Genomic DNA, 56511 nt, shown 5'->3' on the forward strand with positions numbered 1-56511 from the left:
GTGGCTTGCGCGCAAGCGCGCCTGGGGCCAAAACCCGGCCATGCTTACCATCAGCGACCTGACCTACCGTCTCGGCCCCCGCATCCTGTTCGACAGCGCCAGCGCCGCCATTCCGGATGGCGCGCGGGTGGGCTTTGTTGGTCGCAACGGCGCCGGCAAATCCACCCTGTTCCGCCTGCTTACCGGCGAGATTTCCTCCGAAAGCGGCGCCTTCTCCCTGCCCCGTCACCGTCGCATTGGCGCGGTTGCCCAGGAGGCGCCCTCCGGCCCCGAACCGCTGGTCGAGGTGGTGCTGGCCGCCGATACGGAGCGCGCGGCGCTGCTGCTCGAGGCGGAGACGACGACCGACCCCATGCGCCGCGCCGAAATCGAGACGCGGCTGGTGGACATCGACGCCCATTCCGCCCCGGCGCGAGCGGCGGCGATCCTGCATGGTCTCGGCTTCGACGCGGAAGCGCAGTTGCGGCCCTGTTCGTCGTTCTCCGGCGGCTGGCGCATGCGCGTGGCGCTGGCGGCGGTGCTGTTCGCCGAGCCGGACCTGCTGCTGCTGGACGAGCCGACCAACTACCTCGATATCGAGGGCACGCTGTGGCTCTACGACTTTCTTGGCCGCTATCCGCACACGGCGCTGGTCATCAGCCACGATCGCGAACTGCTCGACGAGGCGGTTGACCACATCCTGCACCTCGACCGGGGCAAGCTGACCCTGTATCGCGGCGGATACACCTCATTCGACCGGCAACGCCGGGAAAAGATGGCGCAGAACAACGCCCTGCGCGTCAAACAGGAGAACGAGCGCAAGCACATGCAGGCGTTCGTCGACCGTTTCCGCGCCAAGGCGACCAAGGCGCGGCAGGCGCAATCGCGGCTGAAGCGGCTCGAGAAGATGGAGCCGATCGCCGCCATGACCGATGAGGCGGTGCTGCCGTTCAGCCTGCCTGGCCCGGAGCGGCCGCTGTCGCCGCCGATCATCGCCATGGAGGGCGTCACGGCCGGTTATGGCGAGCGCGTGGTGTTGAAGAACCTCAACCTGTCGATCGCGCCAGATGACCGCATCGCCCTGCTTGGCCAGAACGGCAATGGCAAATCCACCTTCGCCAAGCTGCTCGCTGGCTCGCTGGAGCCACTCTCCGGCGTCATGACGCGCTCGGGCAAGCTGGAAACCGCCTTCTTCGCCCAGCACCAGCTCGACGTGCTGCGCATCAACGACACGCCATTCCAGCACGTCGCGGTGCTGATGCCTGGGGCGCCGGAGGCGAAAATTCGCTCCCGGGCGGCGCAGATGGGCTTTCCGGGGCAGAAGGCCGATACGCCGGTGTCGTCGCTCTCCGGCGGCGAGCGCGCCCGTCTCACCATGGGCCTGGCCGCCTTCCACGGGCCGCACCTGCTGATCCTCGACGAGCCGACGAACCACCTCGACATCGACAGCCGCCAGGCGCTGATGGAGGCAATCAACGACTACCCCGGCGCGGTGGTGCTGGTCAGCCATGACCGCTTCCTGGTCGAGGCCTGCGTCGACCGGCTGTGGCTGGTGGCCAATGGCTCCGTGAAGCCATTCGACGGCGATCTGGATGAATACCGGGCGCTGGTGCTCGGCGGCCCGGACGCCGGCAAATCCCGCGCCGACAACCAGGGCAACGAGCAGGCGGAGCGTCGTCGCCAGGCCGCGGAGCGCCGCCAGGCCCAGGCCCCGCTACGCAAGCGGCTTGAGGCGCTTGAGGCGCGGATCGAGAAGCTGACGACCGCTGTCGCCAAGGTGGACGCGGCTCTGGCTGAAGGCGACGCGTTTGCAAAGAACCCCGCCAAGGCGGCGGAGCTGGCGAAGATGCGGGCCGACGCAGCGGAGGCAATCGCAACCGCCGAAGAAGAGTGGCTGGAGATCTCATCGCAGCTGGAAAGCGGCGCCTGAGGCCCGGGCGCATCGCAAGACGAAGGCGGCAAGCCAACCGCCGCCCTTCGGCCATCCCGGAAACAGGGCGCGGCGCCCTGTTGGCCGTGCAACGCCCCTGCGACCACCCTCACCGCGTCATGCCCGCACGTGTTGCGGGCGCCCACGCGCTGCAGCCGCCAACCGGGCGCGACCAACTATATCAGGGGTTTGCGTGGATGGCCGGGACAGGTCCGGCCATGACCCGGTGGGGGCGTCATGAGCGCGCGGAGACGCTGCGGGTGACTGTAGTCAGGAGAGGCTGTCAGTGATCATCGCTCGAGAGCGCGTTGTGGGTGACCGCAGCCGCAGGCGCCCCCAGCAGTCGTGAGGGCGTTGTCAGCGCGCTGGTGTGCTTTGGGGGATCGTGGTCGCGGGCTGCACAGCTGAAGCATTGCGGGGATGAAACCCGGCGCTCCCCTCGCCCGTCACTCGACGATGCGGACCAGTTTGTTGTCAGAGAACAGGTAGACCCTCTTTCCTGTGGGCTCCTGATACAGCACCTGGACCTCGCGCTGGCCCTTGCCGCTGCCGCCGATCAGCACGTCGACTGGCGCGCCTTTGGCGGCGACCAGGGCGCATTCGCCAATGCCCGGCTCGATGGCGGCTGGGGCTGGGCCCGTGAATGGCTGCGAGCAGGTTCCGTCGGCGCGCAGCACCGGACCGTAGTTGGGCGCCGGCGCCGGCGCGCTGTAGACAGAGGTTCCGGACGGGCCGGTCTGCTGGGCGTAAACGCCGCCCGAGCCGACTGACGCGGAGGCGCTGCGGTCATTGGCGACGCCGATGGCGCTGATGTTGTAGGAGCAGCCCGCCATCGCGATCGCCAGCGCCGGCGCGCCCACCGCCGCCGCACGGCGCAGCAAGCCGGGGCGGCGCAATTGGGCGCGGAGCCAGTCCGCGCGAACGCTTGAAGCCAGGGATTTTGCAGCAAGTGATTTTGCGGCCTTGGACGGGGCGCTTCTGGTCAAATCCGGCTGTGAGCGATCAGACTGCGCGTGATCCAACTGCACGTGATCCAACTGCACCTGGCGATCCTTCATGATGATTGCGAAACAGCGCAGCGCTCTACAGCCGCGCTTCCGGTTCTGCAGCAAAACCCGTTCATATGGAAGCGGAGCCTTGCCCTGTCGTTCTGGCCCGACGCGCCCTCGGCGCAGCGTCAGCGGCCGCGTTCCGGCGTCTCCGCTTCCTTGGCGGCGGGATACAGCTTGCGCGCATCTTCCACGAACGCCCGCCGCGAAGCTTCGCGCGTATAGAACATGTGTCCGCCAGGATAGACGCGCAATGGCGTGCGATCGGCTCCGCCAATGGCCGGCAGGGAGGCGAGATCGAGGCTCGACTGGAAGTATGGCGTCACCAGATCGCCATAGCCGTGAACGACGAGGACCTTCATCTCCGGATCAAGCGCCAGGGCGGCGCGCAGGTCGGACAACGCTTCGGGCGGACGCAGGCCGCGCCCCCAGTCCCAGCCACGGTTCACCTGTTCAGACAGCAGATGATAGCGCCCCTCGGGCCGCCAGCCGATGGTGCGGGTGATCTCATCGACCGCCGCGCTGGCCAGCGGCGCCTGGGCGCCGTCGAGAATTGGGTCGTCGTTGCGGGCCATCAGGGAGAGCGGCCAGGGGTCGGGCGCGCCGACATTGGCGTCATACTGGCTGACGATATCGTTCCGGGCATCCCCGCCGCCCGCGCGCCGGAACTCACGCGCAAAGGTGCGGCCGTCCACCCGCCCGCCAAGCCGGGCCACCAGCGCCGGATCGAGGCCGGTGAATTCCGCCACCTTCGCATTGATGCGCCCCTGGGCCGCCGCGTCGCGCGGGCCACGCAGCAGGTCAGCCACATAGGGACCGCGCGCATATTCCTCCACGGGTTTCAGGGCTTCTGGCGTCAGCTTGCCATCGCGCTCCAGCCGGGCCGCGGCCATCGACGGCAACAGCCCCGCCTGGCCGATCACCGGATCGGTCTGGGCGCCAAGGCGGGCGAAATCCAGCACCGGCGACAGCATCACCACGCCGTTGACGCCGATGCCCTCGCCCGTCTGCAGGGCGCTGGCCAGTTTGGGCGCGCGGAAGCCGCCATAGCTCTCGCCGACGAGATATTTGGGCGACGTCAGACGACCATTGTCGGTCAGGTAGCGGCTGACCACCCGGGCCAGCCCCTTGATGTCGCCATCGACCGACCAGAAATTCTTGCGCAACGCTTCCTTGTCGCTGGCGAGCCGGCTGAAGCCCGTACCCGGCGGATCGATGAACACCAGATCAGTGAACGGCAGCCAGGTTTCGGGATTGTCGCGCAGCAGCGGCGCATCGGAGGGCGCATCCCCCTGATTGCCGAAGCGGACAATGCGCGGGCCAAGGGCGCCAAAGTTCAGCCAGGCGGACGAAGCGCCGGGGCCGCCATTGAACACGAAGGTGATGGGCCGCGTGGAGACGTCGCGCTCCGTCCGGTCACTGAGGGATTTGGAATTGTCGCGCGGATTGGCCTTGTCGTCCGCATCGCGGCGCAGATAGGCCACGTAGGCAACTTCGGCCAGCAGGGCGCCGTCGGCGTCGCGCAGCGGGATGCTGCCGGCGGTCGTGACATAGCGCAGCGGTTTGCCGGCGATATTCATGTCGCGAACGATGCTGCGCGGCGCCGGCAGGCGCTCGCGCGCCGCGTCCCGGGGCGGCGACTGCGCGGCGGCGGGCGCAGAGGACGACGCTTCGTCCGCGGCGCGGGCGCCAGACAGCGTCGGGCCGGTCAGCATCGCGGCGGCCATCAGGGCGACCAGGGCGGTTTTCGCGATTTCCGTCCGCCGCGCATGACGGCATTGGCGTTCGACCGGCGACATGGCCATCCTTTCGGTTACAGACTGACTCGTCCCGAAACGGGCGCTTTTCGCCGGGGAGACCCGTGCGATTTCTGGCCGGAACCCCTGAGCTGATTCAGGGGCGGAAGTTTGACGCCAGGCTGAAAGCCGGCTCATATCAGAATGCGAAGACGCTGGCGCATCCGCATTCTGAATTGCTCAAGCGCCGCACGGGCTTCACCAGGGCCCGGCAGGTCCGGCTCACCGGGCCCTGGCATCAGGCCTTCTTTTCCCAGCGCCCCTGATCGTTCTGCTGCCAATAGGTGGCGTCGGCGCCGCCGGCTTTCACCTTGCGCCAGTCCTCGCGCGCCGCCGCCAGCGCCGTTTCGTCGGCGCCATCGAACATCAGCACGATGCGCTCCCAGCCGGAGAGATCCTCCGGCGCCCGGGCTCCATGGACCAGAAAGCGCACATTGGCGTTGTTGGGATTGCCCGGCTCGCAGACCAGCGCCACCGGCTGGCCGGCGATATCCGGCTCGCGGGCCGAGCCATGGGGCAGGAAGCTGTCGTCGGAGAACGTCCAGAGATGGTCGTCGAGCGCGGCCATGCGCTGTTCGTCCCCCGCCTCCACCACCACGCGCCAGCCCCGCTCAAGGCTGCGCAGCAGCAGCCCCGGCAGCACGGCCTCAACCGGCTGTTGCTGCAGATGGTAGAACAGGACTTCCGCCATGAGTGGTCAAATCCTTTGCGACGCGTTGCTGGCGGACGCCGGAGGCGCGGGCATTGTTGCGCGGCATCCACGTCTTATCTCAGGCGCCCACCTCCAGCGCCCTCCCGGGGGTGTCCCCCCCGAAAAGGCGCCGCGCGCTGGTTTCAGCCTTCGTAATTGTCCGCCACCAGGCGGTCGAGCAGGCGCACGCCCCAGCCTGGCCCCCACGACTGGTTGATGTCGCTGGCTGGCGGACCCATGCCGACGCCAGCGATGTCTAGATGCGCCCAGGGGGTGTCGCCGACGAAGCGCTTCAGGAACTGCGCCGCGGTGATGGAACCGCCGAAGCGACCGCCGGTGTTTTTCATGTCGGCGAATTTGGAATCGATCATCTTGTCGAAGGCGTCGCCCATCGGCATGCGCCAGACAGTTTCGCCCGTGGCCTCGCCCGCGGCGGAGAGCTGGCCGGCGAGCGGATCGTCATTGGCGAACAGGCCGGCGTGCTCGTGGGCCAGCGACACCAGGATGGCGCCGGTGAGCGTCGCAAGATCAATCATGAAGCGCGGCTTGAAGCGCTCCTTCGCGTACCAGAGGATATCCGCCAGCACCAGGCGCCCCTCGGCGTCGGTGTTGATGATCTCGATGGTCTGGCCGGACATGGAAGTGACAATGTCGCCGGGGCGCTGGGCGGCGCCGTCGGGCATGTTCTCGACAAGACCGATAACGCCAATGGCGTTCACCTTCGCATTGCGGGCGGCCAGCGCGTGCATCAGGCCGGTGACGCAGGCGGCGCCGCCCATGTCGCCCTTCATGTCCTCCATGCCGGCGGCGGGCTTGATGGAGATGCCGCCGGTATCAAAGCAGACGCCCTTGCCGATGAAGGCCACCGGCGCGTCGCCGGAGCGGCCGCCATTCCAGCGCATCACCACGACGCGCGGCGCGAAGGCCGAGCCCTGGGCGACGCCGAGCAGCGCCCGCATGCCAAGCTTGGCCAGTTGCTTCTGGTCCAGCACCTCAACCTCGACGCCAAGCTTCGACAGGCCGGCGGCGCGGTCAGCAAAAGCTTCCGGATAGAGCACGTTCGGCGGCTCATTCACCAGATCGCGCGCCAGGATGACGCCGCCGGCGATCGCCTCACGGGCGCGCCACGCCTTGCGGGCGGCGGACGGATCGGCAAGGTAAATGGCGAAATCGCCGCCCTCGACGCCGCTGTCCTCGTCCTTCTTCTTCGTCTTGTACTGGTCGAAACGATAGGCGCGCAGCTGCAGGCCCAGACCGAAATCGGCGGCGGCGCCAGCGCCAGCCGGCGCGGGGCCGGACACGGCGTCGCCGGTCTCGGCGCTCTTCCTGGCGGCCTTTTTCGCCGCTTTCTTCGCATCCTTGCCGGAAGGCTTCGCCGGATCGTCCTTCGGCCCGCCTGCCCCGGTTACGGGGAAGTCGAACACCACATGGGCGGCGCGGCCGGCGCCGACCTTGCCCATCACCACGCCGCCAAGATGGGTGAAGTCGATTCGGGCGCGCGCCTCAGCGTCGCCAACGCCAACAACCACCAGGCGATCGGCGGCGATGCCGGCCGGCGCGGTGACAACCATGGCGCTGCGCGCCTTGCCCCTGAAGCGGTCGACAGCGGCGGCGCGCGTCACCAGCGCCTGGGCGGCGGCGCCGAGCAGATCCTGGGCCAGCGGCGTCAGCTTCAGATCATCGCCGACGAAAACGACCACATCGCCGCCGACAATCGGCTCGACGCTCCGGAAATCAACCTTGATACGATCGCTCATGAAACCCTCGATCCGGCCCGGAATCCATTGAAGGGCCCGGCCTTCCTGCTGAATTGCATAACCTGGCGCAAAAACGGTCGCCTCGCCCGTTCCAGCGCCCACCCCCCACATACATATAACGGGATGCCTGGCGCTGATAAGGCGCCAGCGCGCGCATATAACGGGACGCCTGGCGCTGATAAGGCGCCAGTGCGCGCATATAACGGGACGCCCGGCGCTGATAAGGCGCCAGCGCGCGCATACAATGCGACGCCCGGCGCTGGTAAGACCGCCAGCGCGCGCATATTTACGGGACGTCCAGCGCTGACAGGACGGCCCGCGCGGCGCCTTGAAAAGGCCTTCTGCGCTTGTGCAACATCCGCCGCAAGCCGGCTGGCCGACCTTGAGGCAGGCATCGCCCCCCTTAACGCGACGCCCGCCCCAGGTTACAGGCTACTGGAAGCGTTGGAAGCAGGGAGATCCTGGCTCTTCAGCCATGGCCGCGCCGCAGCGAACCCGTTCAGGCGGCAATGTTTCCTTCAGGCGTCGCGGCTATCATGGCGCCTGCGAACGCCGTCGGGCAAAACTGGCGCAACCCGTCCGTCAAACCTGAATGGACCCTTGCGCCAGCAGGGGGCAAAAGGTCCAGAGCACGCTGCATGACACTGATCGAACGCTATATTTTCCGGAACGTCGCGACCGGCTTCATCAGTTGCCTGCTGGCGCTGACCCTTGTGATCTGGATCACCGAGGCGCTGAAGCAGATGGACCTGCTGACCGGCAAGGGCCAGACCATCTGGGTGTTCTTCACCGTCACCGCCCTGTCGTTGCCGGCGCTGATCACCGTGATCGCGCCCGTGGCGCTGTTCATTGGCGCCGTTTACGCCCTGAACAAACTGAACGGCGACTCGGAGCTGATCGTGATGAGCGCCGCCGGCGTGTCACCCGGCCGCCTGTTGCGCCCCTTCGGCTACGCCTCCCTTGCCGTGGCGCTGCTGACGGGCTGGATGACCATCTGGCTGATGCCAAACAGCTTTCAGGGTCTGCGCGACCTCGTGACCAATATCCGCGCCGATTTCGTCGCCAATATCGTCAAGCCCGGCCAGTTCACGGCGCTCGATAGCGGCGTCACCTTCCACTATCGCGAGCGCCAGGGCGCCACCCTGCTCGGCATTTTCTTCCAGGACCGGCGCGAGCAGGGCAAGACCTCAATCTACCTCGCCCAGCGCGGCCAGACGGTGGAACTGGACGGCCAGAGCTACCTGGTGCTGGAGAAAGGCTCGATCCAGCGTCAGGACGGCGGCAATGGCGACAATTCGATCGTCAATTTCGACCGCTACGCCATTGATCTGTCCGCGTTTGGCGGCGAAGGCGGCGAGGTGGTCTACAAGCCGCGCGAGCGCTCGACGTCGGACCTGCTCAACCCCAATGTGAACGACGGCTACTACAAGATGCAGGCAGGCCGCTTCCGCGCCGAATTGCACGACCGTTTCGCCGCGCCGCTCTATCCCATCGCCTTCATCCTGATTGCCTTCGCCGCTCTCGGCCAGGCCCGCACCACGCGCCAGGGGCGTGGTTTCGCCATGATCATGGCGCTGACCGGCGTCGTGGCGGTGCGCGTGCTGGGCTTTCTCGCCTCCTCGGCGGCGGTGCGATCGCCGGCCGGCGTCATCGGCATCTACGCCGCGCCGCTGCTGGGCAGCTTCTTCGCCCTGCTGCTTGTCTTCTTTCCGGATCGGGTCAGCGCGCTGACCGACCGCCTCGACGCCGCACGGGCGCGCCTGATGGCGCGCCTGCCCGCCCTGCCGCTGCGGCGCGCCTGATGAGCACTCCACGCGCATGATTATCGGACCCACGCTCGGCCGCTATTTCGCGCGCCATTTCATTCGCGCCGTGCTGATCGTTTTCGGCACGGTGTTCGCCCTGATCTACACGCTCGACCTGGTGGAGCTGATGCGGCGCGCCGGCGACGCCGAGGGCGCCTCCACGTCGATGATGGCGACGCTGGCGCTGTTCCGCACCCCCGCCGTGGCGGAGCAGGTGCTGCCTTTCGCCATCCTGTTCGGGGCTATGGCGACCCTGCTCAACCTCAGCCGCAAGCTGGAGCTGGTGATTGCCCGCGCCGCTGGCGTTTCCGCCTGGGAATTCCTGCAACCGACCGTGCTGGTGGCGTTGCTGACTGGCGTCGTCGCCATCACCATTTACAACCCCTTCGCCGCCCATCTCAAACAGCATGCCTCCCAGGTTGAGGCCCGCATTTTCGCCAAGAGCCAGAAATTCCAGCCAGGCAAGGAACAATGGCTGCGCGAGCGGCGGCCGGAGGGCGAGGTCATCATCCGCGCCGATCAGGTGATCGAGAACTCCACGACCCTCAACCGGGTGACGTTTTTCAACTTCAATCCGGACGGCAGCTTCCACGACCGGATCGAGGCGAAGACCGCAACCCTGGAACATGGTTACTGGAATATTGCCGACGGGCGCGTGATCTCCGCCGGCGCGCCGCCACAGCCATTCCAGACAAAGCAGATCGCCAGCGGGCTCGACGCGGCGCAGGTGCGCCGGGCCTTCACGCCGCCAGAAAGCGTGCCTTTATGGCAACTTCCACAGGTTATCGAGCGCACGGAAAAAGCTGGTCTGGATGCAACGGGTTACCGGCTCCAGTTCGATGTCCTGATCGCCAGGCCGATGCTGTTCGTCGCCATGGTGCTCGTCGCGGCGTCATTTTCCTTAAGGTTTTTCCGATTTGGTGGCGTGGCCAAAATGGTTCTCAGTGGTGTCGTCGCCGGCTTCGTGCTTTATGTGGCGACTGAGCTCATGCAGGACCTGGGGAGCTCCGGCATGTTGGGGACCGCGGTGGCCGCCTGGTTCCCTGCGGTAACCGGCGCGCTACTCGGCGTGCTCGCCCTCCTCTATCAGGAGGACGGCTGAACCCGGGCCCCCGGGCGTTGCGCGAGCGCGCAACGGCCCTGGCGCGACAGCGCCAACGCTTAACCGGCCGCCGCCGCGAGGCGACGTCCCAGCACACGGCGTCCAGGGCGGACTTTGACGTCCGCCCACGGACGGGATGGAACGGCAGTATGAAGTCACGGATTGGCATGGTTGCGTTGAGGGCGATCGCAGCGGTTCTGCTGGCGAGCGCGGCCCCGTGCGTCCTGTCGGCCCAGACCCTGAACGACGCGCTGCAAGCGAAGTCACAGAAGCAATCGGGCGAGAAGGACAAGCTGCTCGTGGAAGCGGGCGAGCTGGTCTACAACAATGACAAGAACACGGTTTCAGCCGTTGGCGACGTCCACCTGTACTACCAGGGCCGCACCCTGCAGGCGGATTCCGTCACCTATGACCGCAACTCCCGCCGCGTGTTCGCCACCGGCAACGCCCGCATCACCGAAGCGGACGGCACGGTCATCACCGGCGACAAGTTCGAACTCACCGACAATTTCAAGGACGGCTTCATCGATTCCCTGCGCGTGAAGCGCACGGGCGTGTTCGCTGGCAAAACCGTCACCACCCGCTTCACCGCGCCGCGCGCCGAGCGCACCGCCGGCGAGACCATGGTGTTCGAGAAGGGCACCTACACCGCCTGCGAACCCTGCGCCGACAAGCCGGAGCGGCCGCCGCTGTGGCAGGTGCGCGCCGCAAAGATCATCCACAAAAACGAAGAGCGGATGATCTATTACGAGGACGCCACGATCGAGTTCGCCGGCATCCCGCTGGCGTATATTCCTTACATGTCGGCGCCCGATCCGACGGTGAAGCGCAAGACCGGCTTCCTGTCGCCGCGCTTTATCGCGACATCGGCCACCGGCTACGGCGTGGCGCTGCCGTATTTCATCAATATCGCCCCCAACATGGACCTGACCCTGACGCCGACGTACATGACGCGGCAGGGCTTCCTGGGCATGGCCGAATGGCGTCACCGTCTCGAAACCGGCAGCTACAATGTTCGCGCGGCGGGCATCTTCCAGCAGGACAAGGACGCCTTCCTCGCCTCTCCCATAGGTCCGCGCGACAAGGATTTCCGTGGCTCCATCGAGAGCGCCGGCCGCTTCTACATCAACGACAAATGGCAATATGGCTGGGACGTCGCCCTGCTGAGCGACAAGTGGTTCCTCGACAACTACAAGATCAAGTCGGAGAGCCTGTCGACCACCTATTTCCGCGAGTCGACCTCCACGGTGTTCCTGACCGGCAAGGGCGACCAGGGCTTCTTTGACCTGCGCGCTTACTACTTCAAGGCCCTGTCGAGCCTTGACTGGCAGAAGCAGCAGCCGGTCGTCCATCCGGTGCTCGACTACAACAAGGCCTTCAACGCGCCGGAATGGCTTGGCGGCCAGATCACCATCGACGCCAACGTCACCAGCCTCAGCCGCGACCAGGCGTTCTTCCAGCAAACGCCTGACATGCTGAATAACTGGCTGGGATATTATTCGAACTGCGCCGTCTACGAGAAGGGCCGCTGCATCATGCGCGGCATGGCGGGAACCTACTCGCGCGCCAGCGCGGAGGTGTCGTGGAAGCGCAAGTTCATTGACCCGTTCGGCCAGGTCTGGATGCCGTTTGCCTCCATGCGGGTTGACGGAACCTGGACGCGCGTCAACCTCAACGGGCCGCTTAACAGCAATATTCCCAGCTTCATGGACCCGGATCCGGACGTGCTCGGCCGCGTCATGCCGGCGGTTGGCCTGGAGTATCGCTACCCCTTCGTGGCGACGAGCTCCGGCGGCCTTACCCACACCATCGAGCCGATCGCCCAGATCGTGGCGCGTCCCAATGAGACCCGCATTGGCAAGCTGCCGAATGAGGACGCCCAGAGCCTGGTGTTCGACGACACCACCCTGTTCGAGTGGAACAAGTTCTCCGGCTATGACCGCGTCGAGGGCGGCGTGCGCCTGAATTACGGCCTGAAATACGCCGTGACCACCGAGGGCGGCGCATACGCCGACATGCTGTTCGGCCAGTCGGTGCAACTCGCCGGCAAGAACTCCTTCTCGGAAGGTTATCGCGACCCGAGCAATACCGGCCTCGACTCCGGCCTCGATCGCCAGGCGTCGGATTATGTGGGCCGCGTCCACGTCCAGCCCAACAGCCGTTATTCGTTCACCGCGCGCGGCCGCTTCGACCAGGAAACCTTCGCGCTGAAGCGCATGGAGCTGACAAGCAGCCTGAACTTCGGCTCCATGCAGGCCAGCCTGACCTATGGCCAGTACGCCGCGCAGCCAGCCCTGGGCTATGCGGTGCGCCGCCAGGGCCTGGCCCCGTCGCTGGCTTACCAGCTCACCCCCAACTGGCGCGTCAACGGCAGCGTTCTGTTCGATCTGAGCGCCCAGAAGAACGCCAGCCAGTATTTCATGTCCAATCCGCTGGCCACCAGCTACGTGAAGGCGCCGTATGGCTCGGTCGCCTCCACCTCGTTTGGCGTTCAGTATCAGGACGAATGCACCACATTTGCCGTGGTCTACACCAACACCTACAACGACCCGACCACCGGCGTGCGCACCAACAACCAGAGCATCATGCTCAAGCTGGAGCTGACGACGCTCGGCGCGGTGCAACTCAGCCAGTCCGTGGGCAGCTCGACGCGCGACGGCGTCTCGCAATGACGCAGGGCGGCGCGCTGGCGCTCACCATGGGCGATCCCGCCGGGATCGGCCCGGAGATCGCCGTGGCCGCCTGGCTGCAACGCCAGCAACTGCCGCCATTTTTCGTGGTGGGCGATGTCGGCGCGATGACGCGGGCGGCGCACGCCCAGGGGGTTGAGGTCGCGGTTCTGCCTGCCCCTCCTGGAGCCAGCGCGCTTCCGGCCAGCGCTCTTCCCGCCGGGCGGTTGCCGCTGCTCCCAGTCAACGCCGCGCCTGCCCCCGCCCTTGCGGGCCAGCCCGATCCCGCCAATGCGGCGGCGACCATCGCCGCGATCACCGACGCCGTCGCCCTGGCGCGCAGCGGCGTCGCGGCGGGCGTGGTCACCAACCCCATTGCCAAATCGGTGCTGTATGCGGCCGGCTTCCGCCATCCAGGCCACACAGAATTTCTCGCCGAACTGTGCGCTGATGCCGCCGGCCAGACGCCAACGCCGGTGATGATGCTGTGGTGCGCGGAACTGGCCGTGGTTCCGGTGACCATTCACATGCCTCTGGCGGAGGTTCCGCGCCGGCTTACCACGGCGCTGATCGTCGAAACCGGACGCATCGTGGCCCGCGACCTGGCGCAGCGCTTTGGCGCGCCCAATCCAAGGCTGGCGGTGGCGGGCCTTAACCCCCATGCCGGAGAGAATGGCGCGCTGGGGAAAGAAGATGCGGCCATCGTCGCCCCGGCCATCGCGGCGCTGCGGGCGGAGGGTATCGACGCGTTTGGTCCGCTGCCGGCCGACACCATGTTCCATGCGCGGGCCCGCGCCGGCTACGACGTCGCCTTGTGCATGTACCACGATCAGGCGTTGATCCCGATCAAGACCATCGCCTTTGACGAAGGCGTGAACGTCACGCTCGGCCTGCCGCTTGTCCGCACCTCGCCCGACCATGGCGTGGCGTTTGATATCGCCGGCAAGGGCCTGGCCCGACCGGACAGCCTGATGGCGGCGCTGCGCCTCGCCGGGCGGCTGGCGGACGCACGGGGAGCCCCGCCCACATGATTGATGACCTTCCCCCCCTGCGCGAGATTGTGGCCACCCACGGGCTGGAGCCGCGCAAATCGCTGGGCCAGAACTTTCTCTTTGACCTGAACCTGACCGCGAAAATCGCCCGCGCGTCCGGCCCGCTCGACGGCGTTACGGTGATCGAGGTGGGGCCAGGCCCGGGCGGCCTGACCCGCGCCCTGCTCGCCGGCGGAGCGCGCGAGGTTATCGCCATTGAGCGGGACCAGCGTTGCCTGCCGGCGCTAGAGCAGATCGCCGCGCGCTATCCAGGGCGGCTGCGGGTGATCAACGACGACGCGCTCAAGGTGGATTTCGCCGCGCTCACCGGCCCCGATGCAGGTCCGCTACGCATCATCGCCAACCTGCCCTACAATGTCGGCACGGCGCTGCTGATCGGCTGGATCACCACGGAGGCGTGGCCGCCGGCATGGGAATCGCTGACGCTGATGTTCCAGCGCGAGGTGGCGGAGCGGATCGTCGCCGGCCCGTCGGCGCCGAATGATTATGGCCGGCTGGGCGTATTGTGCGGCTGGCGCACCGAGGCGCAAATCCTGTTCGATGTGCCGCCGGCCGCCTTTACGCCGCCGCCGAAGGTCATGTCGTCCGTGGTTCGCATCACGCCGCGCGCCGCGCCGGAGCCATGCCGGCTGGCGGCGCTGGAGGCGGTGACCCAGGCAGCGTTCGGCCAGCGCCGCAAGATGCTGCGGCAGAGCCTGAAGGGCGTCGTCAGCGAGCCGCTGGCCCTGCTCGCCCGCGCTGGCATCGAGCAGACCGACCGCCCCGAGACTGTCCCCGTTTCCGGCTTCGTGCGCCTCGCCAATGAGCGCGACGCCATGCTGGCGGAGAACGGCTGAGGTCTCTATTGCGCGAACTGCTATCGGCCAGGGGATCTGCCCAAAGAACCAGGCAAGGGATCTGCCCAGGCGACGCCCTGCCCGCCGGCGCCAGGCTCGCCAGCCGAGCCGTCCGCCACCCGGGGCCAGAGCCAGGGTCCACGTATCGGGCATCACCCAAAATCCGCTGGGTCGGGCGCGCCGGGTTCGGGCATCAGTCGTGTTGGGGCAGCGGGCCGTCCATCAGGCTGGCGACCAGCGGGACCAGCGCCGTCTGGCGGCGACGCTTCAGGCGCTCGGCGGAAATGATGGCGATCAGCGCGTTGTAGCTCAGATCAAGGTCCTCATTGACCACCACGTAGTCGTAGGCCTCCCAATGGGCGATCTCGTCACGGGCCGCGGCCAGGCGGGCGTCGATGACCTCCTTCGCGTCCTCGGCGCGGCGCACCAGGCGGTTGCGCAACTCGGCCATGGAGGGCGGCAGGATGAAGACGGTCACCACGTCATCAGGCATCTTCTCCACCACCTGATCGGCGCCCTGCCAGTCAATGTCGAAGACCATGTCGTGGCCGGCGACGAGGCTCTTCTCCACGGCGCCGCGGGGCGTGCCGTAAAAATTGCCATGCACCTCGGCCCACTCCAGATAGTCGCCGCGATCGCGACCTACCTCGAATTCCTCACGGGTGATGAAGTGATAGTCCTGGCCGGCGATCTCCGACGGCCGCCGCGCCCGCGTCGTGACCGACACCGACATCTGCATCTGCAAGTCGTGGCGTTGCAGCAGCCGGCGCGTCAGGGTCGACTTGCCGGCGCCCGACGGCGAGGACAGGATCAGGACGAAGCCGCGCCGGGTAACTGGCGCGTCGGGAATGTTGACTTGCATGAGCGTTACTCGACGTTCTGGACCTGTTCGCGGAACTGCTCGACCACGGTTTTGAGGTCGAGGCCTATCGCAGACAGGCTGGCGTCATTGGCTTTGGCGCACAGGGTATTGGCTTCGCGGGCCAGTTCCTGGGCGAGAAAATCCAGCCGCCGACCGACGGCGCCGCCCTCGTCCAGCAGCGCCCGCGCCGCCGTCACATGGGCGTGCAGCCGGTCGATTTCCTCACGGATGTCCGCACGGCTGGCCAGCAGCACCGCTTCCTGATGCAGGCGCTGGGGATCCAGCGCCACCGACCCGCCGGTGAGCAGGGCGATCTGGTCGTGGATGCGGCGACGGATGGCCTCCGGTTGCCGGGCCGGGGCCGCTTCTGCGGCTGCGGTCAACGCGGCGATACGGTCGACATGGCCGCGCAGCACGGTTTCAAGCGCCGCGCCCTCGGCGACGCGGGCGGCGACCATCGCCGCCACCGCCGCTTCCGCCGTGGCGGCGATCGCGGCGAGCGCATCCTCTCCTGGAGCGCTGTCGACGTCGACGCTTTCAACCACGCCGCGCACGCCCAGCACCGCATCAAGGGTCAGCGGCGACATGTCGGCGGGCCGCTCCAGTTCGCGAAAGGCGTCGATAACCATGCGGGCCACGTCGAGATTGACGCGGACGCCCGCCGCGGCGGCGGCGCTGACGACCGTGAGCGAGACATGGCAGGCGCCGCGGCGCACGGCGCGCGCCAGCGCCTGACGCGCCGCCTCTCCACTGCGATCATAGCCCGGCGGCGTGCGCATGCGGATATCGAGGCTGCGTCCGTTGACGCTTCTGATCTCCCAGGCCCAGGAAAGCGCCCCATGCGCGCCGTCGGCCCTGGCAAAACCCGTCATGCTGGCAATGGCCATACCGCCTGCGCTCCTGTTGTCGTCTGCCGGATAACGGACGGCGCTCCTCCAGGCTGAAGCGAACGCTGTCCCATCTGTCCGGTTAGCAAAACGGCGCCGCGCCATCCATGGGACGGCGCGGCCACGTTCTGCGAAATGATACTGGCCCGCCCCCGACCCGGAGGCTGTCATGCGAAACGCACGCTCCCGCACGCGGGAAACGCGCATCCGGAAATCCGTATCAGCGCACCTTCGGCACGACCTGCGGCGAGTTCAGATCGTAGGTCTTGTTCCGCAACGGGTCCTTGTCAGTCCCCTCGGAAGCATCGAAGGCCCGCGGACGGCCGGACGGCGATGGCTGGTCCGCCTGCCCCTGCTGCGGCGCGACGGCGCCAGCACTGCCATCCGCCGGTTTGCCGGCGGCGTTGTCAGGGACACTGTTACCCTGAGCGCTGTTACCCTGGGCGCGGCGGTCGCTCTCCATCTGGCGCAGACGGCTGACGCCGCGATTGTGCTGGTCCAGGGTCTCGGCGAAGGTATGCCCGCCCGAGCCATCGGCGACAAAATACAGGTCGCGGGTGCGCGAGGGATTGGCCACCGCCTCCAGCGCGGCGCGCCCCGGGTTGGCGATGGGGCCAGGCGGCAGGCCATTGATCGTGTATGTGTTATAGGGCGTCGGCGTGGTGATGTCCGCCCGCGACAGCGGCCGGCCCAGCGCGCCCTTGCCGCCGGCGATGCCATAGACAATCGTCGGATCGGACTGCAGGCGCATGCCCTTCTGCAGGCGGTTGATGAACACGCCGGCCACCCGGGTGCGCTCGTCGGCGCGGCCGGTTTCCTTCTCGACGATCGAGGCCAGGGTCACCATCTCCTCGGGCGTCTTCAGCGGCAGGTCCGGGGCGCGACGGGCCCAGACCTCGGCCAGCACCCGGCGGCCGTCCTGACGCATGCGATCGAGGATCTGCTGGCGCGAGGCGCCGCGGGAAATCCGGTAGGTTTCCGGCAACAGGGCCCCTTCCGGCGGAGTCTCGGCGATATCGCCGGTCAACAGGTCGACCTCGCGCAGGCGGGCGACAATCTGTTCGCTAGTCAGGCCTTCAGGCACGGTGAAATTGTGCAGCACCGTCTTGCCGCTGACGAGGGTATCCATCACCTCGCGCAGGCTCGCGCCCTTGCGGAACAGATATTCGCCGGCCTTCACATCGTCGTTGACGCCAGAAATGTAAACGCCGGCGAGGAAGAGGGTCGGCTGGGAAATCACGCCTTCGCGCTGCAGCGCATCGGCCACGGCCCGGGCGCCGCCCTTAACCATCACCACCTTGTCGGCAGGCAGCGGCCCGGCAGCGTTGAACTCGCTCTTGAGCACATAGACGCCGCCGCCAATGGCGATGGCCCCAACCACGATCGCGGTGAGGAAATTGCTCACGCCGTTGACGAAACCACCACGCTCACGACGCCGGCGGGGCGGCGGAGGCGGCACGGCCTCCGGCTTGATGGCTTCCGTCGGACTTTTCAGCGAACGAACCCGCGCGCCTTTCTCCGGAGCGGGGTTTGCCTTGCCAATGGACGTCCTGTTGTTGTCGCTCATCCCTGGTCCGTTCAAAACCGCTCCGCCTCACATGCCTCATCCGCGATGCCCGAAACCACCGTTCCGGGGACGAACCCGCAGCGCGGGTCCTGCAGACATGTATCGGGAGCGTCAGATGGCGCCAGCGGCGCGTCAGGCAGACGAATCGGCCGCCTGACGTCCAGCCCGCGGAAGTGTACCATTCCGCCAGCGGCTGCGCGCCCAACCCTTCGTAGTGACCGCCAGAGGGCCCCGGGAGCCCGGGACCCGCGCGTTTCTGGCTGTCGCGAAACTGGCGCGGAGCATGAACGCCGATTGCGACGAAAACGCGCCGGCCAGGCGGAGCAGGCCCGATCAGGCGGCGAAGCCGCGGAAGATCACCGAGGCGTTGGTGCCGCCAAAGCCGAAGGAGTTCGACAGGGCCACATTCACGTCGCGCTGGCGCGCCACATGCGGCGTCAGGTCAATCGCCGTTTCCACCGACGGATTGTCGAGATTGAGCGTCGGCGGCACGATCTGGTCGCGGATGGACAGAATGGCGAAAATCGACTCAACCGCGCCAGCAGCGCCCAGCAGGTGACCAATCGACGACTTGGTCGACGACATGGAGATCTTGCTGGCGGAATCGCCCAGCAGCCGCTCGACAGCGCGCAGTTCGATCTCGTCGCCCAGCGGCGTCGAGGTGCCATGGGCGTTGACGTAGTCGATATCGGACACCTGGATGCCGGCGCGCTTCAGCGCCGCCTGCATGCAGCGATAGGCGCCGTCGCCGTCTTCCGCCGGCGAGGTGATGTGATGGGCGTCGCCGGAGAGGCCGTAACCGATGATTTCGCCGTAGATCCTGGCGCCGCGCGCTTTCGCGTGTTCAAGCTCTTCCAGGATGACGATGCCTGCGCCCTCGCCCATGACGAAACCGTCGCGGTCCTTGTCATAGGGACGCGAGGCGCGGGTCGGATCATCGTTGAAATTTGTGGACAGCGCCCGGCAGGAGGCGAAGCCAGCGATCGACAGCCGGTTGAGCGGCGATTCCGTGCCGCCGGCGACCATCACGTCGGCGTCGCCCAGCGCCACGAGGCGGGCGGCGTCGCCAATGGCGTGCGCGCCGGTTGAGCAGGCCGTGACCACGGAATGGTTCGGCCCCTTCAACCCATGGCGAATGGAAACATAGCCAGAGGCCAGATTGATAAGGCGCCCGGGAATGAAGAAGGGCGACAGGCGACGCGGCCCCTTTTCATTGAGAATGGTCGCGGCCTCATAGATGCCGCCGACGCCGCCGATTCCCGAACCGATCAGCACGCCGGTGGCGTTCTGCTCATCGGAGGTTTTCGGCTCCCAACCTGCGTCCTCGAGCGCCTGCTGGGCCGCCGCCATGGCGTAAACGATGAAAGGATCAACCTTGCGCTGGTCCTTCGGGTCCATCCACTGGTCGGCGTTGAAGGTTCCGCCGGAACCATCGCCCAGCGGAATCTGGCAGGCGATGCGACAGGCAATGTCGGAAACGTCAAACGTCGTGATGGCGCTGGCGCCGCTTTTGCCGGCGAGCACATTGCTCCAGGTTGCCTCAACATTGCCCCCAAGTGGGGTCACCATGCCAAGACCTGTGACAACAACCCGTCTCATTGTCATGCCGTTTTGTCCCGGAGCCAGCCGCAGGCGGGCGCGATGACAAAAATCACCGCCGCGCGCGTGCAAGGGGCGCTTTCTAAATGCATCAATACTTTGGGCGCGCCCTGCCTTTTACCCGGCAATCCGTGCAAAAATGCAAAACGTGTCCAACGCGGTCAGTTATGTTTCGAGGGCCAGAAGGCCCCCGAAATGCGCGACCACCCTCGCAGACCCGCGCACTGGCGCGTCAGCTCGGGAACAGCCGCATGTGATATCAGGAACAGACGCGGGCTCAGGCCGCGTTCTTCTCCAGGAACTTGATCGCGTCGCCGACCGTCACGATGGTCTCGGCGGCGTCGTCCGGAATCTCGACGTTGAACTCTTCCTCGAACGCCATCACCAGTTCGACCGTGTCGAGACTGTCGGCGCCGAGATCGTCAATGAAGTTGGCGTTGTCCACGACCTTGTCGGCTTCCACGCCGAGATGTTCGACAACGATCTTCTTAACGCGTTCAGCGATGTCACTCATCGTTCGGTCCTCGTTTCATTTTGCAGATGGCGTATGGCCGCCCGATCTTCGAGTTGCCTGGTTCGGTAGCCATGTCCAGTTCGCGCCGTTAATCGTCGGATCAATCCTGCCCGTCAAGGCGCCTTGTCCATTGCTAGTGCAAGCCTGCTTTTGCCTGTCGCGTCAAGTACCCACGCGGCAGGCCGGCCCTGTTAACACACCGGAAACCGCCTGACGAGGGGCGCTCCGGCGCTTTCCAGAGGCGTTGAAGCCCCAGTCCCTGACCCGCCGGCCGCCGGATCCGGGCGCGCCTGCGGCGCTCCGAATCATGGCCCCGTCGCAGGACCACCGCCGTCTGGCCAGCATCGCTGGCCGTCAGATCATCGCCATGCCGCCGTTAACGTGCAGGGTCTGGCCGGTGACATAGGCGGCCTCGGTCGAGGCCAGATAGGCCACCGCCGCCGCCACATCCCCGCCCTCGCCCAGACGTCCGGCGGGCACATTGGTCAGAATGGCTTCGCGCTGTTTGTCATTGAGCGCGTCGGTCATTGGCGAGGTAATGAAGCCGGGCGCCACGCAGTTCACCGTGATGTTGCGGCTCGCAACCTCCGCCGCGAGCGCCTTGGTCATGCCCACCAGGCCCGCCTTGGAGGCGGCGTAATTGCCCTGGCCGGGATTGCCCGTGGTCCCCACAACCGAGCCGATGTTGATGATGCGGCCAAAACGGCGGCGCATCATCCCCTTTGTCGCGGCGCGCATCAGGCGGAAGGAAGCCGTGAGATTGACGGCGATCACCGCATCCCACTCCTCGTCCTTCATGCGCATGAACAGGTTATCGCGGGTCACGCCAGCGTTGTTGACCAGGATGTCGAGGCCGCCGAGCTCCGCCTCCGCCGCCGGGATCAGCGCTTCAACCGATTCGACGCTCGACAGGTCCGCGGGCACGACATGGGCGCGCGCGCCCAGTTCCGCGGCCAGCGCCTCCAGCGCCTCCCGGCGGGTGCCGGAAAGCGCCACATCCGCGCCCTGGGCGTGCAGCGCGCGGGCGATCGCCCCGCCGATACCGCCGCTCGCGCCCGTCACAAGCGCCTTGCGGCCAGTCAGATCAAACATGCCAAACCCCATATCAACGGAGGAACAGGCTTGATTCATTACATTCACAAATCAAGCCATAACACTGAAATAACGCCATAAATAAGATCAGACGCCGCATGCGGCGCCATCGCGCTGGCTTAATTCCTGCCGGCCACGAACGCCTTGACGTCATCAGCCGAGCCAATCGCAACGCCCTTGCCGTTGCTGGCGATGCGCTTCACGAGCCCGGTCAGCACCTTGCCGGCGCCTACCTCATAAAACGATTCAACGCCCTGGCCGGCCATCCACGCCACGCATTCGCGCCAGCGCACGGTGCCAGTGACCTGCTTCACCAGATTGGCGCGGATGGCGTCCGGATCGGTTTCGGCCTCGGCGGTGACATTGGCGACAAGCGGCGCCAGCGGCGCGGAAATCGTCACCTGCGCCAGCGCCTCCGCCATCGCTTCCGCGGCGGGCTGCATCAGGGCGCAGTGGAAGGGCGCGGACACCGGCAGCAGCAGGGCGCGCTTGGCCCCGCGCTCCTGGGCGATCGGCAGGGCGCGCTCGACAGCGGCGCGCGAACCGGAGATCACAACCTGTCCGCCGCCATTGTCGTTAGCGGCCGAGCAGACCTCGCCCTGCGCCGCCTCGCGCGCCACGGCGTCCGCCGCATCGAACTCCAGGCCGATCAGGGCCGCCATGGCCCCCTGGCCCACGGGCACGGCCTTCTGCATCGCGTCGCCGCGAATGCGCAGCAGGCGGGCGGTGTCGGCCAGGCTCAGGCTGCGGGCGGCGGCCAGCGCCGAATATTCGCCGAGGGAGTGGCCGGCGACGAAAGCCGCCTCCTTCGCCAGATCGAGCCCGGCTTCCGCTTCCAGAGCGCGAATCGCCGCCATGCTCACCGCCATCAGCGCTGGCTGGGCATTGGCGGTCAGCGTCAGCTCATCGGCGGGCCCTTCCCACATCAGTTGCGACAGACGCTGCCCCAGGGCGTCATCGACCTCGGCGAACACATCCCGCGACACCGCGAAATTGTCCGCCAGGGATTTGCCCATGCCGACAGCCTGGCTGCCCTGTCCGGGAAAGGTGAAAGCTGGCTTCATCGTGTTTCCATCCATGCTGCGATGACTGTTGTGCATCATGACCAGGGCGCGCCGGCGGGAAAAGCACGCGCCAGCAGGAAAAACCATGGAACGCCGGCAGGATGGCCGGGATTTCCACGCCATGGTTCGCTCCGGCGGGCAGTGGCGCCGGGCCGGCGGCCTGTCAAGTCGCCAGACGACGCGCGGGGCGGAAAAGCTTGCGCCAGCGGGCGCCAGCGTGTATCTGAACCTGATTCCGCACCATTCAGATCCTTTGAAGGGAGCCCTTAATGGCTCGCGTCACCGTCGAAGACTGCATCGACAAGGTTGATAACCGTTTCGAACTGGTCCTGCTGGCCGGCTATCGCGCCCGCATGATCTCGTCCGGCGCGCCGCTGACCGTGGATCGCGATCGCGATAAAAACCCGGTCGTCGCCCTGCGTGAGATCGCCGACGAGTCGATTTCCGTGGACGACCTCAAGGAAGACCTCATCCACTCCATGCAGAAGCATGTGGAAGTGGACGAGCCGGAAGAGGACGCCGTGCCGAGCCGCGCCTCAATCGGCTCCTCAGTCAGCGCCCGCAACGACGACGACCTCCAGGAATTCGATCGCATGAGCGAGGAAGACCTGCTGCGCGGCCTCGACGGCCTGGTCCCGCCGGCGCAGACCGACGACGACGAAGGCTGAACCTGGCGTCAGCCAGCAGCGGTTCGCAAGAAAAAGCCTGGCCAACGCCGGGCTTTTTTGTTGTCCGGCGCCGAGGCGCCCCCTGATCCGCAGCCACGGTATGGCCTTCAACGCCTTTCTGGCGGCGCGACGCCAAACCGGGCCTGTATGGCGACGATCACCGGCTCAAGCACCGAGGCGACAATGCCGGCGGCGAAACCGTTGTTGTAGAGGTTGAGGCCGCCGTGGACGACGCCGACGCTCAGGGCGGCGGAGGAGCGAAGGAAACCGGCCACAATCCCCCAATGCCAGCCAAAGCGGCCTGCGATCGGGGCCAGCGCGGCGCCAAACAGCGCCGCGAGCACGATGGATGGATCAGCGGCGTTCCATGGCTTGGCCAGCGAGCCAATGAACACGCCGGCCATGACCGAAACGAAATTGCGCGGATGCTTGCCAAAGGCCGCGAAGCCAACGATCGACAGGATGGCGCCGATCACTGGCCCGTTCAGGTCGCTGCCGACAAGCAGCACATAGGCCATTCCGATAAAGCCGCTCACGCCCATGTGGACGAATGTCGGCCCGGCCCCGACCAGTGCGATGAAGTCGCTTGGGGGTGCGCCCGTCCAGGGCGTAAAGGTCCTTCATCCTGCTCAGGGCGCGCCGGTCGACAGACAGGCCAAGGCCAAGGCCAATCAGGCTGATGAACAGCACGGAGAGAAAGCCGCCGGGCAGGACGTTGTTGCGGCTGGTCCAGATAAACACCGGCTTGGGAATGAAGCCGCAGGACTGGTAGGGCGCCACCACGACCGCGCCGAGGATGCCGGCGGTGAAGCCCATGTTGTAAAGCATGAAACCGTCATGGGCCCGGAAGAGCCGGGCGGCCACGGGCGGCGGGACGAACCCCATCAGCACGCCGGCGCCAAGCGCCAGCGGAATGGATTGATGCAGCGGCATCAATGAGCTGAAGAGAATCTCGGAAAACACGGGCGCCAGAGCGCAACCGAAGAACGCCGTGTTGATATGTTGCGAAAATGGCTCCCGCCTGAAGCGACAGTACAGCCAGACGCCGCCGACCGTCGGCCAGATGTTCAGCAAATTCCTGCCGAACAGGGCAAACCCCAGAATCAGCATCATGCATGCGATGGCCCCGCCGCCAATGACGACGTCCAACGCCCGTTAGCCTCCCGCCACCGCCAGGGTCAGAAGCCCGGCGTTGACGAAAGCCGCCCCAATGCCGCCGCCCCCATGTAATCGGTGATCAGCGTATCCCGAACGAAGAAGACTTTGGCGAGCCCCTGAAAAACCTCCACGGGCCCGGAAACGGCGAGGCCAAAAACGATGCAGATCCCCGCCAGCCCACAGATCGCCAGCAACAGCAGGCCATCCGGCGCCCCTTTTTCCTCGACCACAGCCTCCGCCATCCCTGTGTCCCCCTGCCGCCTCATGTCCGGCGCTGAACGGCTGCCCACGATCCTGGACTTCGCGCTGCCGCCTCGCCAGCCCGCGCCGCCAGCGAGGGCAACGCCTGCTTGTGCCTCACCCTGCCCGCCGCGCGCCTCACACAAATTGGGGATCACGCCTGCAAATGATGTTCCGCCTGTTCTTCAATACGACGGATACCCCGTATGATCTCTTGCGGAGAACAGTTGGCTGTTCCACCAGTATGAGCAAAGGGGATTGTCATGAAGAGCCTTGTCGTTATCGGATTGCTGGCAGTGGGTCTGGCGGCGTGCAATCCCAATGACCGGACGGACCGCACCATTGGCGGCGCGGCCATCGGCGCCGGCGCTGGCGCCCTTGTAGGCGGCCTTGCGACGGGCCGTGCGGGCGGCGCGCTCGCGGGCGCGGCCATCGGCGGCGTTGGCGGCGCCATCGTCGGCAACGCCACGACGCCGACCTGCAGGAGCTATGTCTATCGCGGCCGCACCTACCAGGAGTGCTGAGGCCAGCAACTGGCCTTGCGTCACGCCGTGCATCGACGGTCTCCGGCGGAAAACCCGCCGGAGACCGATGCGGCCATGACCGCGCCCGGCGCGGCTTCGCGCCATCAGCGCGGACTTCCAGAAGCGTCTGCCAGAAAACGTCTCTGGAAACGTCTCAGGAAACGCCTGCGACAGCGCCTGTGGAAGCCTGTTAGGGAACTGACCTGATCGCTTCCAGCAAGAGCGCCAGGTTGGGAGCATCTGGCCAGAAATACTGGCCAAAGGCGCTGGGCCAAAGACACCCGGTCATGGCAAAATCGGCCCGCCCGAACCGGATTCTTGTCCGATCGCATCGCGGCAATGCGTTTCCATAGGCGGCGCAGTTTCCGCTTCGCTGGAAAAGAATCCAGGGAGCGGGTTTCTGGGAGGGGCGATTTCTTGACCGGATACGACGTTCCTGAGAGCGCATCTGACCCGCGCCGACAGGCGGATTTGCCCCAGCATGCGGATCTGCGCGATGCCCCCGCCATATCCCCCGCCAGAAGCAGGCCGTCGCGTCTGCACGGCATGTTCACCCTGTGGCTGGTTCTGTTCGCCGTCTGGGCGATCGCCAATGCCAGCCTGGCCCCTGACATTGCCCTTACGGGCGCGGCGATCACCGGCGCGCTGGCCTGGGCGTTCACGGCCAGCAACGACGCGTGGAGCCGGATCCACTGGACGCCGCGCGGCCTGTACCATTTCCTTGCGTATCTTGGCGTTTTCCTGGTGGAGCTGGTGAAGGCCAACCTGCAGATGCTGCGTTACGTCTATGCGCCGCGCATCGACATTCATCCGGGCGTGGTGCAGGTGCGCACGCGCCTGACCTCACCCATCGGCCGGCTGGCGCTTGCCAACACCATCGCCCTGACGCCCGGCTCCCTGGTGCTGGCGCTGGAGGATGATCTGCTGTTCGTCCACTGGCTCGACGTGAAAACCACGGATCCCGACGCGGCGACCGAAGCGATAGCGGCGCCGTTCGAGCGGCATCTGGAGAAAGTCTTTGGCTGATTCCTCCTGGGCCGCCGCGCTGGCGAACGTCATCACCCAGATCGCCGCGGCGCTGATCTTCATGGCCATGCTGCTCAGCGGCATCCGGCTGGCCATCGGGCGGACCCTGGTCGACCGCATCGTCGCCATCGACATGCTGACCGTGATCTCGCTGTCCCTGATCGCCCTCTACGCGCACGTATCCGGCCGCTTCGTCTATATCGATGTCGCGCTGGTTTACGGTCTGCTCAGCTTCCTCGCCGTGCTGGCCATCGCCCGCTTCCTGGAAAGGGGGCTCTGACATGCTGGAGCTGCTCATCCTGGTCACCTGCGCCGGCATCCTGCTCAGCGGCGTGCTGGCGGTCTGCCTCAACAATCTGATGGCGGCGATGGTCAGCTCCAGCCTGGCGAGCCTGCTCGCCGCCGTATCGTTCCTGCTGCTGGCCGCGCCAGACGTGGCGATGGCGGAAGCCGCCATTGGCTGTGGCCTCAGCACCTTCGTCTTCATCTACGCCATTCGCAAAACCGGCGGGGGGAGCGCGGAATGACGGACCTGCTTGGCAGCCTCATCATCCTGTTGGGAGCCCTGTTCCTGTTTTCGGCGGGCCTCGGCGTGCTGCGCATGCCCGACGCCTTCACGCGCATCCAGGCGGGCACCAAGGCCACGACCCTGGGCAATATCCTGGTGCTGGCCGGACTGGCGATCCTGCACCCGGACTGGGCGTTGAAGCTGCTGCTGGTCATCGGCTTCGTGCTGATGACCAATCCGGTTTCGTCGCACGCCCTGTCCCGCGCCGCCTGGCTGATACGAACGCCGACGGCGCCCTCAACCGGCGCGGACGCGCTGGCCGGACATGAGGCTGGCAAACGCCTGGCGCGCGAGCCAGAAAGCAACGACGACGGGAGGCCGGGGCCATGATCCGGCGCGTTTTCGTCGCCCTCGCCGTGGCGCTCACGGCCCTGGTCTTCCTTGTCGTCGTCGGCGACTACGCCGAAATGCAGGCCCTGCGCCCGCTGGCGCAATATTACGTCACCCAGGTTCCCGCCCAGCTTGGCGCGCCCAACGTCGTAACGGGCATTCTGATCTCATGGCGCGGCTTCGACACCCTCGGCGAGGTGGCGGTGCTGTTCATGGTGGCCGCCAGCGTCGGCCTGCTGCTGGAGAACAATGAAGCCGGCGCGGCGCCCTCGCCGCGCCACGCGCGCCGCCCCCCCAGCGAAATCGTCACCAGCGGCGCCATGGTGCTGCTGCCGTTGATCTTCACCTTCGGCGCCTATGTGATCGTCAACGGCCATCTGTCAGCCGGCGGCGGTTTTCAGGGCGGCGCGATCGTGGCCTCGGGCGTGATGCTGATGCTGGTGGCGAACGCGTCCGCGACGCTCAACACGCCGCTGCTCGGCGCCATCGAATCGGCCGCCGGCGTGATCTATGTCAGCCTTGGCGTGCTGGGGCTGGTTCTGGCCGGCGGCTTTCTCGACCCGCGATTTTTGCCGAAGGGCGAATTCGGCGCCTTCATCAGCGCCGGGGCCATCCCGCTGATCTCGGCGTTGCTCGGCGTCAAGGTCGGCGCGGAGCTGAGCGTCATCATCGACAGATTCAGAAGCTGAGCGAGGCGGCCATGATCACGGGCGTTCCGGTCTCCACCATTTTGATGATTACCGGCTTTGGCCTGGCGCTGACCGGGCTGTGGGGCATGCTGACCCACCGCAACATCATGCGCATCATCATCTGCTTCGTGTTGATGGGCACGGGCTTCAACATCGTGATGGTGGCGAGCGGCTACGTTACCGGCGCCACCGCGCCGATCATCGACCGGGCGTTGGGCCTTGGGGAAGCCGGCGCCCGCGCCATTGATCCTGTTCCCTCCGCCCTGGTGGTGACGGCGATCGTCATTGGCTTCGCGGTCACGGCGGTGATGCTGGCCTTCGCCATCCGCCTGTACGCGGCGAAGAAAACCCTGTCGATCGACGCCTTCACGGAATCAAGATGGTAGCCGCGCTGTTCCATCCCCTCGGCATTTTCCTGTTCGGCCTTGGCGGCGGCTTCGCGTTGCCGCTGCTGTACCGGCTTGGCAAGGGCTGGCTGGCCGGCGGGTTTTTTCTGGCGCTCTGCGGCATCGTGCTGGCCAGCGGCGCCGGACTGCTGCGCCTGCTGGCGGGCGAGCCGGCCATCGAGGTGCTGACGGCGGGCGCCATGCCGCCGGTCTCCATCAACATGCGCCTTGGATTGTGGGAAGCGTTCTTCGCCTTCAGCGTCAATGTCACGGCGCTGCTGGGGGCGCTGCACCTGTGGGACCGTCTGCGCGGATCTTATGGGGCGCTGCTGCTCTACCTCATCCTGGTGATGGGGATCGACGGCATGATCATGACCCGGGATCTGTTCAACCTGTTCGTGTTCCTGGAGATCGCATCAATCGCCACCTACGGGCTGCTTGGCCTGTCGCAGGCGCCGGCGGCCCTCGCGGCGGCGTTCAAGTACATCATGGCCACGGTCGTGGCCTCGAGCCTGTTCCTGGTGGGATCAGTGCTTCTGTACCATGTCGCCGGCACGCTCAATATTGACGAACTGATTGCCGGCGCCAGCACCCTGAACCGCCCCATGGGCGTCGCCGCTTTGCTGATGCTGCTGGCGGGCCTGCTGATTGAGCTGAAGCCCTTCCCGGCCAACGGCTGGGGGCTGGATGTCTACGAAACCGCGCCTGGCGGCATTGCCGCCATGGTTTCGGTCGGCGTCTCGGCCGGGGTGTTTTTCGCCCTGTTCAAGCTGTCGCCCCTGTTCGGGGCCCAGCTCGGGATCATCGCCTTTTCCGGCGCCGTCACCTTTCTGCTCTCCAACCTCATCGGCCTGTCCCAAACCCGGACGCAGCGCCTGCTCGGCTATTCTTCCATCGGCCAGATGGGCCTGATGACCCTGGCCCTGGGCGCGCTGGCGCAGATTGACGCCGCCGCCGCGGCGCCGCTGGTGATCGGCGGACTGTTCGTCAATCACCTGCTGGCCAAGGCGGGCCTGTTCTGGCTGGCCGAAACGCTTGGCATGGAGAGAACCGACAGCCGCGCCGGCCTGCGCAACCATCCGCTGACCCTCGCCCTGCTCGGCCTGCTGATCGTCGCCATCGCCGGCCTGCCGCCGTTCCCCGGCTTCTGGGCCAAATGGGAGCTGGTGATGCGCCTCACCGCCGCCGGCGCGCATCACTGGACGGCGGTCATCCTCATCGGCTCACTGCTTGAGGCGGCATATATGTTCCGCTGGTTTGGCCTGACGCTGCGGCAAAGCACCAGCGCCCGCGCCGGCCATGTGAGCCGCCCGCCAGAAAGCCACCCCAGCCGGCTGCTGCCGCCGCTGGCGGCCGGCCTGCTGCTGCTGGCGGCCGGCGGCCTCGCCGCCAGCATGGCGGGGGTCGCCGCGCCGTTGCTGTTCGCGCCGCTGCTTGCCGGCGCCGCCATGTTCGCCATTGACGGCGTCCTGCCCGGCCGGCTCAAGGCCGTCGCGATGGAGCTGATTGTGCTGGCCGCCGGCGTGTGGCTGCTCTGGCCGGCCGGCGGCATCGCCGCCCTGTTCGCGGGTCTGCTGCTCGCTGGCGGCGTCGTCATTGCCGCCGCCAGCCTGCGCTACGCCGCCCCACGACCGGGGTTTTACCCCCTGATGACCACGCTGCTGCTGGCGATCATGAACCTGCTGCGGGCGCAGGACAGCCTGAGCTTCTTTTTCTCCTGGGAGCTGATCACCCTCGCCAGCTATTTCCTGATTGCGCGGAGCCCACGCGCCAGCCGTTACCTGCTGAGCTTCCTGCTGTTCTCGCTGGCGGCGGCGTATTTCCTGATGGCGGGTTTCGCCACGGTCGCCGCGGCGGCCGGCGGCACCGAGCTCGCCGCCCTGCGCCAGTCTGGCGGGAACATGGAAATCGCCTTCATCCTGCTGGTCGCCGGCTTCCTCATCAAGGCCGGCGTGCTGGGCGCGCATGTCTGGCTGCCCGGCAGCTATGCCGAGTCTGAGGACGACGTCTCGGCCATGCTCTCGGCCGTTGTCAGCAAGGTCGCCATTTACGGCCTGCTGCTTGTCACCTATCTGGCGATCCGCACCGAGCTGAAGCTGGAGGCGGCGCATGTCATGGCATGGGTTGGCCTGCTCACGGTGATCGGCGGCGCGCTCATGGCGCTGCGCCAGCAGGACTTCAAGCGCCTGCTCGCCTGTTCCAGCATGAGCCAGATTGGCTACATCATCATCGCCATTGCGCTGATGAGCCATCTGGGCTGGGTGACGGCGCTGTACCTGGTGGCCAACCATCTGCTGGTGAAGGGCATATTGTTTCTTGGCGTGGCGGGGGTCATCGCCCGCACCGGCGCGCGCCGTTTCGTCAGCACGGGCGGCCTTGTCCGGGCGATGCCCCTGACCTTCGCGATGATGTCCATCGCCGTGATTTCCATGTCAGGCCTGCCGCCGCTGATGGGCTTCGGCGGCAAATGGCTGCTGCTCACGGCCATGCTGGAGCAGGGCTGGCGCGCGCTGGCCATCGCCAGCCTGTTCGGCACCTTCCTTGGCTTCCTCTACATGATCCGCCTGATCCAGGGATTGTTCACCGGTCCGCGCGCCGAGGGGCAGGATCAGGTGCGGGAAGCCTCGATATTTTTGCTGGCCCCGCAGGCGCTGCTGGTGGTGGGCATCATCGTGCTGTCGCTGTTCCCGAAGCTGCTGTTTGATCCGGTGTCCGCCGCCATTGATCCGCAGTTCGCTGCGGGTCTGGTGTGGGAGGGGATGTCGCTGGAGAAAATCTACGCCGCCTGGAACCCGACGCCAGCGCTGGTCGCGGCCCTCGCCGCCTCCGCCCTGTTGTTTGCCGGCTTCTGGATCGTCTGGCGGCGCACGACGGCGTCGGGCGGCGTCGGGCGGTTCTATGCCTATTACCGGATGGTGATCGGGCGTTCGCTGCCGCCGGTCGCCGTGCTGTTCTGGGACGGCGTCGCCACGGGGGCGAACATCGCTTCGAACCTCGCCCGCCGGCCCTACACCGGCAATGGGCAGACCTATGTGCTTTATGTGATGTATTATTTCCTTGCCATCTATGTCGCCGGCTCCGGGCTGGCCGGACTGAAGCCATGAGCGCGCCCACCGAAACCACCCTGCCGCTGCATCTGCTCCGGCTGGTCAGCCAGAGCCTTCCCGTCGGCGCGTTCTCCTATTCGCGCGGGCTGGAGGCGGCTGTCCACGCCGGCTGGGTCCATGACGAAGCAACGACCCGCGACTGGATTTTTGGAACGCTGGAACACAGCTACGCCGTGTTCGACGGCGCCTTGTTCCTGCGCATGATGGCGGCGCTGGAGGCCGGGGACCAGGCGCGGTTCCGCGCCGCCGACGCGTGGCTGGCGGCGGGTCGGGAAAGCAGGGAATTGCAGCAGGAGGACCGGCGCATGGGCGAGGCGATGCTGCGCCTGCTCACGGACCTCGAGGTTCCCCTGGCCGGGGAATATGCCGCCAGTACTGGATTGTCATGGCCCGGGCTGTCATGGCCGGCTGCTTTCGCCATCGCCGCATGGCATTGGCGGGTGCCCGCGACACAGGCGCTTGCCGGCGTGATGTGGAGCACGGCGGAAACCCAGGTGGCGGCGGCGATCCGTCTGGTTCCCCTCGGCCACACCGCTGGCCAGCGCATCCTGATCGCCGCGCCGGCGATGATCGCCCGCGCCATCGCGCGGGCGGAAGCGGCCAGCGACGACGATATCGGCAACGTCTCCGTGGCGCTGGCGATGGCCAGCGCCTGGCACGAAAACCAGTACAGCCGCCTGTTTCGTTCCTGAGGTCTGACGCGCCTGAAACAGGAAACTCCTGAAACGGGGCGCTTGGGGCCCGCCCGGTCAGCCAGCGCCCGATGGGTTCTGGCTGCCCGGAATTCTGGCGTCAGTCCTGTTTGGAGGACTTGTTCTTCATCAGGAAGAAGGCCAGCGCCGCAATAACCAGCCCCAGCGCGACGCCAAGTCCGACAATATTCGACGTCCCATCCCAGGAAACCGCTTCCCTGAGAAAGAGCACCGCAAGCACGGCGATCACAACGCTGATCAGATTGCTCTTGAGATCCTCCAGGCTCCTGATCTCAAGCCATTTCGGCATGGGAATGTCATCATCGATAAACAGCAGATACAGGCCGACGCTTGTAATATAGACGGCGATGCCAATCAGGAATACGTCGACGGATTCAACAAGCCCGACGGCGAATACCTTGACATCCTTCGGGGAAACGGAGGCATTGCCAATGGTCGTGACCAGCGACGTCATGAGCACGAGCATCTCGTACACAAGCAGCGCCACCGAACCCAGAAAAGTCCCCACCACCGGAATCAGCATGATGTAGCGGCTGGATGACAGAATGCGCTTCAGCATTTGGAGGCTCTCACCTGCATGGACTGCGGAATTGCGGGGTCCCGCCATCCGGTCCGGGAATGTCATCGATATGGGCAATCCGGCGTCATGATTCCGGGCCCGCGCTGATTGTCAGCACATGCGCGCCGCTGGCGACATCCGGGAGCGCGCGGCTCCCGCCTGGGCGCCGCCCGCCAGGTTCTGGGCCACATGTGCGCAAGCCCCCCACCCGGCCAGGGCATGATGCCGACAGGCGGGCGCCGCCTGTCCGCGAAAAATCATGCGGAACCAGACAATCAACGCGGGATGCGTTTCCGTTCAAACACATCCCGCTCCCATACCCCGGGCAGGAAACCATTCCCGCGAAGCGACGGGGCGCCACGCGGGCAAGGACGCCGGCAGGGGCGTCAGCCAGGAACCTCAGAACGCGCCTCAGAACGAGCCGAACATGGTCCCGAGGATCAGCACGGCGATGAGCGAGATGACCACGCCGACGATCACTGTCATGATCATATCGCCATAACTTTCCTTGTGGGTCAGCTTGCTGATCTGCAGCAGCATCAGCACGGTGCCGTTGTGCGGCAGGGCGTCCAGCGTTCCTGCGCTGATCACCGTCACGCGGTGCATCAGGTCCGGAGAGACGCCATAATCAGCGGCCAGTCTCAGGAAGTGATCGCCAAGCGCGCCCAGCGCGATCGCTGAACCGCCGGAAGCCGTGCCGGTCAGGGCGGCCAGGGAGTTCATTGCCACGGTCAGCGAGATCAGCGGGCCTCCCGGGATGCCGATGACGGCGTCGCGCACCAGATTGAACGCCGGCAGGGCGGCGACCACCGCGCCGAAACCGACGAGGCTGGCGATCGTCATCATTGGCAACGCCGCTGAATTGGCGCCGGCGTCGATTGACTCGCGCAGCTTGGGCATGCGGCGGAAGTTGACCGCGATCACCGTCAGATTGGCGGCGGCAAGGGCCAGCATCACCGACCAGACGCCGCCGATCGACCTGAAGCTGGTGGAGCCCCAGGAAGGTTCAGCCAGGAAGGCGAAATCGAGCCGGGGAAGCACCACGAGGGCCATCAGGAAATTGACCACGATGACGACGGCCAGCGGCAGCGCCGCAAGGGCGGCTGGCGGGAAATCGTCCGCCTTCTGGCCGTGTTCGAGTTCGGCGATGTCGAAGTCGCCGACCGCTGTCGCCTGTTCGCGGAGCTTTTCGTCAATCGGGGCCGGAACAACCGCAGCGGTTCCGAAGCCTTCGCCTGCCCGCCGGGCCGCAGCTTCGGCGCGGGCGAGCCACCACAGGCCAAACGCCAGGGTGATCAGCGAGGCGATGATGCCAATGCCCGGCGCCGCGAACGTGGTCGTGCCGAAATACGGCATCGGAATCGCATTGTTGACCGAAGGCGTTCCAGGCAGCGCCGTCATGGTGAAGGTGAACGCCCCAAGGCCAATCGTCGCCGGCATCAGCCGGCGCGGAATATCGGCGGCCTCGAACATGCGCTGCGCCATGGGCACCAGCACGAAGAACGCAACGAAGACGCTGACGCCGCCATAGGTCACCACCGCAGAAGCCAGCACGACGGACAGGATCGTCCGTTTGGTCCCGAGCCGCTTCGTCAGATAATTGGCGATCGACGCGATGGAGCCGCTATCGTCCATCAGCTTGCCGAACAGACCGCCCAGCAGGAAGATTGGAAACCATTGCGCCACAAACCCCGCCGCGCCCGGCATGAAGGTTTGCGTCCAGTGGGCGAGGATGGGTTGCCCGGCAATAATTGCGGCCAGCAGGGCGGCGGCCGGAGCAACCAGCAGGACGCTCCACCCGCGGTAGGCAAGCCACATGAGCAATGCCAGGGAAACCAGAATTCCAAATAGTCCCATGGTGGCCATCTCCATCTTTGCATGCACATCCGCGCCGCGGCCAGGCGCGCCTGAAATGGTGTCGTTAGAAGGCTTTCCGATCAGCCGGAACCGGCTGATCGCTCAGAATGCGCTCAAAACAGCGATCGCTGGAGCAGTTTGCGATCCACACTGGGCGCAACCCGTTCCAGTGGAAGCGGCGCCTCACGACGTCTGCCCCCGCCCTGACCCCGCGCGGGCCAGTTGATGCCGGCGAATATTGTCCTCAGGCGTCGTGGCCTCGGCTGGCGGCACGGGGACCAGCGCGCGGAAACCGTATTGCCCAAGGAGCATCAGCCATGTGACGAGCACGAAAGTCGATGTCAGAACCGGCATGCCAACTGGCTTGAGGAAGATGGCGACCGAAGCCCACAACCAGGTGGAAACGACAACGCCGAACAGCGCATAGAGGAAACTGCGCCAGGTGAGCACCAGGAAGAAGCCGCCAAGCGCGATCGCCGTAAGCGCGGCGTTGTAGCCGAACAGACCATCGCGAATGGCGCCCTCCGGCCCACCGAACAGCGCCGCAACCAGCGCCGCAACCGCCGCGCCGATCAGGGCCATGCCCGCCGAGATGCGCGAATTGACGGCGATGCCAACGATAATGAGATAGCCGGAGATCCAGTTGTCCTGGAAGAAAATCTGGCCGATGGCGTTGCCGATGCCCATGTACCAGGTGGGCAGGACATAGGTGACGGCCGCATCATACTGTTCAGGCGAGACCGGCTTGGCGAGGGGGCCCGCGTCGATGGACGCGAATTTCAGCACCGCGAACAGGAACAGCCAGCCGGTGAGCACGAATGGCGCCGTGAGCGCCGCCACCCGGTGCGGGGTCAACAGCGTCGCCAGGGCCTGAAACACCACCGTGGTCATGGCGGCGGCGAACAGCAGATAGATAACCATCCAGCCCGATGGCACATGGCCGACGCGAAAATTGACGCTGGTGAAGGCGACCAGCGCCAAAGCGACAAGCGCGCCATTGAAGCCGAACAGACCATCGCGGATGAGGCCCCGGTCCGCCTGCAGCGCCAGCGCCATCAACGTGGCCGCGACCACGCCCATGATGCAGACCACGCCATAGATCCAGGAGTTGAAGAACAGGGCCAGCAGGATGATCAACCCCGACAGCGGGTTGTTCTGGAACACCACCTGACCGACGCCCCGCAGGCACCAGTCGACAAAACCAAGCGCCGGATGATCCCGAAACATGTCGACCGAAGACAGATTTGTCTGGCTCACGTCACGCCCTCCCCCAAAAAAATACCCCGCCGGCGTTTTGCTCTCCGGCGGGGTCGCACTGGTCAACCGCGTCTCCCCGCTACGAGGCTACCCGTCTCAGAACAGGAAGTAGCGCTGGGCCATGGGCAGGCTTTCAGCCGGCTCGCAGGTGATCAGTTCGCCATCGACCCGCACCTCATAGGTTTGCGGATCCACCTCGATTTTTGGCGTCAGGGAATTGTGGATCATGTCCTTCTTGCGCACGCCGCGCGTGCCCTTCACGGCCACGAGCTGCTTGTCCAGACCCAGCTTGTCGCCCACGCGGTCTTCCAGCGCCGCCTGCGAGACGAACGTCACGCCGGTCGCGCCGCGGGCGCCGCCGAGCACGGCGTACATGGGGCGGTAGTGCACCGGCTGCGGCGTGGAAATCGAGGCGTTGGGATCGCCCATGGGCGCGATGGCGATCATGCCGCCAAGCATCACCAGCGATGGCTTGACCCCAAAGAACGCCGTTTTCCAGAGCACCAGGTCCGCCCGCTTGCCGACTGCGATCGAGCCGATCTCATGGGCAAAGCCATGGGTGATCGCCGGGTTGATGGTGTATTTGGCGATGTAACGCTTGCAACGGAAATTGTCGTTCCGGCTGCTGTCCTCGGGCAGCGGGCCGCGCTGCACTTTCATCTTGTGGGCGGTTTGCCAGCACCGGGTCGTGGTTTCGCCGATGCGGCCCATGGCCTGGGAGTCCGACGACATCATCGAGAACGCGCCGAGATCGTGCAGGATGTCCTCGGCGGCGATGGTTTCCTTGCGGATGCGCGACTCGGCGAAGGCCACGTCCTCGGGAATCTGCGGGCTGAGGTGGTGGCACACCATCAGCATGTCGAGATGCTCATCAATGGTGTTGATGGTGTAGGGCCGGGTCGGGTTGGTGGAAGCCGGCAGGATGCTCTCCTGGCCCGCGGCGGTGATGATGTCCGGCGCATGGCCGCCGCCCGCGCCTTCCGTATGGAAGGAGTGGATGGCCCGCCCCTTGATGGCGGCGAAGGTGTCGGCGACGAACCCGCTCTCATTCAGCGTGTCGGAGTGCAGGGCGACCTGCACGTCCATTTCGTCCGCCACCGACAGGCAGTTGTCGATCGCCGCCGGGGTGGTGCCCCAGTCCTCGTGCAGCTTCAGCCCGATGGCGCCGGCGCGGATCTGCTCGCGCAGGGGCTCCGGCAGGGCCGCGTTGCCCTTGCCGAGCAGACCGACGTTGATCGGCAGCTCATCGACGGCCTGGAGCATGCGGTGGATGTACCACGGCCCCGGCGTGACGGTCGTCGCCAGCGTGCCGACGGAAGGGCCAGTGCCGCCGCCGACCAGCGTGGTGGTGCCGCTGGCCAGCGCCTCCTCCGCCTGCTGCGGCGCGATGAAGTGGATGTGGGTGTCGATGGCGCCGGCGGTCAGGATTTTGCCCTCGCCGGCGATCACGTCGGTGCCGGGGCCAATGATGATGTCGACGCCTGGCTGGATATCGGGATTGCCGGCCTTGCCGATGCCGCTGATCCGCCCATCCTTGACGCCGACGTCGGCCTTGATGATCCCCCAGTGGTCGAGAATGATGGCGTTGGTGATCACCAGATCGGCGACCTCGGCCGCCAGGCCCTGGCCCTGACCCATGCCGTCGCGGATAACCTTGCCGCCGCCGAAGGTCACCTCTTCACCATAAATGGTGCGGTCTTCCTCGATCTCGATCAGCAGCTCCGTGTCGGCGAGGCGGACGCGGTCGCCTTTGGTCGGCCCGTAGAGCGAGGCGTAAGTTTCGCGGGTGATGCGCGTCATCTCAGACCTCCAGCTTTCCGTTGACCAGGGCGTTGAAGCCATAAACGGCGCGATCGCCAGCAAGGGCGACCAGTTCGACCGTGCGATCCTGCCCCGGCTCGAAGCGGACAGCGGTGCCCGCGGGAATATTGAGGCGGAAGCCGCGCGCCTGCTGGCGATCGAATTTCAACGCCGTATTGGTCTCATAAAAATGATAATGCGAACCCACCTGGATCGGCCGGTCTCCGGTGTTGGCAACGTCGATCCTGCGGGTCTCCCGACCGGCGTTCAGCTCGATCTCGCCGTCCTCAAGCAAAAATTCGCCCGGATTCATGACGCAGCCCCTTTCATGGGATCGGGTTGTGAACGGTGACCAGCTTGGTTCCGTCCGGGAAGGTCGCCTCAACCTGGATGTCATGAACCATCTCGGGCACCCCCTCCATGACATCGTCGCGGGTCAGCAGCGTCGCGCCATAGGACATCAGGTCCGCCACGGTCCTGCCGTCGCGGGCGCCCTCGAGGATCGCCAGGGAAATGTAGGCGATCACCTCCGGGTAGTTCAGCTTGACGCCGCGCGCCTTCCTGCGCTCCGCCAGCAGGCCGGCGGTGAACAGCAGCAACTTGTCCTTCTCGCGTGGTAACAGTTCCATTTGTCGACCCTCGCTGTGTCAGTTTACCAGTGTCATGTCGTCCAGATGCGCGGCGCGCTGGCTGGCTTGCCCTGCCCCAGCTGCCTCAGAACGTCCCATGCCTGAACGAACATGGACTTGCCCTCTGCAACCCGTGGCCCGAGATAGCGGCAGACGAGCACGTCCTCCAGCTGGCTCACGGAAAACATACCCTGATGCTGGCCGCCGACAGCGGCGCGCACCCGCTCCGCCGCGTCCTCCGGCAGCGCGCCGGCATAGACCATCGCCCCCACCGTCGGCTGGCCGGAAAGCGCGAACGCAGCGGAAAGCTGCGGCGAGCCGGCGGACAGGACCATGCGCTCAAACCAGACTGGCCTGCCGTCGCGGACAATTTCAATGCGCTGCGCCACCTGCCCGGCCGTGAAACCTTCGCCAGAGGCGGGCCGGCCCAGACAGATAAAGTCCCAACCAGCATAGACAGCGTCCTGCGCCAGCGTCACCCTGGTCTCAAGACGGGCATTGGCGCCTGCGAAAACGATGGTTTCCTGCGGAAGAAATTCACAAACCGCGCCCGCCCCCAACGTCATGCGGGTGGACTGGAGCGCGACATCGCCGAGGCTGCGGTAAAAACGGGTGGCGCCGGGCGTGGTCAGAACCACGCGCGCGCCGGCATCGACATGAAAGCGCTGGTCGAGGCTGTCGCCGCCGACGACTCCGGCGGGCGGATGCAGCAAATAGACATGGCAACTGCCGTCCTTCTCCGGAAAGAACGGCTTTTGCACGAGCAACGGACCGGAATGACGGCGGCGGATCAGGCGGGTCTTGCCGGCAAGCGGCGCGAACCACAACTCCAGCTCGGCCGGCCAGCTGCGACGGCCCGACGCTTCGACTGGGGCCCCAGGCGGCGACGTATCTGGCGAATTTTCCCGTGCCTGGAGCAGGAACATGCCGCATCTCCCATATTTCATCTGGAGTATGCGCCGCCCCGCGCCATGGCAACCACTTTTATCGCGAAAGACACCAATTACATCTGTGAATGCTGTGCAGAATGCATATAATTTTGAGCACTTTCCATGCATTGCTGCATTGGTGGTGCTGGCAATCTAGATGCAATCCAGATTATCCGGCTTCAGGGTTACCCCTGTCGCGCAGCAAAATCCCATAATCCCGAATGTCCAGAGTGAGGCGCCTGATGTTGAAGGCAGTTGCGGTGCGGCGCGCATCCGAAGGCGGCGTTGATGGCAAGTTCGTTGTTGGCCACGCCACCCTGGCCCACGATGAGCGGCACCTGCGGCGCCGGACCATTGGGCTGAATGACGGCGCGCGGGCGCTTGTCGATCTTCCCGTCACCGTGGCGCTCGACAATGGCGACGCCCTGCTCACCGATTGCGGCGGCGCCATCGCCATCACGGCCGCCGATGAGTCGCTTTATGACGTGCGGGCCCAGGACCCATTGCATCTGGTCCAACTGGCCTGGCACCTTGGCAACCGCCATCTGGCCGCCGACATCACGACAGACAGGATCCTGATCCTGCGCGACCACGTCATCCGCGCCATGCTTGAAGGCCTCGGCGCGCAGGTCAGCGAGATCGTCGCGCCGTTCCAGCCCGTACGCGGCGCCTATTCCGGCCACGGCGGACATGACCACGGGCATCATCATGATCACGGGCATCACGACCATCATCACGGCTGAGCGCAAGACCGAACCTGCGGCCGATGGAATGGCCCCGGGCAGGGACCCGGGGCGGCGCGGCTTTAACCCTGGACAATAATCCGCCAGGCTGCGTTCACTGTTCCATGCGTTGATGCACCGCGTTTTCCCGATGCGCCGCGACGGCCACAACGCGGGAAGACGTTTTGCAAGGCAAGACATCCCCCGAGCGGAATGCAACCACGCACCCGCATGACAAGATCTGAGGCGACAGCGTTCATGACATCCAGAAACGGCCCCCTGCGCATCGGCATTGGCGGCCCGGTCGGCTCCGGGAAAACCACGCTGACCGAGCGCCTGTGCAAGGCGTTGCGCGACCGCTTTTCCATCGCCGTCATTACCAATGACATTTATACGCGGGAAGACGCGCTGATCCTCGCCCGCCGGCAGGCGTTGCCCGAAGATCGCATCATGGGCGTCGAAACCGGCGGGTGCCCGCATACGGCGATCCGCGAGGACGCGTCGATCAACCTGCAGGCGATCGCCGAAATGAACCGCCGTTTTCCCGATCTGGACATCGTGTTCATCGAATCGGGCGGCGACAATCTCGCCGCGACATTCTCCCCTGACCTTGCGGACCTGACGCTCTATGTCATTTCCGTCTGCCAGGGCGAGGAGATCCCGCGCAAGGGCGGCCCGGGCATCACCCGCTCGGACTTCCTCGTCATCAACAAGAGCGATCTGGCCCCTTACGTGAACGTCGATCTGGACGTGATGCGCACGGACGCCGCCCGCATGCGCGGACACCGGCCGTTCGGTTTCACCGATCTGTCGCGCGGCGCGGGCCTCGACGCGGTCATCGGCTTCATCGCCGAAAACGGCGGTCTGGAGCAGCCGACGGCCTGACGGGCCCCTCGCGCAGTCGCCGCGCAAAACACATATGGCCGGGACAGGCCCGGCCATATGCAAAACGACGTCCCGGCGCCGGGCGATTACGCCTTCGGCGCGGCCGGGGCTTCAGCCGCCGCTTCCGGGGTAATCGGATGTGCGGCGAGCGCTTCGCGCAGGGCCTGCTCCTTGCTGTGATCGAGCGAGGTCTTGAGCACTTCGCCGCCCGCGCCGCGCAACTCCTCCAGCACCTTGTCGCCAGTCACGCCCTGCACCAGCACGAACAGGGCGGCGTTGCCGGGCTGCAGCTTCTCGCCCAGCTCTTTCATGAACTTGTCGTTGATGCCGAAATCCGTCAGGGCGCCGCCCACCGCGCCCGAGGCCGCGCCAATCGCGGCGCCAACCAGGGGCATCAGGAAAATCGCGCCGATCAGCAGGCCCCAGAGGCCGCCTGAAGCCGCTCCAGCCGCAGTCGTGTTCATCAGCTGGTTGAGCTTGACGTGACCCTTCTCGTTTTTGACGGCGATCACCGCATCGCCGATCCTGATCAGATATTCCTTTTGCAGCTCGAACAGACGCTGGCGGATTTCCTCCGCCTTCTGTTCATCCGGATAAACAACGACGACGAGATCAGACACGGGAATACTCCGCATATACGGGTGAGGAAAATGACGGCCCGGGCTCCGGGGGGAGCCCCGCGCCTGCACGCCGGAAGGCGCCTGCTCAGGACCTGAGCCAAGACGGTTTCACGATGGGCTCAATGAGCTGGCAGGCTACACTGAACTCCGCCCACGCGCGATACAACCACCTGGTCCATGGCCGTCACCGGAAGATGACGGCCCGCGGCCAGGAACCGCCCTGCGGTCGCCTGCCGGCAGCATCTGGAGGGGGCGAAACCGGCCGGCGCCGGGCCCGGCGACATACGCTGGCCGGGCGGCCGGCTTTACCGGAAACGCCTCATGCCCCCAATACGGTCAGCCGCTCGCCCGCGCGTCCTTCGGCGGCGCGCCGAGCAGATCGGAGAACCAGCGGCTCGACGGATGCTGGGCGCAGAACGTCAGCAAGGCGATGGAAATTGGCACGCCGATGAAGGCGCCCAGAATTCCCCACAGGTAGCTCCAGAAAAACACCGAGAACAGCACCAGAAATGGCGACATGGACAACGCCGAGCCGGCGACCCGCGGCTCAAGATAACTGCCGACCACGAACTGGATCAGGTTGAGGCAGGCGAAGACCACCAGCACCGCCTCCCAGGACTGGAACTGGGCCATGGCGAACAGGGTGGGAAAGACGGTGGCCACCAGTGGCCCGATGAACGGGATGTAATTCAGCGCGAAGGCCATGACGCCCCATTCGGCCGCGAGCGGCAGGCCGACAGCCGTCGCGAAGATCCAGACGAGCGCGCCGGTCATGAAGCTCATCACCGTTCGCACGCCCATGTATCTGCGCAACTTGACCGCGGTCTGGCTGGCGCCGCGCAACAGCACGCCGGCCACGGTCTGGTTGCCGAGCGCGCGCACCTTGCGGGCCGCGTCGTCCACCTCGAGCAATCCGAGGATCACATAGACGAACACCACAATCCAGAAGCTCAAGGTGGTGTTGAACCGGCCCGTCACCTGCTGCGCAGCCCGCACCACCCAGCCGACGTTGAAGTGCTCCGCCCAAAGGCCGGCCACGGCGATCCCGTGCCCTTCCAGCCAGGCGACGCCCATGACGTAAAGCGTCTGGAAGCGCCCGGCGTCGGCGATGATCCAGCGGGTGACGCGCCCAAACCCCCAGGCAACGATCCAGCCGAACACCAGGAAGACGGCGGCGACCACCAGCATGCTGAAGGCGAGCGCCAGCCCTTTTGGCATGCGTTTCTGCAGCCAGCTCTGGAACGGCCACATCAGGGCGATCATGAACATGGCGAAAACGACCGGGGCGATAACCGCGCCCGCATAATAAACACACCCGAAAACAAGGATGACCGCGATCAACACGATCATGGCCGTCGAGATCGATCCCCTGCCTGCGCCTTCCATGTGGCTCCCCCCCAAATTCAGGGGCCGTCCGGCGCCCTGTTCCCGCTCCGCGTGCGCGCCGCACACCAAATTGTGGCGGCAGTCATGACAGGGGCGCGCAGTCATCGCAAGGGACTGGCAGGGCAAACCGCGCGAGGGACGGCGCCAGGGATTGAGACTGGCAATGGACGCAAGAGATCGATTCAGGCGATCGATACAGGGGATCGCGCAAGGGGCTGGCGACATTGAGCCGGCCAGGGACGCGCGCCAGTGCGCGCCGCCGCGCCACGCCCCGCTTGCCCCATGTGACTTGCCCCATGTGAAATGTAATTCCCACGATATCTGGGTACATTACCCACAATCCGCATTGTCACCGATCATTGTTGTGGCCTAAGAAAATACTGTCGGGCAGTCCGGTTACGCCCATTGCGAGTCTTCCGGCTCCATGGCCATCAGGGGGATATTGTGTCTGGGCAAGCTGCGGAAAAAAACCTTTGCGCGGCGTCGCGCTGTCTCGCTGTTTCGACGTTGATCGTCGCGGGAATCGCGTTGTCTGGCTGTGGGCGGGAAGAGGCCAAGGCGCCCCCCGCTCCCGTGCGCCCGGTCCGGACCGTCACCATCGCCAGCCAGCCCCCAGCCCCCGCTCTCGCTTTCACCGGCCACATCGAAGCGCAGGACCGGGTCGATCTTTCGTTCCGCATTGGCGGCCGCGTGGCGGAGCGCAATGTGGGCGTCGGCGCAGCGGTGCGCGAAGGCGATGTCGTCGCCCGGCTTGATCCCGAAAACGAGCTGAATGACCTGCGCGCGGCCAGGGCCGCCCTGGCGGCGGCGGAGGGCCATCTGCGCGAGGCGGAAGGGCAATACCAGCGTCAGAGCCAGTTGCTGGCCCGCAACGTGGCCACGCGGGCTGATTTTGAAGCGGCCGAGCAGGCGCGGCTTTCGGCGCGCTCCCAGGTCACGGCCGCGCGGGCGCGCGTCGCATCGGCGGAAGATGTCGTGGGCTTCACCACGCTCAAGGCGGATGCGCCGGGCGTGGTGACGCGCGTCGGCGCCGAGCCTGGCGAAGTGGTCGCGGCGGGCCGCATGATTTTGCAGCTCGCGCGCCGCGATGGCCGCGACGCGGTGTTTGAGGCGCCGGCGGACGTGGTCCGCTCGCTGCACCCCGGCGATGCGGCGGCCGTCGCGCTGGCCGGCCAGACCGGCGTTACCGCCCACGGCCGCGTGCGGGAGATCTCTCCACAGGCGGACCCGGTGACGCGAACTTTCACCGTGCGCGTCGGCCTGTCTGATCCATCGCCGGCTTTCCGCCTTGGCGCCGCCATCACGGCGCGGATTGGCGGCGACGGCAAAGCCGCCATCCACATCCCGGCCACGGCGCTGATGCAGCGTGGAAATGGCAACAATCTGGAGACTGGCGTGTGGGTGGTTGATCCGGCGGCGCAGACGGTGTCGCTGCGCAAGGTCGAGGTTCTGGCCTCTGATCCAGCTACGGCGCACATCGGCAAGGGGTTGAACCCTGGCGACGTCGTCGTCACCGCGGGGGCCAATGTCCTTCGCGAAGGTCAGCAGGTGCGTCTGGGCGGAGCGGAAACACGATGAGCTTCAACCTCTCGGAATGGGCGCTCAGAAGCCGCTCTGTCGTCATCTATCTGATGATCATCGCCGTCGCCGCGGGCGTGTTCGCCTTCGAGCGTCTCGGGCGCAATGAAGACCCCGCCTTCGTCATCAAGACCATGGTGGTGTCGGCCGCCTGGCCAGGCGCGACGATGGAGGACATGCTGACCCAGGTCACCGAGCGTCTTGAGCGTCAGCTTGAGGAAACGCCGGGTCTGGATACGGTCCGCAGCTTCACGCGCCCTGGCGTGACGACGATTTTCGTTGACCTGAAGCAGTCGACCCCGGCGCGCGAGGTGCAGGACACCTGGTACCGCGTCCGCAACCTCGTCGCCGACATGCGCCTGACGCTGCCGGCGGGCGTGATCGGACCGCAGTTCAATGACCGGTTCGGCGACACATTCGGCATTATCTACGGCTTCACGTCCGACGGGTTTTCGGGACGCGAACTGCGCGACTATGTCGAGGCCGCGCGCTCCCGCCTGCTTCAGGTTCCGGACGTTTCGAAGATCGAGATCATCGGCGCCCAGGATGAGCGCATCTTCATCGAGTTCTCGGTCAGGGAACTGGCCAACCTCGGCATCGACCGCAACGCCCTCCTGGCGGCGCTGCAGAGCCAGAACGTCGTGCGGCCGGCCGGCGCCATCCAGACGCGCAACGAAACCATGTCGCTGCGGGTCTCCGGCGCCTTCGGGTCGGAAGCAGACCTGCTCAACGTCAATTTCCCGGTGGGCGACCGCATGGTGCGCCTCGCCGACATCGCCACCGTGCGGCGTGGCCATGTCGACCCGCCGCAGCCGATGTTCCGCGTCAACGGGCGCGAGGCGATCGGTCTTGGCATCGCCATGCGCGACGGCGGCGACATTCTTGCCCTGGGCCAGAACATCAAGAAGGCCATGGCCGGCGTCATCGCCAACCTGCCGGTCGGCGTCGAGGCGACGCTGGTGGCGGATCAGGCGGTGACGGTGGATCACGCCATCGCCGACTTCATGACCTCGCTCTGGCAGTCCGTGGCCATCATCATGGCGATGAGTTTCCTCAGCCTCGGCATCCGCCCTGGCCTGGTGGTGGCGCTCTCCATACCGCTGACGCTGGCCGTGGTGTTCGCGGTGATGCTGGTTTCTGGCATCGACATGCAGCGCATCTCGCTCGGCGCGCTGATCATCGCCCTCGCCCTGCTGGTCGACGACGCCATGACGACGACCGACGCCATGGTGACGCGCCTGGCCGCTGGCGATGAGAAAACCACCGCGGCGACCTTCGCCTACCGCAAATACGCCATGGCGATGTTCGCCGGCACGCTGGTGACCATCGCCGGCTTCCTGCCCATCGGTTTCGCCGCCAGCTCCGCCGGCGAATACACCTTCTCGCTGTTCGCCGTGGTCAGCATGGCCCTGGTGGCGTCGTGGTTCGTGGCGCTGATCTTCGCGCCTGTGCTGGGCGTCGCCATGTTGAAAGCGCCGCCGCCTGGCGCGAAGCCGCAAGGCCCCGGCAAGATGGAGCGCATGTTCCGCAGCCTCCTGACAGGCGCCATCCGCCTGCGCTGGATCACCATCGGCGTGACCGTGGGGCTGTTCGTGCTGTCGCTCCTCGCCCTGCCGCTGGTGCCCCGGCAGTTCTTTCCGGCCTCGGACCGGCCAGAGCTGCTGGTTGACCTGACGCTGCCACAGAACGCCTCGATCTACGCCAGCGAGGACATGGTCAAACGCTTCGACGCGACGCTGAAGGACGACCCGGACGTGGCGCGCTGGAGCGCCTATGTGGGACGCGGCGCCATCCGTTTCTATTTGCCGCTGAACGCCCAGTTGCCCAACAGCTTCTTCAGCCAGGCGGTGATTGTCGCGAAGGACGTGCCGGCCCGCGAGCGCCTGCAGGCCAAACTGGAGAAGATGCTGGCGCATGACTTCCCCAATGTGGTGGCGCGCGTTTATCCGCTGGAGCTTGGCCCGCCGGTTGGCTGGCCGGTGCAATATCGCGTCAGCGGGCCGGACATTGCCGAGGTCCGCTCCATCGCCATGAAGGTCGCCCAGACCATCGCCGCCAATCCCCAGACAGACCATGTCAATTTCGACTGGATCGAGCCGGCGCGCGAATTGCAACTGAAGGTGGATCAGGACGAGGCGCGGCGTCTGGGGCTCAGCTCATCGGCGGTCGCCGCGGCGCTCAATTCTGTGGTGACCGGCTCCACGGTCACCCAGGTCCGCGACGACATCTACCTCATCGACGTGGTCGCCCGGGCGCGCGACGGCGAGCGGGCCTCGCTGGAGACCCTGCGCGGCATGCAGGTTTCGCTGCCTGGCGGGCGCACCGCGCCGCTGTCCCAGTTCGTGACCTTCAGCTACGGCCTTGACCAGCCGCTGGTCTGGCGTCGCGACCGGACCCCGACGCTGACGGTCGCGGCCGACGTTCGCCCTGGAACCTTGCCGGAAACGGCGGTCAGCTCCCTGCAACCGTCCATTGAGGCGCTCAGCAAGGCCCTGCCGGCAGGCTACAGCATCGCCACCGGCGGTTCCGTTGAGGAAAGCGCCAAGTCGCAGGCGTCGGTCATCGCCGTGGTGCCGGTGATGCTGCTGGTGATGTTCACCGTGCTCATGGCGCAGTTGCGCAGCTTCCGGCTGCTCGCCATCGTCCTCGTCATCGCGCCGCTCGGCCTGATTGGCGTGGTGGGGGCGCTGCTGCTGTCGGGCAAGCCGCTTGGCTTCGTGGCGCTGCTCGGCGTTCTCGCCCTCATCGGCATCATCACCAAGAACGCGGTGATTCTGATTGGCCAGATCGAGGCCGAGCGGGCCGACGGCAAAAGCGTGGTGGAGGCAGCGCTCGACGCCGCCGCCACGCGCTTCCGCCCCATCGTGCTGACGGCGATCTCAACGGTGCTTGGCATGATCCCCATCGCGCCCACCGTGTTCTGGGGGCCAATGGCCTTCGCCATCATGGGCGGGTTGCTGGTGGCGACCGTGCTGACGCTCGTGCTGCTTCCCGTGCTGTATGTCACGGTCTTCAACCGGGGCGGGTCGGCTGAGGCCGCGCCTGGCGCGCCGGCTGCAACCACCCCTGTGGGAGTTTCGGCATGATCCGGATTCCAGCCAGCAAGTCCTCGCCCGAAGAGGCCCTTCCCAGGCAGTCCCTTCTCACGTGGTCCCTTCTCAAGCGCCCCCTGCCCAGGCGCCTGCTGGGCGCGACAGCCGCCGCCGGCCTGATGTTGCCGCTGGTCGCCTGCCAGGAGGCGAAGCCGCCAGCGGCGGAGGGCCGGCCCGTCGGCGTCATCAAGGTGGAATCGGGCGCGGTCGCCAGCGACGTGCGGCTGAGTGGTGAAATCCAGGCCGAGAAAAGCGTCGGCCTCGCCTTCCGCATCAACGGCCGCGTCACCGAGCGGAGCGTCAATGTGGGAGACCGCGTGACCGCCGGACAGGTGGTCGCCCGTCTTGATCCGACGCTGGAGCGCAATGAGCTGACAGCGGCCCAGGCGGCCCTGCAGGCGGCGCGCGGAGAGCTGAACACCGCCCGCAACACCTTCGAGCGGCAGGACCGCCTGATGACGCAGGGCTTTACCACGCGGCCCCGTTTCGACCAGGCGCAGCGGACCCTGGAGACCGCCCAGGCCGCTGTGGACAATGCCGAGGCGCGGGTGGAGCTGGCGCGGGACCGGCTGTCCTTCACCGAGCTGCGCGCCGGCGTTTCCGGCGTGGTGACGGCGCGCTCCATTGAGCCTGGCGAAGTGGTCCAGCCCGGGCAGGTGGTAATCCGCATGGCGCGGGAAGAAGGGCGGGACGCCGTCTTCCATGTGCCGGCCCGCCTGCTGGAGACCCATGCCGGAACCTACCGGGTGCGCGTCGCCCTCGCCGACAACCCGGCGGTGACCGTCGCCGGAACGGTGCGCGAGGTCGCCACGCAGGCCGACCCCGGCACGCGCGCCTTCCCGGTGAAGGTCAGTCTGATCGATCCGCCGGAGGCCATGCGCCTCGGCGCGACGGTGACAGGCGTGCTGGAAATCAGCACGCCCGCGATCATCGCGATCCCGGCGAGCGCCCTCACCCAGCAGGGAACGACGCCTGCGGTGTGGGTGGTCGATCCCGCGACCTCGACGGTCTCCCTGCGCGCGATCGACGTCCTGCGCTTCGACCCGGACCAGGTAATCGTCACGCATGGGCTGGAGCCAGGCGATCTTGTCGTTTCAGCGGGGGTGCAGGCCTTGCATCCTGGCCAGCGCGTGCGGCAGTTGCCGACCCCGGCCAGGGCGGGCCCAGGACCGGCGTGATCCGGCCAGGCTCCGCGCCTGCGCCTTGACAGGCTGGATTGCGACGGGATCACCCGGTCAGGGGACCTCCATGGGCGCAAACAGCCCGGCCGCCAGGGTCGCGCATGACCCTGGCGAACAGCCGCAAGACATTCACAATATTGAAAATTTCATACAGCGCCTGCGCGGCTCAGGACCAGAAGCGACGTTGTTGGGGGGATGACATGACGAATGGACAGGCAAGAAGCGTGCTGGCGCGGGGTGAAGCGGCGCGGTCCCGCTGGATATGGTTCCTGTGTCTCGGCCTGGCCCTGATCGCCGGCGGCGTTCTGGCCATCATGCTTCCCGTGATCTCCACCATCGCCGCAAGTCTGGTGCTGGGTCTGGTGCTGGCCGGCGTCGGCCTGTTCCAGATCATCCAGTCATTTCAGGTCACCGGATGGGCCGGCTTTGTCTGGCATCTGCTGGTGGGGGTGATCCAGCTTGTCGGCGGCGTGCTCATCTATCTCAACCCCCTTGCCGGCGCGATCGCCATCACGGCCCTGATCGCGCTCGTGTTCCTGGCCCAGGGACTGTCGCAGATCGTGCTGGCGCTCCGTTTGCGGCCAGCCTCGGGCTGGGCCTGGCTGTTGCTGTCTGGCGTCATCGCACTGCTCGCCAGCGCCGCCTTGCTGGCGAAATTCAGGTACACCAGCGTCTATACGCCGGGCACCATTGCCGGAATCTCGCTGCTGTTCGCCGGATGCGCCTACCTCGCCATCGCGGTGACAGCCCGGCGCATCGGCTGACCGGACGGGCGCCATGAAACAGACCATGCGGGCGCGCCTGCTGAAATACGTCAGGCGCACGGCTGTGATCGCCGGCGTGGTCGTGGCCACCTTGCTGGGCGCGCGGGCGCTCGACGCCTGGCGCAGCGAGCCGCTGAAGCCCTGGCACACATTCGCGCCAGAAGAACTGTCGCGCGACGAGCTGGAGCACGCCAGTTGGGACCGCTATCTGGCGGCCGAGCAGCGCATTTTTGCCGAGGTTCGCGCAAAGGTCTCGGACAGGCTGCCGCCAGAGCTGCGCACCGACCTCAATCGCTACGCCCCCGGCAGCCGGGTGTATCCGGGCAATTTCGCCACCGACTGGAACCGCTCGACCATCCTTGAGCCGGAAGGCCCGCCACGGGGCGCGGCCGTGTTCCTGCACGGCCTCACCGATGCGCCCTACAGCCTGCGCCATATCGCCCGGCGCTACCGCGATCAGGGCTTCGTGTCAGTCATGATCCGCATGCCAGGACACGGCGCGACGCCTGGCGGCCTCACCGGCGTTGAATGGGAGGACTGGCTCGCCGCCACCCATCTCGCCGTGCGCGAGGCCCGCAGGCGCAGCGGTCCCGACAAACCGTTGCACGTCATCGGCTATTCCAACGGCGGCGCGCTGGCGCTGATGTACGCCATGGACGCCGTGGACAACGCCGCGCTGCCGAGGCCGGACCATCTTGTGCTGCTGTCGCCCATGGTCGGGGTCACCGCCTTCGCCCGTTTCGCGGGACTGGCGGGATTGCCGGCAATCTTTCCGCCCTTCGCCAAAAGCGCCTGGCTGGGCGTCCAGCCCGAATTCAACCCGTTCAAGTTCAATTCGTTTCCGGTCAACGCCGCGCGCCAGTCTCACCTGCTGACCAGCGCCCTGCAGCAACGCCTGCTGGAACACGCCCGCGCCAATCGCTGGCAAGGCATGCCGCCGGTGCTGACCTTCCAGTCAACGCTCGACGCCACCGTGTCGTCCCAGGCGGTCATCGATGCCCTGTACGCCCAGTTGCCCGCCAATGGCAGCGAACTGGTGCTGTTTGACATCAACCGCTCCCCGCAGTTCGCGCCTCTTTTCCGGCCCGGCCTGATGGCGCAGGCCGACCGGATCAAGCTGGGCGCACCACGCCGGTTTCGCCTGAGCGTGATCACGGCCGCCGAAACCGGCGCCGCAATCGCCCGCGTCACCGAGGCTGGCGCCACCACGGAACAGGCTGCGGAGCTCGGGCTGTCCTGGCCACGCGACGTCTTTTCCCTTTCGCACGTGGCCCTGCCATTTCCGGTGAGCGACGGGCTGTACGGGCTGACGCCTGACCCTGCGGACAACTTCGGCATAACCCTGGGGGCCCTTGCGATCCGCGGCGAGCGCGGCGCGCTGGTCATCGGCATGGACGCTCCGCTGCGCATGTCGTCGAATCCGTTCTATCCCTACGTGATCAACCGCATCATGGCCGATGTCGGCCAGGATAAAGCGCGGCGCTGACCAGCAGCGGCGCGCCTGGCGTTCATAAAACGCGAAGATGTTTCGGCGATCATCAGGCGTCCGGTCCCTGCCCGACGCGGCCTGAAGTCCAGCCCTGTTGCAGCCGGGGAACGGCGTCTGCTTTTCATGAAATCGTATCCGGCGGTGGTTTGACGAAATCCGCCGGCCGTTTCATAGAACTTTTACAGACTGTGCATGGCAGGAGCCCGCATCCAGGCAAGCCGCCGCCTGGCCGAGCCGGCGCCGTCACATCCGTCTGTTTTGGCGCATTGTTCCACGGGCGGACAGTTCCGCGCCGCTGGACAATGCTACAGGTGCGCATCCGTGGCGAAGCAAAAGAATATCAGCAAGAACGACGCGCCGCCCCCGGCGTCCGCCAGCAATGTCCCGGCAAGCGGAACACCCCAGGCCGTGATCCCCGGCGCCGCGCGCGATCTCGCGCCGCAAGCGGCGGCGCAAGCTGCGCCGCCTGTCGCGCCACTTGCGGCAACGGAAGCCGAGCCCCCCGTCAAAAAGCCCGCGCGCAAGCCGTTCATGCGCCAGTACGAGCTGGTTGAGCGCGTCAAGAGCTATGACCCCGACGCTGATGAGGCGCTGCTCGACCGCGCCTATGTCTACGCCATGCGCGCCCACGGCAGCCAGGTGCGCGCCTCCGGCGATCCCTATTTCAACCATCCGCTCGCTGTCGCCGCCATTCTTTGCGACATGAAGCTGGACGACGCGACCATCGTCGCCGCCATCCTGCACGATGTCATCGAGGATACCGACGCCACCCGCGAGGAAATAGACCGGCTGTTCGGCCCGGAGATCGGCGCGCTCGTCGATGGCCTGACCAAGATCAAGAAACTCGATTTCGTCTCGCGCAAGGCGCAGCAGGGCGAGAACTTCCGCAAGCTGTTGCTGGCCATCGCAGCCGACGTGCGGGTGTTGCTGGTGAAGCTGGCCGACCGGCTGCACAACATGCGCACCCTGGAGTTCGTGCCGCCGCACAAGCGCCAGCGCATCGCCCAGGAAACCCTGGACATCTACGCGCCGCTGGCCGGCCGCATGGGCATTCAGGAGATGCGGCAGGAGCTGGAAGAGCTCTCGTTTCATCATCTCAATGGCGACGCCCAGCAAACCATCAAACGCCGGCTGGAAGAGGTGGTCGGGCGCAGCGGCGCGCTGATCGAGCGGATTGAAGGCGACCTGCGCGACCGCCTGAAGGCGGCGGGCGTCGAGGCGCACGTCAAGGGGCGCGCCAAGTCGCCCTATTCGATTTTCCGCAAGATGGAGCGCAAGTCAGTCGGCTTCGAGCAGCTGTCGGACATCTTCGGCTTCCGGGTCATCGTCAACAGCATCGCCGACTGCTATCGCGCCCTTGGCGTGGTCCACACCACCTGGCCAATGGTGCCAGGCCGCTACAAGGACTACATCTCCACCCCCAAGCAGAACGACTACCGCTCGATCCACACCACGGTCGTCGGCCCCGGCCACCAGCGCGTCGAGTTGCAGATCCGCACCCGCGACATGGACAGCGTCGCCGAACTCGGCATCGCCGCCCACGCCCTCTACAAGGAGGGGCTGAACGACAACAGCGCCCTGGCCGTGGAAAGCCGCGCCTACCGCTGGCTGCGCCGCACGGTGGACCTGCTGGCGGAAGGCGACAGCCCGGAAGAGTTTCTGGAGCACACCCGTCTGGAGCTGTTCCACGACCAGGTGTTCTGCTTCACGCCCAAGGGCCGGCTTATCGCCTTGCCGCGCGGCGCCACCCCGATCGATTTCGCCTACGCCGTGCACACCGATGTGGGCGACAGCGCCGTCGGCGTGAAGATCAATGGCCGCCTCGCGCCCCTGCTCTCCGAATTGCAGAACGGCGACGAAGTGGAGATCATCCGCGCCAACGGCAAGACGCCGCCGGCCGCCTGGGAAAGCCTGGTGGTCACCGGCAAGGCGCGCGCCGCCATCCGCCGCGCCTCGCGCAGCGCCGTGCGCAAACAGTACGCGGGCCTCGGCCAGCAGATTCTGGAGCGGGCCTTCGAGCGCGCCGGCAAGGCGTTTTCCGATGACAAGCTGCGCGGCGCCCTGCCCCGCCTCGCCCGCCAGTCGGTTGAGGACGTGCTGGCCGCCGTTGGACGCGGCGAGATTTTTTCCGGCGACGTGGTCAAGGCGATCTATCCGGATTACCAGGAAGACAGCCGCGTCAGCCCGGACGCGCCGTCCCTGGCCGGCTGGTTCGACCTGAAGACTGACAGCAGCGTCAAGCTGCAACTGCCGGGCAATCAGGACAATCCGGGCGCCCTGCCCATTCGTGGAGCCGGCAAGGATCTGCCGGTGCGCTTTGCCCCTGGCGGCGGCGCCGTGCCGGGCGACCGCATCATCGGCATCTTCACCCTGGGCGAAGGCGTGACGATTTATCCGATCCAGTCGCCGGCGCTGGCGGCGTTCGAGAACGAGCCGGAGCGCTGGATCGACGTGCGCTGGGATGTGGACGGGCGCAACCGCCAGCGTTTCCCCGCGCGCATCCGCATGAAGTCGATCAACGAGCCTGGCAGCCTCGCCCAGATCACCCAGGTGATCGCCGACCATGACGGCAATATCGACAATGTCTCGATGGTGCGTCCCACCGCCGACTTCACCAATGTGACGGTTGACCTCGCCGTCTGGGACCTTAAACACCTCAACAACATCATCGCGGAGCTGCGCGCCAAACGCGTCGTCAATAACGTCGAGCGCGTCATCGAATAGGCGCCGTCGCCCGGACAAAAGTGCAAGGCCCATGACCCAGCAAGACACGTCTCCCCAGCCAGACACGTCTACCCAGGAAGACGCCCGGATCCAGGAAGAGACCCTGGCGGAATTCCGCGACGCCGGCGCGTTGCTGGAAGGTCATTTCATTCTGTCCTCCGGACGGCGCAGCGCCGTGTTCATCCAGAAAATGTTCATCTTCCAGGATCCGGCGCGCACCGAGCGCGTCTGCAAGGCGCTGGCCCGCAAGGCCGAGGCGGCGTTCGGCAAGATCGACGTGGTGGTTTCGCCTGCGGTGGGCGGCATCGTGCCGGGCTATGAAACCGCGCGGCATCTGGGGGCCAAGGCGATCTTCGTCGAGCGGGTCGAGGGCCAGTTTGAACTGCGTCGCGGCTTCGAAATTCCCGCGAACGCCCGCGTGCTGATGGTGGAGGACATCATCACCACGGGCCTGTCGTCGCGCGAATGCCTGGCCGCCATCGCCCGCTATTCGGCCAATGTGGTCGGCGCCGCCTGCCTGATCGACCGCTCTGGCGGCACAGTCGACATTGGCGCGCCGCTGGTGTCGCTGGCCGCCATCCAGGTGCCGGACTATGCGGCTGACCAGTTGCCGCCGGAACTCGCGGCCCTGCCGCCGGTCAAGCCCGGAAGCCGCGGCCTCGCCAGCTGAGTCAGGCCCTGCGCTGGCCTGCTTTCGGGCGCGGTGGCGCCGGCTCCCGTCAGCCGCCTCGCCCCTGCAGCGCGTAAAATGCGTCGGACCAAAGGGACAGGGCATCTTCTGCGAACCGGGTTTCACCGAAACGGCCACAGCCTCCGCCGCGCCGGAAAGAGGGGGCGCCGCGCTGGCGCCTCCGCGTCCTGACGCCTGCACATGCCCATCAAGCGGGCTTCCGCCAGCCTTTTGCGGTGAACCAGCGGCGGCCGGGCCACCGCTTCCCCGGCCCCCGGGGGAGGTTTTTTTGCCCTGGCGCCGGCGATCCGGTTATCAAAGACAATTGTAGGCAAGTCGCTTTTCGTTTAGTGTTGGAGACAATCTTCAGATATTTCGCAATTTCATTTCACCTCCGGCGCGACGACCGTCCCCGGCAGTTCATTTGAGGCGCCATGACCAGCCGCGACCGCATTGCGTTGTTTATTGATGGAGCAAATCTCCACGCCACCGCCCGCAATCTTGGTTTTGAGATTGATTACAAACGGCTTTTGAAAGAATTCAACGCCCAGGGCATTCTGGTTCGCGCCTATTATTACACCGCGATGATTGATGACCAGGAATACTCGTCGCTGCGGCCGCTGGTCGACTGGCTCGATTACAACGGTTTTCGCGTCGTTACGAAGCCGGCGAAGGAGTTCATTGACGCCGCCGGTCGCCGCAAGGTCAAGGGCAACATGGATATCGAGCTGGCCATCGACGCCCTCGACATGGCGCCTTACCTCGACCGGGTCGTGCTGTTTTCCGGCGACGGCGACTTCCGCTCCCTGGTCAACGCCCTGCAACGCCGCGGGCTTCGCGTCACCGTCATCTCCTCGATCGTGACCCAGCCGCCCATGGTGGCGGACGAGCTCCGCCGTCAGGCCGATGAGTTCATTGATCTGGCCAATCTCGCCTCACGCGTTGGCCGGGACATTGCGGAGCGCTCCCCGCGCGACCGGTCGCCGGAAGGGCGGGGCGAAGAGCGCCCGCGCAATCTGCAGAGCCGTTATGGCATCCGCCAGAACGGCGATGAGGAAGTTGAGCCGTAAGCGCGCGTTTGTCCCGATGAAGGCTTTCCTGGCTAAAGCTTCCCCGGTGTAGCGGGCGCCGCTTCACCGGAAGCGCGATGCGACAATCCGGATATCTGGAATACATCCGGATTGCGCCTGACGGGGGAGCGCGACCTGTCAGAGGCAGAATTTACTTTGGCCGTTTTGGCCTGCCCCGCAGCTATGACGTGGGCAGCCATGATGCATCGTGCGTTGTGACACCCATCCCGCCCTCCCCCGGAAAACGGGCGATCGCGCGCGATCGGGGGCTGCCGGGCGGCGTGACGGCTCCCCGGCTCATCTGAGGCGGATCATCTGGAAACCGCTCTCCCGGCCCCGCGTATGACCGGATCGGGGAATGCGCCCGCACCAGTGGGCGCAGGCGCGCGCACCCCGCGAAGCAGGCCGGCGCGCGGCGCCCAGCGGCCAGCCCTTGTCGCGCACTCAGCCCTTGTCGCGCAGCAGCCGTCCCTTCTCCCGTTCCCATTCCCGCTTCTTGACGGTCTCGCGCTTGTCGGCGGCGTTCTTGCCCCGGGCCAGCGCCAGCTCGACCTTGGCCCGTCCCCGGTCGTTGAAGTAGACGCGCAGCGGCACGATGGTGAAGCCATCGCGCTGCACGGCGCCGATCATCTTGCTGATCTGGCGGGCGTGCAGCAGCAGCCGGCGCGGCCGCTTCGGCTCGTGATTGAACCGGTTGGCCTGCAGATACTCGGGGATGTAGGCGTTGAACAGGAACAGTTCATTGCCGGAAGGGCCAGCATAGGATTCACCAATGGTCGCCTTGCCGGTCCGCAGCGATTTCACCTCGGTGCCCGTCAACGCGATGCCCGCCTCGACCGTTTCAACAATCTCGTAGTTGAAACGGGCCTTGCGGTTATCGGCGACAATCTTCCGGTCGTCCGTCTTGGCAGCCGCCATGCTCAGGCGCTCTCCAGCAATCCGGCGTGGGTCATCGCCGCGCGCACCGCGACCTGCCCCATATCCGTCACCGGCACGATCGGCAGGCGAACGTGCGGCCCCATGCGGCCCAACAGCGACAGCGCATACTTGGCCGGCGATGGGCTGGGCTCGCAGAACAGGTTCATGTTCAGGGGCATCAGCCTGTCGTTGAGCGCCCGCGCATGTTCGTAGTCGCCAGCAAGGCAGGCGTTCTGGAACTGGCTGTACAGCGCCGGGGCGACATTGGAGGTCACCGAGATGCAGCCATGGCCGCCATGGGCCATGAAACCGAGGCAGGTGCCATCCTCGCCCGACAGCTGGATGAAGTCCTCACCCAAAGCCAGACGCTGCATGCTGATGCGGGTGATGTTGGCCGTCGCGTCCTTTACGCCGACGATGTTCGGCAATTCGTAGAGACGCTTCATGGTGTCGATCGACATGTCGACGATGGAGCGACCCGGAATATTGTAAATGAAAATCGGAATGCCGACCGCGTCATTCACTGCCCGGAAGTGCTGGTACATGCCCTCCTGGCTTGGCTTGTTGTAGTAGGGCGTCACCACCAGCAGGGCGTCCGCGCCAGCCTGCTCGGCGTGCCGGGCCAGATCAACCGCCTCGCGCGTGTTGTTGGAGCCCGCGCCGGCAATCACCGGCGCCCGCCCCTTCGCCTCGGCGATGCACCACTCGACAACCTTGCGGT

The 56511-nt window shown here is 66.2% G+C and carries 50 protein-coding genes and 1 pseudogene (1 of these 51 only partly in view); 26 read left to right on the plus strand and 25 right to left on the minus strand.

Annotated elements, in window-relative coordinates; all coding sequences use genetic code 11:
- The first annotated feature begins 40 nt into the window (after positions 1–40).
- Positions 41–1909 (plus strand): ABC-F family ATP-binding cassette domain-containing protein, encoded by a 1869-nt coding sequence (locus ACERNI_RS02805; protein WP_448831805.1) that lies wholly within the window; start codon positions 41–43, stop codon positions 1907–1909.
- A 446-nt stretch (positions 1910–2355) separates the two neighbouring features.
- On the opposite strand, the gene ACERNI_RS02810 is transcribed toward ACERNI_RS02805, so the two are convergent.
- The 4 genes from ACERNI_RS02810 to ACERNI_RS02825 form a co-directional block, all read right to left on the minus strand.
- Positions 2356–2790, minus strand: coding sequence for a hypothetical protein (locus ACERNI_RS02810; RefSeq protein WP_448831735.1), 435 nt, complete (start codon positions 2788–2790; stop codon positions 2356–2358).
- A gap of 296 nt (positions 2791–3086) precedes the next feature.
- Positions 3087–4757, minus strand: coding sequence for a S10 family peptidase (locus ACERNI_RS02815; protein WP_448831736.1), 1671 nt, complete (start codon positions 4755–4757; stop codon positions 3087–3089).
- Positions 4758–4992: 235 nt separating this feature from the next.
- Entirely contained in the window at positions 4993–5445 is a 453-nt protein-coding gene (locus ACERNI_RS02820) for a DNA polymerase III subunit chi (RefSeq protein WP_448831737.1), read from the minus strand.
- A 143-nt stretch (positions 5446–5588) separates the two neighbouring features.
- Entirely contained in the window at positions 5589–7202 is a 1614-nt protein-coding gene (locus ACERNI_RS02825; protein ID WP_448831738.1) for a leucyl aminopeptidase, read from the minus strand.
- A gap of 638 nt (positions 7203–7840) precedes the next feature.
- Here ACERNI_RS02825 and lptF point away from each other — a divergent pair.
- From lptF to rsmA, 5 genes are all read left to right on the plus strand, one after another.
- A complete protein-coding gene (lptF, locus tag ACERNI_RS02830; protein WP_448831739.1) occupies positions 7841–9004 on the plus strand; it encodes an LPS export ABC transporter permease LptF in 1164 nt (387 codons plus the stop codon).
- A 16-nt stretch (positions 9005–9020) separates the two neighbouring features.
- Entirely contained in the window at positions 9021–10109 is a 1089-nt protein-coding gene (lptG, locus tag ACERNI_RS02835) for an LPS export ABC transporter permease LptG (RefSeq protein ID WP_448831740.1), read from the plus strand.
- A 149-nt stretch (positions 10110–10258) separates the two neighbouring features.
- Positions 10259–12781, plus strand: a complete 2523-nt coding sequence (locus ACERNI_RS02840) for an LPS-assembly protein LptD (RefSeq protein WP_448831741.1) — start codon at positions 10259–10261, stop codon at positions 12779–12781.
- Positions 12778–13809, plus strand: a complete 1032-nt coding sequence (gene pdxA, locus ACERNI_RS02845; RefSeq protein WP_448831742.1) for a 4-hydroxythreonine-4-phosphate dehydrogenase PdxA — start codon at positions 12778–12780, stop codon at positions 13807–13809. Before ACERNI_RS02840 ends, pdxA begins: the two co-directional genes overlap by 4 nt.
- Entirely contained in the window at positions 13806–14666 is an 861-nt protein-coding gene (rsmA, locus tag ACERNI_RS02850) for a 16S rRNA (adenine(1518)-N(6)/adenine(1519)-N(6))-dimethyltransferase RsmA (protein ID WP_448831743.1), read from the plus strand. The genes pdxA and rsmA overlap by 4 nt, the downstream gene beginning before the upstream one ends.
- A gap of 193 nt (positions 14667–14859) precedes the next feature.
- Here rsmA and gmk read toward each other — a convergent pair whose 3' ends face one another.
- The 7 genes from gmk to fabD all read right to left on the minus strand — a co-directional run bounded on the left by gmk (position 14860) and on the right by fabD (position 22251).
- A complete protein-coding gene (gene gmk, locus ACERNI_RS02855) occupies positions 14860–15528 on the minus strand; it encodes a guanylate kinase (RefSeq protein WP_448831744.1) in 669 nt (222 codons plus the stop codon).
- Positions 15529–15533: 5 nt separating this feature from the next.
- Positions 15534–16415 (minus strand): YicC/YloC family endoribonuclease, encoded by an 882-nt coding sequence (locus ACERNI_RS02860; protein ID WP_448831745.1) that lies wholly within the window; start codon positions 16413–16415, stop codon positions 15534–15536.
- Positions 16416–16635: 220 nt separating this feature from the next.
- Entirely contained in the window at positions 16636–17982 is a 1347-nt protein-coding gene (mltG, locus tag ACERNI_RS02865; RefSeq protein WP_448831746.1) for an endolytic transglycosylase MltG, read from the minus strand.
- A gap of 333 nt (positions 17983–18315) precedes the next feature.
- Complete coding sequence (gene fabF, locus ACERNI_RS02870; RefSeq protein WP_448831806.1) at positions 18316–19581, minus strand: beta-ketoacyl-ACP synthase II; 1266 nt, start codon at positions 19579–19581, stop codon at positions 18316–18318.
- Positions 19582–19858: 277 nt separating this feature from the next.
- Complete coding sequence (locus tag ACERNI_RS02875) at positions 19859–20095, minus strand: acyl carrier protein (protein WP_132003634.1); 237 nt, start codon at positions 20093–20095, stop codon at positions 19859–19861.
- A 354-nt stretch (positions 20096–20449) separates the two neighbouring features.
- The gene (gene fabG, locus ACERNI_RS02880) at positions 20450–21187 is read right to left on the minus strand and encodes a 3-oxoacyl-[acyl-carrier-protein] reductase (protein ID WP_448831747.1); all 738 of its coding nucleotides are present in this window, start codon (positions 21185–21187) and stop codon (positions 20450–20452) included.
- 119 nt (positions 21188–21306) lie between these two features.
- Positions 21307–22251 carry an ACP S-malonyltransferase gene (fabD, locus tag ACERNI_RS02885; protein ID WP_448831748.1) on the minus strand — a complete coding sequence of 315 codons (945 nt, stop codon included), beginning with the start codon at positions 22249–22251 and terminating at the stop codon, positions 21307–21309.
- 269 nt (positions 22252–22520) lie between these two features.
- Between fabD and rpoZ the strand changes: the two genes are divergently transcribed.
- Positions 22521–22919 (plus strand): DNA-directed RNA polymerase subunit omega, encoded by a 399-nt coding sequence (gene rpoZ, locus ACERNI_RS02890; RefSeq protein WP_448831749.1) that lies wholly within the window; start codon positions 22521–22523, stop codon positions 22917–22919.
- Positions 22920–23026: 107 nt separating this feature from the next.
- On the opposite strand, the gene ACERNI_RS02895 is transcribed toward rpoZ, so the two are convergent.
- From ACERNI_RS02895 to ACERNI_RS02905, 3 genes and pseudogenes are all read right to left on the minus strand, one after another.
- Positions 23027–23461, minus strand: a complete 435-nt coding sequence (locus ACERNI_RS02895) for a DUF1576 domain-containing protein (protein ID WP_448831750.1) — start codon at positions 23459–23461, stop codon at positions 23027–23029.
- A gap of 292 nt (positions 23462–23753) precedes the next feature.
- Positions 23754–24032, minus strand: a pseudogene (locus ACERNI_RS02900) (DUF1576 domain-containing protein); the annotation flags it as partial.
- Positions 24033–24097: 65 nt separating this feature from the next.
- Entirely contained in the window at positions 24098–24319 is a 222-nt protein-coding gene (locus ACERNI_RS02905) for a hypothetical protein (RefSeq protein ID WP_448831751.1), read from the minus strand.
- A 261-nt stretch (positions 24320–24580) separates the two neighbouring features.
- Here ACERNI_RS02905 and ACERNI_RS02910 point away from each other — a divergent pair, with 261 nt between their 5' ends.
- The 9 genes from ACERNI_RS02910 to ACERNI_RS02950 all read left to right on the plus strand — a co-directional run bounded on the left by ACERNI_RS02910 (position 24581) and on the right by ACERNI_RS02950 (position 31639).
- The gene (locus tag ACERNI_RS02910; protein WP_448831752.1) at positions 24581–24841 is read left to right on the plus strand and encodes a glycine zipper domain-containing protein; all 261 of its coding nucleotides are present in this window, start codon (positions 24581–24583) and stop codon (positions 24839–24841) included.
- Between the two features lie 417 nt (positions 24842–25258).
- On the plus strand, positions 25259–25867 hold the full coding sequence (locus tag ACERNI_RS02915) for a Na+/H+ antiporter subunit E (RefSeq protein ID WP_448831753.1): 609 nt from the start codon (positions 25259–25261) through the stop codon (positions 25865–25867).
- Positions 25860–26147: a monovalent cation/H+ antiporter complex subunit F gene (locus ACERNI_RS02920; RefSeq protein WP_448831754.1), complete on the plus strand. Its 288-nt coding sequence runs from the start codon at positions 25860–25862 to the stop codon at positions 26145–26147. The genes ACERNI_RS02915 and ACERNI_RS02920 overlap by 8 nt, the downstream gene beginning before the upstream one ends.
- Before the next feature lies 1 nt (position 26148).
- Complete coding sequence (locus ACERNI_RS02925; protein WP_448831755.1) at positions 26149–26394, plus strand: hydrogenase subunit MbhD domain-containing protein; 246 nt, start codon at positions 26149–26151, stop codon at positions 26392–26394.
- Positions 26391–26765: a monovalent cation/H(+) antiporter subunit G gene (gene mnhG / locus ACERNI_RS02930; protein WP_448831756.1), complete on the plus strand. Its 375-nt coding sequence runs from the start codon at positions 26391–26393 to the stop codon at positions 26763–26765. The genes ACERNI_RS02925 and mnhG overlap by 4 nt, the downstream gene beginning before the upstream one ends.
- A complete protein-coding gene (gene mbhE, locus ACERNI_RS02935; protein WP_448831757.1) occupies positions 26762–27454 on the plus strand; it encodes a hydrogen gas-evolving membrane-bound hydrogenase subunit E in 693 nt (230 codons plus the stop codon). The genes mnhG and mbhE overlap by 4 nt, the downstream gene beginning before the upstream one ends.
- A gap of 11 nt (positions 27455–27465) precedes the next feature.
- A complete protein-coding gene (locus tag ACERNI_RS02940) occupies positions 27466–27840 on the plus strand; it encodes a sodium:proton antiporter (protein WP_448831758.1) in 375 nt (124 codons plus the stop codon).
- Positions 27834–30944, plus strand: coding sequence for a complex I subunit 5 family protein (locus ACERNI_RS02945; RefSeq protein ID WP_448831759.1), 3111 nt, complete (start codon positions 27834–27836; stop codon positions 30942–30944). The genes ACERNI_RS02940 and ACERNI_RS02945 overlap by 7 nt, the downstream gene beginning before the upstream one ends.
- On the plus strand, positions 30941–31639 hold the full coding sequence (locus ACERNI_RS02950) for an urease accessory protein UreF (RefSeq protein ID WP_448831760.1): 699 nt from the start codon (positions 30941–30943) through the stop codon (positions 31637–31639). The genes ACERNI_RS02945 and ACERNI_RS02950 overlap by 4 nt, the downstream gene beginning before the upstream one ends.
- Before the next feature lie 100 nt (positions 31640–31739).
- Here ACERNI_RS02950 and ACERNI_RS02955 read toward each other — a convergent pair whose 3' ends face one another.
- The 7 genes from ACERNI_RS02955 to ACERNI_RS02985 form a co-directional block, all read right to left on the minus strand.
- Positions 31740–32219, minus strand: coding sequence for a YqhA family protein (locus tag ACERNI_RS02955; protein WP_448831761.1), 480 nt, complete (start codon positions 32217–32219; stop codon positions 31740–31742).
- A gap of 411 nt (positions 32220–32630) precedes the next feature.
- Positions 32631–34076 (minus strand): GntP family permease, encoded by a 1446-nt coding sequence (locus ACERNI_RS02960; RefSeq protein WP_448831762.1) that lies wholly within the window; start codon positions 34074–34076, stop codon positions 32631–32633.
- 183 nt (positions 34077–34259) lie between these two features.
- Positions 34260–35303, minus strand: a complete 1044-nt coding sequence (locus ACERNI_RS02965) for an urea transporter (RefSeq protein WP_448831807.1) — start codon at positions 35301–35303, stop codon at positions 34260–34262.
- Positions 35304–35429: 126 nt separating this feature from the next.
- Complete coding sequence (ureC, locus tag ACERNI_RS02970) at positions 35430–37133, minus strand: urease subunit alpha (RefSeq protein ID WP_448831763.1); 1704 nt, start codon at positions 37131–37133, stop codon at positions 35430–35432.
- Between the two features lies 1 nt (position 37134).
- Complete coding sequence (locus ACERNI_RS02975) at positions 37135–37446, minus strand: urease subunit beta (RefSeq protein ID WP_448831764.1); 312 nt, start codon at positions 37444–37446, stop codon at positions 37135–37137.
- Between the two features lie 13 nt (positions 37447–37459).
- On the minus strand, positions 37460–37762 hold the full coding sequence (ureA, locus tag ACERNI_RS02980; RefSeq protein ID WP_448831765.1) for an urease subunit gamma: 303 nt from the start codon (positions 37760–37762) through the stop codon (positions 37460–37462).
- Positions 37763–37794: 32 nt separating this feature from the next.
- Complete coding sequence (locus ACERNI_RS02985; RefSeq protein WP_448831766.1) at positions 37795–38688, minus strand: urease accessory protein UreD; 894 nt, start codon at positions 38686–38688, stop codon at positions 37795–37797.
- A 245-nt stretch (positions 38689–38933) separates the two neighbouring features.
- Between ACERNI_RS02985 and ACERNI_RS02990 the strand changes: the two genes are divergently transcribed.
- Entirely contained in the window at positions 38934–39434 is a 501-nt protein-coding gene (locus tag ACERNI_RS02990; protein WP_448831767.1) for an urease accessory protein UreE, read from the plus strand.
- Positions 39435–39671: 237 nt separating this feature from the next.
- Positions 39672–40298: an urease accessory protein UreG gene (gene ureG / locus ACERNI_RS02995; protein WP_448831768.1), complete on the plus strand. Its 627-nt coding sequence runs from the start codon at positions 39672–39674 to the stop codon at positions 40296–40298.
- 86 nt (positions 40299–40384) lie between these two features.
- On the opposite strand, the gene ACERNI_RS03000 is transcribed toward ureG, so the two are convergent.
- Together ACERNI_RS03000 and ACERNI_RS03005 are read right to left on the minus strand one after the other, a co-directional pair.
- Positions 40385–40918, minus strand: a complete 534-nt coding sequence (locus tag ACERNI_RS03000) for a DUF1269 domain-containing protein (protein WP_448831769.1) — start codon at positions 40916–40918, stop codon at positions 40385–40387.
- 336 nt (positions 40919–41254) lie between these two features.
- Positions 41255–42304 (minus strand): AI-2E family transporter, encoded by a 1050-nt coding sequence (locus ACERNI_RS03005; RefSeq protein ID WP_448831770.1) that lies wholly within the window; start codon positions 42302–42304, stop codon positions 41255–41257.
- Between the two features lie 573 nt (positions 42305–42877).
- On the opposite strand from ACERNI_RS03005, the gene ACERNI_RS03010 reads away from it, so the two are divergent.
- The 8 genes from ACERNI_RS03010 (at position 42878) to ACERNI_RS03045 (ending at position 54872) form a co-directional block, all read left to right on the plus strand.
- Positions 42878–43882 (plus strand): efflux RND transporter periplasmic adaptor subunit, encoded by a 1005-nt coding sequence (locus ACERNI_RS03010; RefSeq protein ID WP_448831771.1) that lies wholly within the window; start codon positions 42878–42880, stop codon positions 43880–43882.
- On the plus strand, positions 43879–46968 hold the full coding sequence (locus tag ACERNI_RS03015; protein ID WP_448831772.1) for an efflux RND transporter permease subunit: 3090 nt from the start codon (positions 43879–43881) through the stop codon (positions 46966–46968). Before ACERNI_RS03010 ends, ACERNI_RS03015 begins: the two co-directional genes overlap by 4 nt.
- Complete coding sequence (locus tag ACERNI_RS03020; RefSeq protein ID WP_448831773.1) at positions 46965–48152, plus strand: efflux RND transporter periplasmic adaptor subunit; 1188 nt, start codon at positions 46965–46967, stop codon at positions 48150–48152. Before ACERNI_RS03015 ends, ACERNI_RS03020 begins: the two co-directional genes overlap by 4 nt.
- A gap of 203 nt (positions 48153–48355) precedes the next feature.
- Positions 48356–48919 carry an HdeD family acid-resistance protein gene (locus tag ACERNI_RS03025; RefSeq protein ID WP_448831774.1) on the plus strand — a complete coding sequence of 188 codons (564 nt, stop codon included), beginning with the start codon at positions 48356–48358 and terminating at the stop codon, positions 48917–48919.
- Positions 48920–48932: 13 nt separating this feature from the next.
- Positions 48933–50405: an alpha/beta hydrolase gene (locus tag ACERNI_RS03030; RefSeq protein ID WP_448831775.1), complete on the plus strand. Its 1473-nt coding sequence runs from the start codon at positions 48933–48935 to the stop codon at positions 50403–50405.
- Between the two features lie 534 nt (positions 50406–50939).
- On the plus strand, positions 50940–53132 hold the full coding sequence (locus ACERNI_RS03035; protein WP_448831808.1) for a RelA/SpoT family protein: 2193 nt from the start codon (positions 50940–50942) through the stop codon (positions 53130–53132).
- A 31-nt stretch (positions 53133–53163) separates the two neighbouring features.
- The gene (gene pyrE, locus ACERNI_RS03040) at positions 53164–53802 is read left to right on the plus strand and encodes an orotate phosphoribosyltransferase (protein WP_448831776.1); all 639 of its coding nucleotides are present in this window, start codon (positions 53164–53166) and stop codon (positions 53800–53802) included.
- 434 nt (positions 53803–54236) lie between these two features.
- Positions 54237–54872 carry a LabA-like NYN domain-containing protein gene (locus ACERNI_RS03045; protein ID WP_448831777.1) on the plus strand — a complete coding sequence of 212 codons (636 nt, stop codon included), beginning with the start codon at positions 54237–54239 and terminating at the stop codon, positions 54870–54872.
- Positions 54873–55316: 444 nt separating this feature from the next.
- Here the strand turns inward: ACERNI_RS03045 and smpB are convergent, their stop codons facing one another.
- Positions 55317–55790, minus strand: coding sequence for an SsrA-binding protein SmpB (gene smpB / locus ACERNI_RS03050; protein WP_448831778.1), 474 nt, complete (start codon positions 55788–55790; stop codon positions 55317–55319).
- Between the two features lie 2 nt (positions 55791–55792).
- Positions 55793–56511: the 3' portion of a 4-hydroxy-tetrahydrodipicolinate synthase gene (gene dapA / locus ACERNI_RS03055; protein ID WP_448831779.1), read on the minus strand. 181 nt of this gene lie beyond the right edge of the window; the window shows 719 of its 900 coding nt (coding positions 182–900); its start codon lies beyond the right edge, outside the window; the stop codon is at positions 55793–55795.

The sequence above is a fragment of the Camelimonas sp. ID_303_24 genome, from assembly GCF_053543495.1.

What these genes read in the sequence shown, in the direction of transcription:
- ACERNI_RS02805 (WP_448831805.1), top strand. Translation starts at nt 41, where the DNA reads ATGCTTACCATCAGCGACCTGACCTACCGTCTCGGCCCCCGCATCCTG.
- ACERNI_RS02815 (WP_448831736.1), bottom strand. Translation starts at nt 4,757, where the DNA reads ATGTCGCCGGTCGAACGCCAATGCCGTCATGCGCGGCGGACGGAAATC.
- ACERNI_RS02820 (WP_448831737.1), bottom strand. Translation starts at nt 5,445, where the DNA reads ATGGCGGAAGTCCTGTTCTACCATCTGCAGCAACAGCCGGTTGAGGCC.
- ACERNI_RS02825 (WP_448831738.1), bottom strand. Translation starts at nt 7,202, where the DNA reads ATGAGCGATCGTATCAAGGTTGATTTCCGGAGCGTCGAGCCGATTGTC.
- lptF (WP_448831739.1), top strand. Translation starts at nt 7,841, where the DNA reads ATGACACTGATCGAACGCTATATTTTCCGGAACGTCGCGACCGGCTTC.
- lptG (WP_448831740.1), top strand. Translation starts at nt 9,021, where the DNA reads ATGATTATCGGACCCACGCTCGGCCGCTATTTCGCGCGCCATTTCATT.
- ACERNI_RS02840 (WP_448831741.1), top strand. Translation starts at nt 10,259, where the DNA reads ATGAAGTCACGGATTGGCATGGTTGCGTTGAGGGCGATCGCAGCGGTT.
- pdxA (WP_448831742.1), top strand. Translation starts at nt 12,778, where the DNA reads ATGACGCAGGGCGGCGCGCTGGCGCTCACCATGGGCGATCCCGCCGGG.
- rsmA (WP_448831743.1), top strand. Translation starts at nt 13,806, where the DNA reads ATGATTGATGACCTTCCCCCCCTGCGCGAGATTGTGGCCACCCACGGG.
- gmk (WP_448831744.1), bottom strand. Translation starts at nt 15,528, where the DNA reads ATGCAAGTCAACATTCCCGACGCGCCAGTTACCCGGCGCGGCTTCGTC.
- ACERNI_RS02860 (WP_448831745.1), bottom strand. Translation starts at nt 16,415, where the DNA reads ATGGCCATTGCCAGCATGACGGGTTTTGCCAGGGCCGACGGCGCGCAT.
- mltG (WP_448831746.1), bottom strand. Translation starts at nt 17,982, where the DNA reads ATGAGCGACAACAACAGGACGTCCATTGGCAAGGCAAACCCCGCTCCG.
- fabF (WP_448831806.1), bottom strand. Translation starts at nt 19,581, where the DNA reads ATGAGACGGGTTGTTGTCACAGGTCTTGGCATGGTGACCCCACTTGGG.
- ACERNI_RS02875 (WP_132003634.1), bottom strand. Translation starts at nt 20,095, where the DNA reads ATGAGTGACATCGCTGAACGCGTTAAGAAGATCGTTGTCGAACATCTC.
- fabG (WP_448831747.1), bottom strand. Translation starts at nt 21,187, where the DNA reads ATGTTTGATCTGACTGGCCGCAAGGCGCTTGTGACGGGCGCGAGCGGC.
- fabD (WP_448831748.1), bottom strand. Translation starts at nt 22,251, where the DNA reads ATGAAGCCAGCTTTCACCTTTCCCGGACAGGGCAGCCAGGCTGTCGGC.
- rpoZ (WP_448831749.1), top strand. Translation starts at nt 22,521, where the DNA reads ATGGCTCGCGTCACCGTCGAAGACTGCATCGACAAGGTTGATAACCGT.
- ACERNI_RS02895 (WP_448831750.1), bottom strand. Translation starts at nt 23,461, where the DNA reads ATGGGCGTGAGCGGCTTTATCGGAATGGCCTATGTGCTGCTTGTCGGC.
- ACERNI_RS02905 (WP_448831751.1), bottom strand. Translation starts at nt 24,319, where the DNA reads ATGGCGGAGGCTGTGGTCGAGGAAAAAGGGGCGCCGGATGGCCTGCTG.
- ACERNI_RS02910 (WP_448831752.1), top strand. Translation starts at nt 24,581, where the DNA reads ATGAAGAGCCTTGTCGTTATCGGATTGCTGGCAGTGGGTCTGGCGGCG.
- ACERNI_RS02925 (WP_448831755.1), top strand. Translation starts at nt 26,149, where the DNA reads ATGCTGGAGCTGCTCATCCTGGTCACCTGCGCCGGCATCCTGCTCAGC.
- mnhG (WP_448831756.1), top strand. Translation starts at nt 26,391, where the DNA reads ATGACGGACCTGCTTGGCAGCCTCATCATCCTGTTGGGAGCCCTGTTC.
- mbhE (WP_448831757.1), top strand. Translation starts at nt 26,762, where the DNA reads ATGATCCGGCGCGTTTTCGTCGCCCTCGCCGTGGCGCTCACGGCCCTG.
- ACERNI_RS02940 (WP_448831758.1), top strand. Translation starts at nt 27,466, where the DNA reads ATGATCACGGGCGTTCCGGTCTCCACCATTTTGATGATTACCGGCTTT.
- ACERNI_RS02945 (WP_448831759.1), top strand. Translation starts at nt 27,834, where the DNA reads ATGGTAGCCGCGCTGTTCCATCCCCTCGGCATTTTCCTGTTCGGCCTT.
- ACERNI_RS02950 (WP_448831760.1), top strand. Translation starts at nt 30,941, where the DNA reads ATGAGCGCGCCCACCGAAACCACCCTGCCGCTGCATCTGCTCCGGCTG.
- ACERNI_RS02955 (WP_448831761.1), bottom strand. Translation starts at nt 32,219, where the DNA reads ATGCTGAAGCGCATTCTGTCATCCAGCCGCTACATCATGCTGATTCCG.
- ACERNI_RS02960 (WP_448831762.1), bottom strand. Translation starts at nt 34,076, where the DNA reads ATGGGACTATTTGGAATTCTGGTTTCCCTGGCATTGCTCATGTGGCTT.
- ACERNI_RS02965 (WP_448831807.1), bottom strand. Translation starts at nt 35,303, where the DNA reads ATGTTTCGGGATCATCCGGCGCTTGGTTTTGTCGACTGGTGCCTGCGG.
- ureC (WP_448831763.1), bottom strand. Translation starts at nt 37,133, where the DNA reads ATGACGCGCATCACCCGCGAAACTTACGCCTCGCTCTACGGGCCGACC.
- ACERNI_RS02975 (WP_448831764.1), bottom strand. Translation starts at nt 37,446, where the DNA reads ATGAATCCGGGCGAATTTTTGCTTGAGGACGGCGAGATCGAGCTGAAC.
- ureA (WP_448831765.1), bottom strand. Translation starts at nt 37,762, where the DNA reads ATGGAACTGTTACCACGCGAGAAGGACAAGTTGCTGCTGTTCACCGCC.
- ACERNI_RS02985 (WP_448831766.1), bottom strand. Translation starts at nt 38,688, where the DNA reads ATGTTCCTGCTCCAGGCACGGGAAAATTCGCCAGATACGTCGCCGCCT.
- ACERNI_RS02990 (WP_448831767.1), top strand. Translation starts at nt 38,934, where the DNA reads ATGTTGAAGGCAGTTGCGGTGCGGCGCGCATCCGAAGGCGGCGTTGAT.
- ureG (WP_448831768.1), top strand. Translation starts at nt 39,672, where the DNA reads ATGACATCCAGAAACGGCCCCCTGCGCATCGGCATTGGCGGCCCGGTC.
- ACERNI_RS03005 (WP_448831770.1), bottom strand. Translation starts at nt 42,304, where the DNA reads ATGGAAGGCGCAGGCAGGGGATCGATCTCGACGGCCATGATCGTGTTG.
- ACERNI_RS03015 (WP_448831772.1), top strand. Translation starts at nt 43,879, where the DNA reads ATGAGCTTCAACCTCTCGGAATGGGCGCTCAGAAGCCGCTCTGTCGTC.
- ACERNI_RS03020 (WP_448831773.1), top strand. Translation starts at nt 46,965, where the DNA reads ATGATCCGGATTCCAGCCAGCAAGTCCTCGCCCGAAGAGGCCCTTCCC.
- ACERNI_RS03025 (WP_448831774.1), top strand. Translation starts at nt 48,356, where the DNA reads ATGACGAATGGACAGGCAAGAAGCGTGCTGGCGCGGGGTGAAGCGGCG.
- ACERNI_RS03030 (WP_448831775.1), top strand. Translation starts at nt 48,933, where the DNA reads ATGAAACAGACCATGCGGGCGCGCCTGCTGAAATACGTCAGGCGCACG.
- ACERNI_RS03035 (WP_448831808.1), top strand. Translation starts at nt 50,940, where the DNA reads ATGCGCCAGTACGAGCTGGTTGAGCGCGTCAAGAGCTATGACCCCGAC.
- pyrE (WP_448831776.1), top strand. Translation starts at nt 53,164, where the DNA reads ATGACCCAGCAAGACACGTCTCCCCAGCCAGACACGTCTACCCAGGAA.
- ACERNI_RS03045 (WP_448831777.1), top strand. Translation starts at nt 54,237, where the DNA reads ATGACCAGCCGCGACCGCATTGCGTTGTTTATTGATGGAGCAAATCTC.
- smpB (WP_448831778.1), bottom strand. Translation starts at nt 55,790, where the DNA reads ATGGCGGCTGCCAAGACGGACGACCGGAAGATTGTCGCCGATAACCGC.